The sequence below is a fragment of the Achromobacter sp. UBA2119 genome (assembly GCF_002331005.1).
Lineage (GTDB): Bacteria > Pseudomonadota > Gammaproteobacteria > Burkholderiales > Burkholderiaceae_B > Achromobacter > Achromobacter animicus.
This window is the reverse complement of record NZ_DCYD01000015.1, coordinates 345,580-401,408: the sequence shown is the minus strand read 5'-3', so window position 1 is coordinate 401,408 and position 55,829 is coordinate 345,580. Positions and strand designations below refer to the sequence as shown.

General features: G+C 67.0%; 53 protein-coding genes (2 of these 53 only partly in view). 36 read left to right on the top strand and 17 right to left on the bottom strand.

What is annotated here, in order from left to right; translation table 11 throughout:
• Positions 1 to 674, top strand: partial view of a histone deacetylase family protein gene (locus B3098_RS16245; RefSeq protein WP_286897743.1) — the 3' portion only. The gene continues 370 nt to the left of window position 1, outside the view; 674 of the gene's 1,044 nt are visible here — the last part of the coding sequence; its start codon lies beyond the left edge, outside the window; its stop codon occupies positions 672 to 674.
• Between the two features lie 62 nt (positions 675 to 736).
• Here the strand turns inward: B3098_RS16245 and B3098_RS16240 are convergent, their stop codons facing one another.
• Both B3098_RS16240 and B3098_RS16235 read right to left on the bottom strand, forming a co-directional pair.
• Complete coding sequence (locus B3098_RS16240) at positions 737 to 1,681, bottom strand: glycosyltransferase family 9 protein (protein ID WP_286897741.1); 945 nt, start codon at positions 1,679 to 1,681, stop codon at positions 737 to 739.
• Positions 1,682 to 2,019: 338 nt separating this feature from the next.
• The gene (locus tag B3098_RS16235) at positions 2,020 to 3,354 is read right to left on the bottom strand and encodes an MFS transporter (protein WP_175122748.1); all 1,335 of its coding nucleotides are present in this window, start codon (positions 3,352 to 3,354) and stop codon (positions 2,020 to 2,022) included.
• A 221-nt stretch (positions 3,355 to 3,575) separates the two neighbouring features.
• Between B3098_RS16235 and cyoA the strand changes: the two genes are divergently transcribed.
• From cyoA to B3098_RS16210, 5 genes are all read left to right on the top strand, one after another.
• Entirely contained in the window at positions 3,576 to 4,619 is a 1,044-nt protein-coding gene (cyoA, locus tag B3098_RS16230) for a ubiquinol oxidase subunit II (RefSeq protein WP_105241679.1), read from the top strand.
• Between the two features lie 63 nt (positions 4,620 to 4,682).
• Positions 4,683 to 6,686, top strand: coding sequence for a cytochrome o ubiquinol oxidase subunit I (gene cyoB, locus B3098_RS16225; RefSeq protein WP_279970833.1), 2,004 nt, complete (start codon positions 4,683 to 4,685; stop codon positions 6,684 to 6,686).
• Entirely contained in the window at positions 6,679 to 7,323 is a 645-nt protein-coding gene (cyoC, locus tag B3098_RS16220) for a cytochrome o ubiquinol oxidase subunit III (protein WP_279970832.1), read from the top strand. Before cyoB ends, cyoC begins: the two co-directional genes overlap by 8 nt.
• Positions 7,320 to 7,745 (top strand): cytochrome o ubiquinol oxidase subunit IV, encoded by a 426-nt coding sequence (cyoD, locus tag B3098_RS16215; protein WP_376784602.1) that lies wholly within the window; start codon positions 7,320 to 7,322, stop codon positions 7,743 to 7,745. The genes cyoC and cyoD overlap by 4 nt, the downstream gene beginning before the upstream one ends.
• The gene (locus B3098_RS16210; protein WP_279970831.1) at positions 7,745 to 8,524 is read left to right on the top strand and encodes an SURF1 family protein; all 780 of its coding nucleotides are present in this window, start codon (positions 7,745 to 7,747) and stop codon (positions 8,522 to 8,524) included. The genes cyoD and B3098_RS16210 overlap by 1 nt, the downstream gene beginning before the upstream one ends.
• A gap of 84 nt (positions 8,525 to 8,608) precedes the next feature.
• Here the strand turns inward: B3098_RS16210 and B3098_RS16205 are convergent, their stop codons facing one another.
• The 3 genes from B3098_RS16205 to B3098_RS16195 form a co-directional block, all read right to left on the bottom strand.
• The gene (locus tag B3098_RS16205) at positions 8,609 to 10,309 is read right to left on the bottom strand and encodes a nicotinate phosphoribosyltransferase (RefSeq protein WP_286897735.1); all 1,701 of its coding nucleotides are present in this window, start codon (positions 10,307 to 10,309) and stop codon (positions 8,609 to 8,611) included.
• Between the two features lie 47 nt (positions 10,310 to 10,356).
• Positions 10,357 to 11,202: a ribose-phosphate diphosphokinase gene (prs, locus tag B3098_RS16200; RefSeq protein ID WP_279970829.1), complete on the bottom strand. Its 846-nt coding sequence runs from the start codon at positions 11,200 to 11,202 to the stop codon at positions 10,357 to 10,359.
• 104 nt (positions 11,203 to 11,306) lie between these two features.
• The gene (locus tag B3098_RS16195; RefSeq protein WP_175137656.1) at positions 11,307 to 11,960 is read right to left on the bottom strand and encodes an NUDIX hydrolase; all 654 of its coding nucleotides are present in this window, start codon (positions 11,958 to 11,960) and stop codon (positions 11,307 to 11,309) included.
• 252 nt (positions 11,961 to 12,212) lie between these two features.
• On the opposite strand from B3098_RS16195, the gene B3098_RS16190 reads away from it, so the two are divergent.
• Positions 12,213 to 13,319, top strand: coding sequence for a porin (locus B3098_RS16190; protein ID WP_279970827.1), 1,107 nt, complete (start codon positions 12,213 to 12,215; stop codon positions 13,317 to 13,319).
• Positions 13,320 to 13,373: 54 nt separating this feature from the next.
• On the opposite strand, the gene B3098_RS16185 is transcribed toward B3098_RS16190, so the two are convergent.
• Positions 13,374 to 14,057, bottom strand: a complete 684-nt coding sequence (locus B3098_RS16185; protein ID WP_175137655.1) for an ankyrin repeat domain-containing protein — start codon at positions 14,055 to 14,057, stop codon at positions 13,374 to 13,376.
• Positions 14,058 to 14,247: 190 nt separating this feature from the next.
• Between B3098_RS16185 and B3098_RS16180 the strand changes: the two genes are divergently transcribed.
• Positions 14,248 to 15,600, top strand: a complete 1,353-nt coding sequence (locus B3098_RS16180) for a ParB/Srx family N-terminal domain-containing protein (RefSeq protein ID WP_279970826.1) — start codon at positions 14,248 to 14,250, stop codon at positions 15,598 to 15,600.
• A 50-nt stretch (positions 15,601 to 15,650) separates the two neighbouring features.
• Here the strand turns inward: B3098_RS16180 and B3098_RS16175 are convergent, their stop codons facing one another.
• On the bottom strand, positions 15,651 to 16,025 hold the full coding sequence (locus B3098_RS16175) for a hypothetical protein (RefSeq protein ID WP_279970825.1): 375 nt from the start codon (positions 16,023 to 16,025) through the stop codon (positions 15,651 to 15,653).
• Between the two features lie 171 nt (positions 16,026 to 16,196).
• Between B3098_RS16175 and gvpU the strand changes: the two genes are divergently transcribed.
• Positions 16,197 to 16,643: a gas vesicle accessory protein GvpU gene (gene gvpU / locus B3098_RS16170; protein ID WP_175122738.1), complete on the top strand. Its 447-nt coding sequence runs from the start codon at positions 16,197 to 16,199 to the stop codon at positions 16,641 to 16,643.
• Between the two features lie 5 nt (positions 16,644 to 16,648).
• On the top strand, positions 16,649 to 17,344 hold the full coding sequence (locus B3098_RS16165; RefSeq protein WP_286897730.1) for a pentapeptide repeat-containing protein: 696 nt from the start codon (positions 16,649 to 16,651) through the stop codon (positions 17,342 to 17,344).
• Between the two features lie 77 nt (positions 17,345 to 17,421).
• Here B3098_RS16165 and B3098_RS16160 read toward each other — a convergent pair whose 3' ends face one another.
• Positions 17,422 to 17,982 (bottom strand): DNA-3-methyladenine glycosylase I, encoded by a 561-nt coding sequence (locus tag B3098_RS16160; RefSeq protein ID WP_286898191.1) that lies wholly within the window; start codon positions 17,980 to 17,982, stop codon positions 17,422 to 17,424.
• 170 nt (positions 17,983 to 18,152) lie between these two features.
• Positions 18,153 to 18,557: a lysozyme inhibitor LprI family protein gene (locus tag B3098_RS16155; protein ID WP_175122735.1), complete on the bottom strand. Its 405-nt coding sequence runs from the start codon at positions 18,555 to 18,557 to the stop codon at positions 18,153 to 18,155.
• 109 nt (positions 18,558 to 18,666) lie between these two features.
• Between B3098_RS16155 and B3098_RS16150 the strand changes: the two genes are divergently transcribed.
• A complete protein-coding gene (locus tag B3098_RS16150; RefSeq protein ID WP_286897727.1) occupies positions 18,667 to 19,470 on the top strand; it encodes a metallophosphoesterase in 804 nt (267 codons plus the stop codon).
• Positions 19,471 to 19,500: 30 nt separating this feature from the next.
• Here B3098_RS16150 and B3098_RS16145 read toward each other — a convergent pair whose 3' ends face one another.
• The 4 genes from B3098_RS16145 to B3098_RS16130 form a co-directional block, all read right to left on the bottom strand.
• Positions 19,501 to 19,890 carry a hypothetical protein gene (locus B3098_RS16145; RefSeq protein ID WP_286897725.1) on the bottom strand — a complete coding sequence of 130 codons (390 nt, stop codon included), beginning with the start codon at positions 19,888 to 19,890 and terminating at the stop codon, positions 19,501 to 19,503.
• Complete coding sequence (locus B3098_RS16140) at positions 19,891 to 20,310, bottom strand: hypothetical protein (protein ID WP_286897723.1); 420 nt, start codon at positions 20,308 to 20,310, stop codon at positions 19,891 to 19,893.
• Between the two features lie 8 nt (positions 20,311 to 20,318).
• Complete coding sequence (locus B3098_RS16135; protein WP_286897721.1) at positions 20,319 to 21,383, bottom strand: PAAR domain-containing protein; 1,065 nt, start codon at positions 21,381 to 21,383, stop codon at positions 20,319 to 20,321.
• A 283-nt stretch (positions 21,384 to 21,666) separates the two neighbouring features.
• The gene (locus B3098_RS16130) at positions 21,667 to 22,716 is read right to left on the bottom strand and encodes an NADP(H)-dependent aldo-keto reductase (RefSeq protein WP_175137646.1); all 1,050 of its coding nucleotides are present in this window, start codon (positions 22,714 to 22,716) and stop codon (positions 21,667 to 21,669) included.
• A 155-nt stretch (positions 22,717 to 22,871) separates the two neighbouring features.
• On the opposite strand from B3098_RS16130, the gene B3098_RS16125 reads away from it, so the two are divergent.
• Positions 22,872 to 23,654: a hypothetical protein gene (locus B3098_RS16125; protein ID WP_175137645.1), complete on the top strand. Its 783-nt coding sequence runs from the start codon at positions 22,872 to 22,874 to the stop codon at positions 23,652 to 23,654.
• A 26-nt stretch (positions 23,655 to 23,680) separates the two neighbouring features.
• On the opposite strand, the gene B3098_RS16120 is transcribed toward B3098_RS16125, so the two are convergent.
• Together B3098_RS16120 and uvrA are read right to left on the bottom strand one after the other, a co-directional pair.
• Positions 23,681 to 24,130, bottom strand: a complete 450-nt coding sequence (locus B3098_RS16120; RefSeq protein ID WP_218343017.1) for a GNAT family N-acetyltransferase — start codon at positions 24,128 to 24,130, stop codon at positions 23,681 to 23,683.
• Between the two features lie 6 nt (positions 24,131 to 24,136).
• Positions 24,137 to 26,773: an excinuclease ABC subunit UvrA gene (gene uvrA, locus B3098_RS16115; protein ID WP_286897717.1), complete on the bottom strand. Its 2,637-nt coding sequence runs from the start codon at positions 26,771 to 26,773 to the stop codon at positions 24,137 to 24,139.
• Positions 26,774 to 27,106: 333 nt separating this feature from the next.
• Between uvrA and B3098_RS16110 the strand changes: the two genes are divergently transcribed.
• The 3 genes from B3098_RS16110 to B3098_RS16100 all read left to right on the top strand — a co-directional run bounded on the left by B3098_RS16110 (position 27,107) and on the right by B3098_RS16100 (position 30,197).
• Entirely contained in the window at positions 27,107 to 28,690 is a 1,584-nt protein-coding gene (locus tag B3098_RS16110; RefSeq protein ID WP_286897715.1) for an FAD-dependent monooxygenase, read from the top strand.
• A gap of 93 nt (positions 28,691 to 28,783) precedes the next feature.
• A complete protein-coding gene (locus tag B3098_RS16105) occupies positions 28,784 to 29,245 on the top strand; it encodes an SRPBCC family protein (RefSeq protein ID WP_286897713.1) in 462 nt (153 codons plus the stop codon).
• Between the two features lie 163 nt (positions 29,246 to 29,408).
• Positions 29,409 to 30,197, top strand: coding sequence for a hypothetical protein (locus B3098_RS16100; RefSeq protein ID WP_286897710.1), 789 nt, complete (start codon positions 29,409 to 29,411; stop codon positions 30,195 to 30,197).
• Between the two features lie 44 nt (positions 30,198 to 30,241).
• On the opposite strand, the gene B3098_RS16095 is transcribed toward B3098_RS16100, so the two are convergent.
• The gene (locus tag B3098_RS16095; RefSeq protein WP_175184497.1) at positions 30,242 to 31,006 is read right to left on the bottom strand and encodes a class II aldolase/adducin family protein; all 765 of its coding nucleotides are present in this window, start codon (positions 31,004 to 31,006) and stop codon (positions 30,242 to 30,244) included.
• Between the two features lie 167 nt (positions 31,007 to 31,173).
• Here B3098_RS16095 and B3098_RS16090 point away from each other — a divergent pair, with 167 nt between their 5' ends.
• The 4 genes from B3098_RS16090 to B3098_RS16075 all read left to right on the top strand — a co-directional run bounded on the left by B3098_RS16090 (position 31,174) and on the right by B3098_RS16075 (position 35,679).
• On the top strand, positions 31,174 to 31,833 hold the full coding sequence (locus tag B3098_RS16090) for a glutathione S-transferase family protein (protein ID WP_286897708.1): 660 nt from the start codon (positions 31,174 to 31,176) through the stop codon (positions 31,831 to 31,833).
• Positions 31,834 to 31,935: 102 nt separating this feature from the next.
• Positions 31,936 to 33,663, top strand: a complete 1,728-nt coding sequence (locus B3098_RS16085; protein WP_286897707.1) for an alpha/beta hydrolase — start codon at positions 31,936 to 31,938, stop codon at positions 33,661 to 33,663.
• A gap of 50 nt (positions 33,664 to 33,713) precedes the next feature.
• Positions 33,714 to 34,430, top strand: a complete 717-nt coding sequence (locus tag B3098_RS16080) for a hypothetical protein (protein WP_286897705.1) — start codon at positions 33,714 to 33,716, stop codon at positions 34,428 to 34,430.
• Between the two features lie 55 nt (positions 34,431 to 34,485).
• Complete coding sequence (locus tag B3098_RS16075; protein ID WP_286897704.1) at positions 34,486 to 35,679, top strand: hypothetical protein; 1,194 nt, start codon at positions 34,486 to 34,488, stop codon at positions 35,677 to 35,679.
• A 74-nt stretch (positions 35,680 to 35,753) separates the two neighbouring features.
• On the opposite strand, the gene B3098_RS16070 is transcribed toward B3098_RS16075, so the two are convergent.
• Positions 35,754 to 38,351 (bottom strand): carbohydrate-binding family V/XII, encoded by a 2,598-nt coding sequence (locus tag B3098_RS16070; RefSeq protein ID WP_286897702.1) that lies wholly within the window; start codon positions 38,349 to 38,351, stop codon positions 35,754 to 35,756.
• 412 nt (positions 38,352 to 38,763) lie between these two features.
• Between B3098_RS16070 and B3098_RS16065 the strand changes: the two genes are divergently transcribed.
• From B3098_RS16065 to B3098_RS15985, 17 genes are all read left to right on the top strand, one after another.
• On the top strand, positions 38,764 to 41,046 hold the full coding sequence (locus B3098_RS16065; protein ID WP_286897700.1) for a phage tail sheath subtilisin-like domain-containing protein: 2,283 nt from the start codon (positions 38,764 to 38,766) through the stop codon (positions 41,044 to 41,046).
• Between the two features lie 67 nt (positions 41,047 to 41,113).
• Positions 41,114 to 41,638, top strand: coding sequence for a phage tail protein (locus B3098_RS16060; RefSeq protein WP_056566211.1), 525 nt, complete (start codon positions 41,114 to 41,116; stop codon positions 41,636 to 41,638).
• Positions 41,639 to 41,650: 12 nt separating this feature from the next.
• A complete protein-coding gene (locus B3098_RS16055; protein ID WP_286897698.1) occupies positions 41,651 to 42,376 on the top strand; it encodes a hypothetical protein in 726 nt (241 codons plus the stop codon).
• On the top strand, positions 42,373 to 43,197 hold the full coding sequence (locus B3098_RS16050; RefSeq protein WP_286897696.1) for a hypothetical protein: 825 nt from the start codon (positions 42,373 to 42,375) through the stop codon (positions 43,195 to 43,197). The genes B3098_RS16055 and B3098_RS16050 overlap by 4 nt, the downstream gene beginning before the upstream one ends.
• The gene (locus tag B3098_RS16045) at positions 43,194 to 44,486 is read left to right on the top strand and encodes a DUF4255 domain-containing protein (protein ID WP_218343006.1); all 1,293 of its coding nucleotides are present in this window, start codon (positions 43,194 to 43,196) and stop codon (positions 44,484 to 44,486) included. Before B3098_RS16050 ends, B3098_RS16045 begins: the two co-directional genes overlap by 4 nt.
• Positions 44,483 to 46,426, top strand: a complete 1,944-nt coding sequence (locus tag B3098_RS16040; protein WP_279970807.1) for an ATP-binding protein — start codon at positions 44,483 to 44,485, stop codon at positions 46,424 to 46,426. Before B3098_RS16045 ends, B3098_RS16040 begins: the two co-directional genes overlap by 4 nt.
• Complete coding sequence (locus tag B3098_RS16035) at positions 46,423 to 46,665, top strand: hypothetical protein (protein ID WP_279970806.1); 243 nt, start codon at positions 46,423 to 46,425, stop codon at positions 46,663 to 46,665. The genes B3098_RS16040 and B3098_RS16035 overlap by 4 nt, the downstream gene beginning before the upstream one ends.
• Positions 46,666 to 46,673: 8 nt before the next feature.
• Positions 46,674 to 47,822 (top strand): DUF4157 domain-containing protein, encoded by a 1,149-nt coding sequence (locus tag B3098_RS16030; RefSeq protein WP_279970805.1) that lies wholly within the window; start codon positions 46,674 to 46,676, stop codon positions 47,820 to 47,822.
• A gap of 8 nt (positions 47,823 to 47,830) precedes the next feature.
• Positions 47,831 to 48,100, top strand: a complete 270-nt coding sequence (locus B3098_RS16025; protein WP_286897691.1) for a hypothetical protein — start codon at positions 47,831 to 47,833, stop codon at positions 48,098 to 48,100.
• Complete coding sequence (locus B3098_RS16020; RefSeq protein ID WP_175122713.1) at positions 48,097 to 48,750, top strand: hypothetical protein; 654 nt, start codon at positions 48,097 to 48,099, stop codon at positions 48,748 to 48,750. The genes B3098_RS16025 and B3098_RS16020 overlap by 4 nt, the downstream gene beginning before the upstream one ends.
• Positions 48,747 to 49,091: a LysM domain-containing protein gene (locus B3098_RS16015; RefSeq protein ID WP_286897689.1), complete on the top strand. Its 345-nt coding sequence runs from the start codon at positions 48,747 to 48,749 to the stop codon at positions 49,089 to 49,091. The genes B3098_RS16020 and B3098_RS16015 overlap by 4 nt, the downstream gene beginning before the upstream one ends.
• On the top strand, positions 49,084 to 50,211 hold the full coding sequence (locus B3098_RS16010; RefSeq protein WP_286897687.1) for a hypothetical protein: 1,128 nt from the start codon (positions 49,084 to 49,086) through the stop codon (positions 50,209 to 50,211). The genes B3098_RS16015 and B3098_RS16010 overlap by 8 nt, the downstream gene beginning before the upstream one ends.
• Entirely contained in the window at positions 50,208 to 50,723 is a 516-nt protein-coding gene (locus B3098_RS16005; protein ID WP_286897685.1) for a phage baseplate assembly protein V, read from the top strand. Before B3098_RS16010 ends, B3098_RS16005 begins: the two co-directional genes overlap by 4 nt.
• Positions 50,724 to 50,735: 12 nt before the next feature.
• Positions 50,736 to 51,059, top strand: a complete 324-nt coding sequence (locus B3098_RS16000; protein ID WP_191577784.1) for a hypothetical protein — start codon at positions 50,736 to 50,738, stop codon at positions 51,057 to 51,059.
• A 12-nt stretch (positions 51,060 to 51,071) separates the two neighbouring features.
• Positions 51,072 to 51,434 (top strand): GPW/gp25 family protein, encoded by a 363-nt coding sequence (locus B3098_RS15995; protein WP_286897683.1) that lies wholly within the window; start codon positions 51,072 to 51,074, stop codon positions 51,432 to 51,434.
• A complete protein-coding gene (locus B3098_RS15990; protein WP_286897681.1) occupies positions 51,431 to 53,887 on the top strand; it encodes a putative baseplate assembly protein in 2,457 nt (818 codons plus the stop codon). Before B3098_RS15995 ends, B3098_RS15990 begins: the two co-directional genes overlap by 4 nt.
• Positions 53,884 to 55,829 carry the 5' portion of a putative baseplate assembly protein gene (locus B3098_RS15985; protein WP_286897679.1) on the top strand. 1,228 nt of this gene lie beyond the right edge of the window, so only the first 1,946 of its 3,174 coding nucleotides appear in the window; its start codon is at positions 53,884 to 53,886; its stop codon lies beyond the right edge, outside the window. Before B3098_RS15990 ends, B3098_RS15985 begins: the two co-directional genes overlap by 4 nt.

Genomic DNA, 55,829 nt, shown 5'->3' with positions numbered 1-55,829 from the left:
TGACGGCCGGCACGTGGGAAGCGGCCACCGCAGGCGCCGCCTGCGCGATCGACGCCGCACGCGCCGTATCCCAAGGCCAGGGCCTGCGCGCGGCGATGGCGCTGACCCGCCCGCCTGGCCATCACGCCGGCGCGGACTTCTTTGGCGGTTACTGCTTTTTGAATAATGCGGCGCTGGCGGCCCAGGCGCTGCGCGATGCCGGCGCGCAGCGCGTCGCCGTGCTGGACGTGGACTATCACCACGGCAACGGCACGCAAAGCATCTTCTACGACCGCGGCGACGTGCTGACCGTGTCGGTTCATGGCGATCCGACCACCGAGTATCCGTTCTATCTGGGCTATGCGGACGAACGCGGCGAAGGCGACGGCCAGGGCTGCAACCTGAACCTGCCGTTGCCCGCCGGCAGCGACTTCGCCGCATGGACGGCCGCCTTGCAGCAGGGCCTGCACACGGTGTGCGCGTTCAAGGCCGACGCATTGGTCATTGCGCTGGGCGTGGATACCTATGAAGGCGATCCGATATCCAAGTTCAAGTTGAAGAGCGCCGACTACCTGCAAGTCGGGCGCATGCTGGCCGGGCTTGGGCTGCCCGCAGTGTTCACGATGGAAGGCGGCTATGCGGTGGCTGACGTCGGCATCAACGTCGCCAATGTGCTGGAAGGATACCTGGGCTGAACGTCGCCGCCGCTGCGTTTGCTTGGATGCCGAGGTCCATCTCGATATGAGGCGGCTGACACCTAGGCGGTCGGGCGCTTGTCGAGCACCTCCAAACAGGCCCGGAACACGCGCGCCGGCTCAATGGAATTGATTTCATCCGTTCCATTGTCCGGTACAACGTCTCGCGTGTATTTGCGCGCCCAAAACCACTCTGGATTGGGTTCATTGAAGACACCGACATATGGAACGCATAGGCCTTGCGCTATATGCGATGGACCGCAATCGTTTGCTACGACCAGGCGCGCCTCGCGCATCAACGCAGCGAGTTGGGCCGCTGGCCGGCAAAACTCGACCTTGAAGTCGGCACGACCCAGGCTATCGATGCGATCCTGCATGTAGGCCTCGTCGGGTCCAAGGACAAAGGTGAATTCGCCTGCGCCGCCGAGGTGCTTCTGAAGCAGATCCGCAAGCGCCAGATAATGATCCAGGTGCCACCGCTTGAATTCCCCTGAGCCCCCTCCAGGTATCAGGACAATATCTGCCGGCCGAACGGTCTCGGTGTGCGGCTGTGCGAGCTCCATGAAGGCGGACCGGGCCGTTTGTTCAGGGTCATGATTCTGATGCGTTGCGAGTAAACGCATGTTGGCGAGGCCGATGTACTCGTTAATGTCTTTGCGATGCGAATGGGTCCAAAAACGATCGCACAGTCGATCATTGTTGAACCCCATTCGTACAGCGGGCCTGCGCAGCAAACTGATCAGCGGATAGCGCTCGCTTGAATGGTGCAGGTTCAATGCCGCATGTGCGCGGCGAGGTAGTGCACGCATTTGAGCGGTAAACGCGTCGGCCTGGACGAACTCGTCGACCCACGGAAGGTCTTTGTAAAACTGCCCTACCGGATAGCGAGAAACCACGCGGACTCGCTTGTCACTCCAAAACTTCTTCAGGATGCTGAGGGCGGGATAAGCGACAACTTGGTCACCGAACTTCGGTTGGCTCCTGAGAAAGACGACAACATCAGACATAGACCACCTAAAAAAGAATGCGGGACTTTATGATCGCTTTTGGCACACCGCCGGCCATTAATCATGAGGCCTGATTGGGCGAGGTTCGCAGTATGAGCGGCCAGCAATTCAGGACGCGGCCGCAGTTTATCGCGAAACTAATTGGGGCCGCTTTGCGCAATCGCATCGGTTCAGCCTCGGACGGCGGCGCCTCGGAGATTCCGAGCGTCACTAAATGAAATAACGGCTGAATTTGGCGGAAATTAATCCGGGCTTTGGTCCGCCAGAAATGGCAGAGCTACGAGCTTCGGGCTCGGCGATGAGTTTCACCAGGAAGGCAAGGTTTCAGCGCCGCACGTTCAATCGCGCGTTTCAAGCACCTTGTTGATGCGCAGCGCAATCAACGTGCACGCCACGCCGGACAGCAGGTACACGCTGACCGCCACCAGCCCGAATCGCGCCGAAAGCCCCAGCGCCACCACCGGCGCGAACGCCGCGCCGACCAGCCACGCCATATCGGACGTCAAGGCCGCACCGGTATAACGGAACCGCCGCGTGAAGTTGGCAGTGACCGTGCCGGATGCCTGCCCGTAAGACAGACCCAGCAGCGCAAACCCAATCAGGATGAACGCATCCTGCGCCTTCGGCCCGCCGCCCAGCAACCAGGGCGACACCACCGCAAACACGCCGATCAGCATGGCGAGCAAACCCAGCGTGGTGCGCCGCCCGATGCGATCAGCCAGCCACCCGGACGCGATCGTGCCCAGGATGCCGATCACCGCGCCGATGATCTGAACGATCAGCACATCCGAAATCTGTTGCGTGCCGCTGACAGCGATCCACGACAGCGGAAAAACCGTGACGAGGTGAAACAGCGCATAGCTGGCCAGCGCGGCGAAGGCGCCGATGAAGAGGTTGTAGCCTTGCTGGCTGATGATCTCGCGGATGCCGATGGGCTCGAGTTCACCCTCTTCAAGCAGCTGCGTGTATTCCTCGGTCACCACCAGCCGCAGCCGTGCAAACAGCGCCACCACGTTGATGGCGAAAGCCACGAAGAACGGATAGCGCCAGCCCCATTCAATGAAGTCCGCCTCCGTCAGCGTGATGTGCAGATAGAGAAACAACGCACTGGCCACCAGAAATCCCACAGGCGCGCCCAGCTGACCCATCATCGAATACCAGCCGCGCCGGTTGGGCGGCGCGTTCAGCGCCAGCAGCGACGGCAGGCCGTCCCACGAGCCGCCAAACGCCAGGCCCTGGAGACAGCGGAAGACCGCGAGCAAGGTGATGGCATGCACGCCGATCGATTCATAGCTGGGCAAAAACGCCATGCCGACGGTCGCGGTGCCCAGCACGAACAAGGCGACGGTCAGCTTGGTTGCGCGGCCCCATCGGCGCTGAATCGCCATCGACAGCGCGGTGCCGATGGGACGCATGATGAAGGCGAAGGAGAAGATGATGAAGGCTGACAGCGTGCCTTCCAGCTGGCCTTCGAAGGGAAAGAACACCTTCGGAAAAACCAGCACGCACGCGATGCCGAAGACGAAGAAATCGAAGTATTCGGAGGCGCGTCCGACGACCACCCCCACCGCGATTTCACCGGGCGCCACCTTGGCGTGGCTGGTGCCGCCGCTGATCGCCCCGGGTCCGGAACCGGGAGAGGGATGACCAGGATACTGCGTGGTGGTCGACATGGGTTCGCTCGCAAAAGAAGGTTCTGAATACGCCTTGTCTACGATCTTGCAACACACCAGCACCACGGTACGCGCATCATGCAGGAAGCCGCAAGCGTTTTGGCCCATGACTGCCCCGCACGCGTTCCCGTGCATACTTTTGCTCTTTTTACCCTAGATTTTTCGCGGCTTCCAGCGTAGTGTTTCGTTTACTTCGCACGGTTACGTTTCGGGGTATGACCATGTCGTCCTTCGCAAGGCTCCGCGGATTGATCCTGTTTGCCGCCCTGCCGCTGCTCGCCGGGTGCAATGCGGTCCTGCTGTCGCCATCGGGCGACGTGGCCGTGCAACAACGCAACTTGATCATCATCTCCACCGGCTTGATGCTCATCATCATCGTGCCGGTCATCATCCTCACGCTGCTGTTCGCATGGCGCTATCGCGCCAGCAACAAGGAAGCCGCCTACGACCCCGACTGGAACCACTCCACGATGCTGGAGCTTTTGATCTGGGCGGCGCCGCTGCTCATCATCATCGCGCTTGGCGCTCTCACGTGGGTCAGTACGCACCAGCTTGATCCCTACCGGCCGCTGGCGCGCCTGTCCGAAGGCCGCGAAGTGCCGCCCAACACCAAGCCGCTGGTCGTCGAAGTGGTCGCGCTGGACTGGAAGTGGCTGTTCCTCTATCCCGAGCAAGGCGTGGCCGCGGTCAACGAAATGGCCGCGCCGGTGGACCGCCCCATCCAGTTCAAGATCACGTCGTCGTCGGTCATGAACTCGTTCTTCGTGCCCGCGCTGGCCGGTCAAATCTACGCCATGCCCGGCATGCAGACCACGCTGCACGCCGTCATCAACCATCCCGGTGAATACGAAGGCCTGTCCGCCAACTACAGCGGCTCGGGCTTTTCGGGCATGCGCTTCCGCTTCCATGGCCTGGACCAGAAGGGCTTTGACGACTGGGTCGCGCAGGCCCAGAAATCGCAGGCCACGCTGGACCGCGCTGCTTACCTGAAGCTTGAACAACCCAGCGAGCGCAACCCGGTGCAGCTTTACGCCACCGTTGCGCCCGGCCTTTTCGACGCCATCGTGAACCGCTGCGTCGAACCCAACCGCATGTGCATGCGTGATGCGATGGCCATCGACGCGCAAGGCGGCGCCGGCATACCGGGCGCGCACAACCTCACCACCCTGGACCCGCAAGTGCGCGAGAAGCTGGGCCTTACGGAAACGCCGCCGCGCAAGTATGTCGGCGCCATGTGCACGGCCTCTGAAGGACTGGTGCTCTAGCGCGGCAGGTTTTTCGGCACGCGACGTGCTCCATGTAAACGCGGTTTTTTTGCTGGAATCGAGATGCCTGATCAACCTGACCTCACCAAGCTGATCTTTGGCCGGCTTACCTGGGACGCCATTCCTTTTCACGACCCCATCCTGCTGGGCACCTTCTTCGTGGTGGCGGCTGGCGGCATCGTGCTGCTGGGTTCCGTCACTTACTACAAGAAGTGGGGCTACCTGTGGCGCGAATGGTTCACCAGCATCGACCACAAGAAGATCGGGATCATGTACGTGATCCTGGGTATCGTCATGCTGCTGCGCGGCTTTGCCGACGCCATCATGATGCGCGCCCAGCAGGCCGTGGCCTTCGGCGACTCCACCGGCTTTCTGCCGCCGCACCACTACGACCAGATCTTCACGGCGCACGGCGTCATCATGATCTTCTTCGTGGCTATGCCGCTGGTCACGGGGCTGATGAATTTCATCGTGCCGCTGCAGATCGGCGCGCGCGACGTCGCATTTCCGTTCCTGAACAACTTCAGCTTCTGGATGACCGCAGGCGGCGTGATCCTGGTGATGATGTCGCTGTTCGTGGGGGAATTCGCCCGCACCGGCTGGCTGGCGTATCCACCCTTATCGGGCATCCTGCACAGTCCGGACGTCGGGGTCGATTACTACATATGGGCCTTGCAGATAGCGGGCGTGGGAACACTGCTATCGGGGGTGAACCTGCTGGTCACCATCGTGAAGATGCGCGCGCCCGGCATGAAGATGATGCGCATGCCCATCTTCACGTGGACCGCGCTGTGCACTAACGTCCTGATCGTGGCGGCCTTCCCGGTGCTGACGGCGGTGCTGGCGCTGCTGTCGATGGACCGCTACGTGGGCACCAACTTCTTCACGGCGGACTTCGGCGGCAACGCCATGATGTACGTGAACCTGATCTGGATCTGGGGCCACCCCGAGGTCTACATCCTGATCCTGCCGGCCTTCGGCATCTTTTCCGAAGTGGTGTCCACCTACTGCCGCAAGCGCCTGTTCGGTTATGCGTCCATGGTGTACGCCACGGTCGTGATCACCGTGCTGTCGTACCTGGTGTGGCTGCACCACTTCTTCACCATGGGGTCCGGGGCCAGCGTGAACTCGTTCTTCGGGATCACGACAATGATCATCTCGATCCCGACAGGCGCCAAGATCTTCAACTGGTTGTTCACCATGTACCGCGGGCGCATCCGCTTTGAAGTCCCGATGCTGTGGACCCTGGGCTTCATGGTCACGTTCGTGATCGGCGGCATGACGGGCGTGTTGCTGGCCGTGCCGCCCGCCGACTTCGCGCTGCACAACAGCCTGTTCCTGATCGCGCACTTTCACAACGTGATCATCGGCGGCGTGCTGTTCGGGCTGATGGCCGGCATCACGTACTGGTTCCCCAAGGCATTCGGCTACAAGCTGGATCCGTTCTGGGGCAAGTGCTCGTTCTGGTTCTGGCTGGTGGGCTTCTACGTGGCCTTCATGCCGCTGTACGTGCTGGGCCTGATGGGCGTGACGCGCCGCGTGAACCACTTTGAAGACATGTCGCTGCAGATCTGGTTCCAGATCGCGGCCTTCGGCGCGCTGCTGATCGCGTGCGGCATCGCCAGCTTCATCATCCAGCTCGTGGTCAGCTACCGCCGCCGCGATCAGTTGCGCGACACCACGGGCGATCCGTGGGATGGCCGCACGCTCGAATGGTCCACCTCGTCGCCGCCGCCCGTCTACAACTTTGCGTTCACGCCGCGGGTGCATGACCTGGACGCCTGGTGGCAGATGAAGCAGCACGGCTACCAGCGTCCGCAACAGGGCTTCATTCCGATCCACATGCCGAAGAACACCTGGGCGGGTATCGTCCTGGCGGGGATCAGCGTGGTGCTGGGCTTTGCGCTGATCTGGCACATGTGGCCGCTGGTGGTGCTGTCGTTCGCAGCGCTGATCCTCGTGTCGATCATCCATACCTTCAACTACAAGCGCGACTACTACGTGCCGGCCGCTGAGGTCGTCGCCACGGAAGACGCCCGCACAAGGCTGCTAGCGCAACATGTCTGATACCCTCGCCCACCCCATGCCCGGCGGCACCGCGCCGTCGTCCCAGGAACCCGTCTTTTACGTTCCTGGCGAACACCACCCCAAGAACGGCACGCTGCTTGGGTTCTGGGTCTACCTGATGAGCGACTGCCTCATCTTTGCGTGCCTGTTCGCGGTCTACGGCGTGCTGGGCCGAAGCTTCGCGGCCGGCCCATCCGGCGCGGACCTGTTCGACCTGCCGCTCGTGGCGGTGAACACGTCGCTGCTGCTCCTGTCATCCATCACCTACGGGTTCGCGATGCTGGAGATGCGGCGCAACCGCATCGGCGCCACGCAGTTGTGGCTTGCCGTCACCGGCATCCTGGGCCTGGGCTTTCTGTCGCTGGAAATCTACGAGTTCTGGCACCTGATCCACCAGGGCGCGGGTCCCCAGCGCAGCGCCTTCCTGTCGGCGTTCTTCACGCTGGTCGGCACGCACGGGCTGCACGTCACGTTCGGCATCGTGTGGCTGGTGACGTTGATGCTGCAGGTGCGTCTGCATGGGCTGATCCCCGAAAACCGCCGCCGCCTGATGTGCCTGTCGATGTTCTGGCACTTCCTGGACCTGATCTGGGTGGGCGTGTTCACGTTCGTGTATCTGATGGGAGTGCTGCCATGACGTCGCACATGGATAACCTGGCCGACACCGGCCACGGCGGCCATAGCGGCCACGATCATCACGATGGCCACCATGACGATGACGACGGCGCCGGCCACGGCACCTTCAAGAGCTACATGACCGGCTTCGTGCTGGCCGCCATCCTCACCGCGATTCCGTTCTGGCTGGTCATGGACCGCGTCATCGACAGCTCGCGGGTCACCGGCCTGGTGATCCTGGCCTTTGCCGTCGTGCAGATCGTGGTCCACATCATCTATTTCCTGCACCTGGACACCAAGTCCGAAAGCGGGTGGAACATGTTGGCGTTAATATTCACGCTCGTGCTGGTCGTCATCACGCTCAGCGGATCCATCTGGATCATGTACCACTTGAACTCCAACATGATGCCCATGTCACCGCATGACATGCGCAAGATGCCCTGATGGCAGCAGTCAAAGACATTTCTTCACGCGACACCTCCCGTTCTCCGCGCAGCAAGGCAACCCTGGTCATCCTGGGGTTGCTGGCTGTCGCCATCTTCGCCGGGCTTTGCGCCCTGGGCACCTGGCAGGTTCACCGGCTGGCCTGGAAACGCGCGCTGATCGCGCAGGTGGATCAGCGCGCCCATGCGCCCGCCACGCCCGCCCCCGGCAAGAACGAATGGGCGCAACTGACGCAGGACAACGCCGAATACCGCCACGTCACCGCGTCCGGCACCTACCACTTCGACAAGCAGACGCTGGTGCAGGCCGCCACGGAACTGGGCAGCGGCTATTGGGTCATGACGCCGTTGCAGCTGGCGGACGGCGGCACCGTGCTGGTGAACCGGGGCTTCGTGCTGCCGGCATGGCGCAAGGACGCGGCCAATAGCGCCCAGCCGCCCGCGTCGGGTCAGGTCACGGGCCTGCTGCGCATGGGCGAACCGGCCAGCGGCTTTCTGCGCAACAACGATCCGGCCGCCAACCTCTGGTATTCACGCGATCTGCCCGGCATCGCGGCGGCGCGCGGGCTTGCCGACGTGGCGCCCTACTTCATCGACGCCGACGCCGCGTCCAGCCCCGGCAAGGATCCCGCCCGGGAACCGGTTGGCGGACTTACGATGATCAACTTCCCGAACAACCATCTGACGTATGCCATCACCTGGTATGCGCTGGCGCTGATGGTGATCGTGGGCGTGGTGATCTTCGTGCGCGAGGAAAAGCGCGCGCGCCGGCCAGACTGATTCGCCGCCACGATTAAAAACGGCGCCCGCAAGGGCGCCGTTGTCGTTTGATCGGCCGGCAAATACTGGCGAATGCCGGCGGGATCAGCAGGCCGGCCAGCGGATGCTGCCCGCTTCGGGGCAGGTCCACGATCCCTGCAGCCGCGCCCGGATCTCGGCCAGGCTTTGTTCCACCAGCAGTTCGCCGTCGCGGAACACAGGCACCAGCGCGCCACCCGCCGCCTGCTCGGGCGTCTGCTGGTCGTGCAGCACATAGCCGTCCGGCGTCTTGTCCACACGCAGCAAGCCCTTGGCGGACTTCTTCACGCCGGAATCGGTGACCGGGTCCTTCACCAGTTCCTGCGGTTCGCCGTTGACCTCGGCATACGTGGCCTTCAGCGCCCAGCCGAAGGTGTCGCGGGTCAGGTACTGATAGGTGTACGACCCGATGCCCAGCACGACGTTGCCCGACGCAAAGCCCTTGCGTTCCAGGCGCACCAGGATGTCGCGCGCCCGGGTCAGCGTGATGGAGTCGCCGTAGATCAGGCCCACGTGCGGATCCAGCAGCTTGTAGCCGCGATCGGTCTGAACGCCGCCGAACGTGTCCCACAGGCATTGCACCGCGCCCTTCACCTCGGGCTCGCGCAGCGTCTGCCGCGCACTGGCGTCTTCGCCCAGGAGCCAGTACGTGCCCGTGGCCGCATCGCGCACGGCCTCGAAGCCGGCGGCCTGCGCCGCTTGCAGGGCGGCGCGGTCCTGCACGTCCGGCACGTCGGTGCAGAAATAGCCGGTCAGGATCTTCACAGGGTCGCCGGAGTCCGGACGGAACACGACCTTGGCGTTGCCCAGCGCGTCCGGCTGACGGCTCATGATCTCGGACTTGAGGGCGGCGGCAAAGTCCGTCACCACCTGCCAGAAGTCCCAGGTGTCAGACACCACCGACACGATGCCGGCCGGATACACCTGCTTGACCAGGCGGCGGATGGTCTCGATCTCGCCTTCCTTGCTGCCCAGGCACATCACGGAGTGCTCCGTCGCCGGCACCGAGCCGCCGATCAGTTCGCGGTCCGAATCCGCGTTGTAGAGGTCTTCCAGGTAGTCGATGGCCGGGATGGTGTCGGTGCCGGTAAAGGACAGCAGGTGACCCGCGCCGCACTTGCGCGCGTCGTACAGGCCGGCCATGCCGCGCATCGAGAAGTCGTGGCCTTGCCAGTCGACGAAAGCCATCGGGCTGCCGGTCAGTTGCGCGAAGTACGTCAGCAGCTTGCGGTATTCGAAGGCGATGGTGGCGACGGTGGAGGGCTTCCAGGACTCGCAGCTGAACAGGGTTTCGATGTAGGTCACCAGCCAGGCGAATTCCGGCCGGGTGTTGATAAAGGTGACCGGCGGCACACGGATGTCGACGCGCGCGCCCTCAGGCACCGAGCGGATCTCCAGCGGCAGATAACCCAGGTCGTGCAGCGCCTGCAGGTGATCGACCGTGACCGCGCCCTTGCCCAGCGCGTTGTCCACGCGGCGCTGATAGTGGCGCACGGCGGTGCTGGCGAGCTTGCCGAAGAACTCACGGTCGAACAGGCCGATCAGGATTTCCTTGATGAATCCTTGCAGGCCGAACCAGACGATCTTCTCGTCGAACAATTCGGGCAGCACCGGCGCCAGACGGGCCGAGCGCGGCGTGAAGTTGGCCAGGATCTTGTTCGTGCCCTTGGGGTACTGGAACGGGTGGCCGGTCTTGTAGAAGTCCGCCTGCAGGAAGGGATTCAGGCCATTCCTGAGCTTGGGGGCCAGGGTGTCGGGGGCATTCATGGCGGGTTCCTTCTTGGTTGATCTGTGTTCTTGGTTGATCTGCATGCTTAGTTGACCAGCACCGCACCGGCGGCGGTCGCGGCGGCATCATCCGTGCGGGTCCAGTCGTAGGCAGTGAAAATCTCTGCATAGCGGGCCTTCAGTTCGGTCAGGCCCTTGCTGAAGATGCCGTGCGTCACATACAGATAGAGCGGCTGGCGGGTCTTGTCGGCCAGGGCGGCGGCCAGTTCCAGGAACGTGCGTCCGCCGTCGCAGATGTCGTCGACCACCAGCACCGGCTGGGCGGGGATATCGTCGGGCACGCGGGTTTCCGTGATGCGGCCGGTCTGGGGGTCGCGGACTTTTTCCGCGTAGCGCACGTCCGCCACACCCAGCGCCTTGGCCAGCGCCTGCACCCGCTTGCGGGCGCCGGCGTCAGGGGCCATCAGCGTGACGCCCTGGGCAAAGGCCGGGGCGGCCAGCGCATTCTTCAGGAAGGCGGCGGCGTCGATCACCCGCACCCGCTGCAACAGCGCTGGCGTGACGTCGCTGTGCGGTTCCACGATGGTGACCGTGGCGTACAGCTGGTCATTGATGAGCTTGCAGAACACGGCGGCGCCCAGCGCCTCGCCCGGATTGCAGACGCGGTCCTGGCGCGCATACGGCACGTAGGGCATGTCCAGGTGCACGGGCGCGGCCGGGTTCAGGCGGCGCAGCGCGTCGGTCAGCAGCAGCAACTGCATGACGTCGTCGGCGGACGTCAGCAAGGCGTGGATGCGGAATTCGCGGGCGGCGTCGGCATGTTCACGCAAGCCGGCGGGAATGGTGACCTGCATTTCGCCGCCGGGAAACCGGAACGCGGCTGGCGTATCGGTCTTGCGTTGTCCTTCGATTACCGCAGCGATGGTGAACATGATGGCCCCTTAGTGGCATTTCAAAACTAAGTGAGGCCAGTATATGCCTACTTATTGTTGTTATGCAACTATCTTTGCTCTGAAAAATGGCTCGTCCCGTCGAATCAGCCGACGCTACGGTCGAAAAAGGTGAAATCCTTCAACCGGTAAAGACGCGCGGGACGCTGCGCGCCCCCGACCACTTCGTCGGTTGCCTCCAGCGCCCCCCATGCTTCCATCTTCCTGCGGAAGTTCGACTTCTCGAGCCGGGTCTGCAGGATCGCCTCGTAGGTGTGTTGCAGTTGGGTCAGCGTGAAGCGCTCGGGCAGCAGGAAAAACGGCAGGGTGGAATACGTGGATTTGCTGCGAAGGCGGTCCACGGCGGCAGTGATGATGTCCGCATGGTCGAACGCCAGCGGCGGCAAGGCGTCCACACTGACAAAACGGAATTCCGCGCGGGTGGCGGCTTCCAGTTCGGCGGCAGGCACCAGCGCCACATAGGCGACCGACATCGACCATCCCCGGGGATCCCGATCCTGACCGGAAAACACCTGCAATTGCTCCAGGTAGCGCGGCTCGAAGCCGGTCTTGTCGCGCAATACACGCCGGATGCTGTCTTCGGTAGACGTGTCTTCGTTGGCGTGCACCACGCCCCCCGGCAGCGCCATGGCGCCCTGAAGCGGCTCGCGGTCGCGCTGATGCAACGCGACTTCCAGGCCGGATTCGCGCAGGGTAAGAAGGACGGCGTCGACGGTGACGAGCGGTTGGGGAAAGTCCAAGGAGCGGGTTCCGTGATTGAGGTTTCGGGCAAGATGCCACTATGACGCCGCAAGGTCAATTCGCTCGGCTTCGTCCCAGAAAAAGCACCTGAACGCCCCACTAGAAAGTGTTCGAATTTTGGCAAGAATTGACGGTGGATAACGACAATTAACGCATTGTTCTACACTATGCGCCGAGGAACACCGTCAGGTTGATGCTTGGCGTCGTGTTCCTTTTGCTTTTTCTTCAACTGCAACTCAGGAGTTTTCCGGATGAAAAAGACGCTGCTCGCCGCGGCAATGCTGGCCTCTTTCGCAGGCGTTGCCCAGGCAGAACCGTCAGTCACCCTCTACGGTGTCATCGACACCGGCCTCGGCTACAACAAGATCAAAGGCGATGGCTACAGTGGTTCCAAAGTCGGCATGATCAACGGCATCCAGGCCGGCTCCCGCTGGGGCCTGCGCGGATCCGAAGATCTGGGCGACGGCCTGCGCGCCGTCTTCAAGCTGGAAAGCGGCTTTGATTCGGCCAACGGCCAGCGCGGCCAATCCGGCCGACTGTTCGGCCGCCAAGCCACCATCGGTCTGGCCAACGACGCCTGGGGCTCGCTGGAATTCGGCCGTCAGGCCACGGTCGGCTCGAACTACCTGGCCGACATCGACCCCTTCTACACCAGCTACACCCAATCCAACCTGGGCCTGGGTTTCAGCGCGGCCAACACCATGCGCTGGGACAACATGGTCATGTACCGCACCCCGTCGGTGAACGGCTTTGAATTCGCCGTGGGTTACTCGTTCAGCGTGGACGACACCACCTCGGACCAGACCGGCTTCCAGACCGCCGACAACACGCGCGGCATCACCACCGGTCTGCGCTATGTGCAGGGTCCCCTGAACGTGACGCTGACGTACGACCAGCTGAACGGCGCCAACCGCAGCACCGTCGACAACGGCGCCACGCCGCGCCAATACGCCGTCGGCGCTTCGTACGACCTGGAAGTGGTCAAGCTGGCTGCCGCTTACGGCCGCACCACCGACGGCTGGTTCGTCGGCCAGGACCTGCCGTCGGGCACGCCGTTCAGCGATGAGTTCGGCACCAACCGCTTCGTGGACGGCTTCAGGGCCAATTCCTACATGCTGGGCGCGACGTTCCCGGTGGGCGCCTCGGGCAGCCTGTTCACCTCGTGGCAGCACGTGGCTCCGTCCAACGACAAGCTGACGGGCGGCGACGCCAACATGAATGTGTACAGCGTGGGCTACACCTACGACCTGTCCAAGCGCACCAACCTGTACGCTTACGGTTCGTACGGCACGGACTACGCGTTCATCGACGGTCTGAAGAGCACCGCCGCCGGCGTGGGCATCCGCCACCAGTTCTAAGCGTGTGTCGGGCCGGCCGCCCCGCGGCGCCGGCCCATCCTGCCGCCCGCGTCGCTACCGCGCCCGGGCGCGCTCCAGCATCTGCACGATTTCCGTCTGGCCGCGCTGACGCGCGTGCTGCAATGGCGTAAGCCCGTCCTTGTCGGGCAGATTCACGTCGGCTCCCCCTTCGATCAGCAGCGCCACGATGGCCTGATGGCGCGGTCCGCCGTCGCTCAGGATGATGGCCTCGAGCAGCCCCGTCCAGCCCAGCCGGTTGACGTGGTTGGGATCCACGCCCGCCTGCAGCAGCCGCTTCACGACCTCGACGTGGCCGCGCTCGCACGCCGGAATCAGGGCCGTGCCGCCATAGCGGTTGGTGCTTTTCAGGTCGGCGCCATGTGACAGCGTCAGCTCCAATATCTCTCGATAGCCCTGCGCGCCCGCCAGCAGGTATGCGCTGTCCTGCATGCCGTTCTGGGCGTTCACGTTTGCGCCGGCGTCGATCAGCGCCGCCGCGGCCTGCACGTGGTTGCCTTGCGTGGCGCGCAGCAGCGGCGTATTGCCCTGCCCGTCCCGCGCCTCGATCGGCGCGCCCTCTGCCAGCAATTGGCGCACGCGCGCCGCATCGCCCTTGCCGGACGCCTCCAGCAGTTGGGCGCCGCGCGCGTTCGCGGCGCGATCTTCTGCGGCGGCGCCAAAGCCGATCGCGCTCAGCGTCAGTACGACGCAGACGCGCCAGAATGTGATGTAAGCCATTGCCGGCAGCCTCCTTGGTATGTGTCTGCTTGACGCCCGGTCCGGTGCCGGACGCGCTGCCATTATCTCCTTGCCCCCGGCCGCGCGCGCGGCCTATGCTCGGTCAGGTTCTCGGTGACGTGCAATGCGCAGGAAACACGCGTCCGGCATGATCGGCCTCCCTTACTGATCGCAGCCCCCAAGAACTGCCATGCCCTCCAGTACCGAATCCGCGCTTTCTCCCCTTTTCCGTCCGTCGCGCCTGATGCGCGCCCTGGCCCTGGCTTTGTTGCCGCTGGCCCTGGCTGCCTGCAATGGCGGCGGCGATGATGACGATGACGACGTCCAGCCGCCCGTCGCTGAAACCCCGGCGCCGCAGCCCACCCCGCAGCCGCAACCGGAACCGGAAACCGAACCCCAAACGCCTCCGCGCAACACGGCCTATCTGCAGAAGAAGGCGGGCGACGTCATCCAGGTCCGCATCGAAGAACTGCATCCGACCCAGGCCGCGATCGGCTACGACCAGATCTATTACAAGCTCGGCCGCTGGCAAGGCGACTTCGACCGCGCCACCTGGGCGGCCGACCCCGTTCTGCAACTGGATTACCTGAACCGCACCGTCGGCAAGAAGTTCGACGACTATTGCGAGGACGTGGGCGGCGCCGAGCGCGCGCAGAAGTTCCAGAGCATCGCCGAGGCCCGTGCCGCGCGCCTGGACCAGCCCGAAACGTTCACCTGCCTGGACGCGCCGGGCACGAATACGGCCAACCTGAAGACGGTGATCGTGGGTTGGGACGGCAACCTGTACCTGACCGACGGCCACCACACGTTCTCGTCCCTGCGCGAGATCTCTGATGGCGGCCCGAAGCTCCCCGTGTGGGTGAAGGTCGACGCCAACTACAGCGACCTCCCGACCGCGGCGGCCTTCTGGCAGCGTCTGGTCGACGAGCGCCGGGCATGGTTGCGGGACGGCCAGAACCAGCCGATCACCGTCGACCAGCTGCCCACGCGCGTCGGCCTCGCCAGTGCGCAGGAGCCCGGCGGCATGCAGGAAGACCGCTACCGCTCACTGGTGTATTTCACGCGCGACATCGCCTACAGCAACGGCAACCTGCCTGAATTCGCGGAGTTCCTGTGGGGCGACTGGCTGCGCCGCCAGGCGGCGGCCGGGCAGCTGCAGGGCCTGGACCAATACAAGATGCAGGCGCCGGCAACGCCTGCGGAAATCCTGGCGGTCAGCACGTTGAACAAGGACATCCTGCCCACCGGGGCCAATGACAGCTACGCCGCCGCCGTGCGCGATGCGTCGGTGAAGATGAGCGCGTTGGCCGACACGGCTATCGTGTTCGAAGACCGCGACGCCGCCAGCTTGGGCCGCATCGTCCTGGAAGCCAATGCCGCCAGCGGCTCGGCCACCAAGACGGCGCGCGACACGCTGGAAGAATTGCCGCGCAACGACGTCAAGACGTCCGACGGCACGCCGCGCGGCGCGGGCAAGCTGTGGTTTGCGGTGAACTACCGCACCTGCGGCAAGCCTGCGGCCGGCACCTGCTGGGGCTGGTAAGGAAAAAAGGCCCGCGCAAGCGGGCCTTTTCGCATCGGGCGGTCAACGCGTCAGAGCACTTCCTGCGTGTTCTCGGCCTTCGCCAATTGCTGCATCGCCAGGGCTACCTTCTTGGCGACTTCCAGGCGTTCGGCGGCCGACATGGCGTCGTATTCTTCCTTGGAAATGCCCAGGCTCGCCAGCGCCGCGTAGAACATCTTGTCCTCGATCGACATCCCGGCGTAGTCCAGGAATTCCTTTTCGGCCTGCGACGGCGCGGCCTGCGAGGCGCCGGACACGCCTTGGCCCATGGCAGAACGATTGCGCTCGGTGGCATCGGCAAGCGCCGCGCGGAAGCTTTCGCCGGCGTTGGCGTTGGCATTTTTGGCGGCCGCCGCGGACTGGCCGGCGGCGGCATTGATACCCAGGAAATTCACGCTGCTCATGGATGCTCCAGAGGGATTGGCGGTCAGGGTGCCAACATACTCCCGGCCCGCGCTGCCGGAAAACCGGGTCAGCCGCCCGAACCGCCCGTTTCTCTGCGGATTGCGGTCCGACCATTTTTAGCGCCCTTCGAGTATCTTGTGCCTCTCGCAAATCTTCCAGAGACCCTTCTCATGAGCATCGACACCCCTTCGAGCCAGCCCGCTGCCGCCACACCCGCCGCAGACGCCTTCCTGCAGTTCCTGGTCAACCTCGTCAACAACGGCAGCCAGATCGAAAGCATTGGCGTGACGTTGCAGATGGGCGGCATGCTGGTCTCCGGCTCGATCGTCTCGGGCGCCGAGTACTTCGACACCTTCGCGGCCAGCTTCTCGGGCTCGCTGGAATCGCTGGACCCCGACACGCGCCAGACCGTGCACGCCTCGCTGGCCGAACTGGGCGACGTGTTCCGCCTGCCCCAGCCCGTCGATCCGCTGCCCAACTACATTCACCTGGCGGACGCCCTGTTCTTCACCGCCGACGGCACGCCCATCGCCGGCCAGCCGACGCTGTGGCGCGGCCGCACCAGCGCCGTCGACGGGTTCATCCTGGGCCGTCTGCAGTCCGACGCCTCGGCCTGATCCGCATGACGGAACCCGTTACTCCGCCGATCGAGGGACAGGACATTGACCGCAAGGCCATGCAGGCCCTCATCGAGACGGCGGCAGGCAAGGCGCTGTCGTTCGTGGACTGCGACTTTCAGGACGCAGACTTTTCGCGCCTGGAACTGCGCGGCTTCCAGTTCAGCGGCTGCGCGATTGCGGGCGCCTCGTTCCAGGGCGCGGATCTGACTGACAGCCAATGGCTACGCTGCCGCGGCGGGTCGGCCAGCTTTGCGTCGGCGGACGCCAGCGAGGCCCACTTCCAGAACTGCGACCTAAACAACGCCAATTGGCGCCGCGCGCGGCTGGCCAGCGCCAAGTTCCGGTCGTGCAAGCTGACCGGATCGGATTTCGATGGCATTGCGTGCCTGGGCTGGTCGCTCGAGGAAAGCCTGCTGGTCGGCGCGCTGCTGCGCGGCGTGTCGTTTCGCAAGTGCAATCTGCTGCAGCTGGATTTCTCGGACGCGGACCTGTCGGGAAGCGACTTCCGCGAGACGGTGTTTCACGGCGGCAGCCTGCGCAATGCCACGTTGAAAAACGTCCACTTTGAAGGCGCGGACCTGCGGGAAGCGGACCTTGGCGGATTGGACTTGACGGCGGCCGCTCGGCTGGCCGGCGCGACGATCTCCAAGACGCAGGCGGCGGCGCTGCTGGCCGAGTTGCGCATCAGCGTGGTTTGACACGGTTCTGACGCAGCCCGTCTTTGCGGACATGCAGCCCGGCGATGCCGCCAGCGCCTGCATTGCCGCGCATTGGTTCAGTCCGGACGCCGGAAGTACGCGCGCGCCGCCTCGATCTGCCCATGGCAGACGCAGCCGCTCATGTGCTCGTTCACCATGCCCACGGCCTGCATGAAGGCATGCATGGTCGTCGGGCCCACGAACGTCCAGCCGCGCCGCTTCAGCGCGCGAGAGAGTTCGTTCGACGCCTTGGACGTGGGATTGTTGTCCCAATAATGCCGATCCACCGCCGCCGGGCGATCCTGCGGCGGCGGTTCATGCGACCAGAGCCAGCCGGCCAGCGAGCCGGTCTCGTCGGCCAGTTCGCGCGCGCGCTGCGCGTTATTGATGGCCGACACGATCTTGGCACGGTTGCGCACAATGTCGGCGTTGCCCATCAGGCGCTCCACGTCGCGCTCGGTATAACGTGCCACCCGCTCCATGTCGAAATCGTCAAAGGCCTCGCGAAACGCCTCGCGCTTGCGCAGGATCGTGATCCACGCCATGCCGGCCTGAAAACCTTCCAGACAGATCTTCTCGAACAGGCGCCGGTCGTCCACAACGGGCCGGCCCCATTCATGATCGTGATAATCCGGCATGGACGGCTGCCAGAAGCAACGCGGCTTGCCATGCTCGTCAATGATCAGGCCGGTGTCGGGGATGCCGGCGGCCGGGTCGGCGATGTCCGGGTTGCTGGTGTTCGGAGTGCTGACGTCCGGAGTGCCGACTTCCGGGCTGGCCTGATGTCCGTCGGTCTGCGCGGCAGCACTCATGGCTTGCGCGGCACCGGGCAGCTCGTGTCGCCTTCCTCGCACGCCAGATACGCGCGCAATTCCTTGGTCCGGACCTTCGTGAGCTTATCCAGGCACATGCTCAACACCATCGGATAGGCGCTGCCGCCCGTCACGCCTGTCGACGAAAACGCGCATTCGGCATCGCGAAAGAATAGCCACGCTTTCTGCGCCGCCTGCAGTTGCGTCAAGGCGTCCTTGCTGTCCTTCAGGCGCTCCGTCGCTTCCTTGTACGCGGCGTTCAACTCGGCGTCGGACTGGCGATACGCCTGATCCGCGCACAGGTTCATGTCGGTCTGGGTGGACGCCTGGTCACACTTGAGCACTTGGGCCTGCGCCCCCGCTGCAAGCAGGAGCGCGGCGGCGGCAAACACGATACGCATGGGAATTCCTCCTTTTTGGGTGGGATTGGGGTGGTCAACGCATGGGGGAAAGTGTCGCATGGATGCCCGCGAGGCGCAGCGCGGCTGTCCGTCGCCTAAGATAGCCCCCATGAAGATCCAACTGCTTTCCGACTTGCATCTTGAAACCGATCCCACCTTTGTGGCACAACCGTTGCCGGGCGCCGACCTGCTCGTGCTGGCGGGCGACATCGGTTCGTACCGCCAGGGCTCACGGCTGGAACGCGACGACTTCGGCCTGGGCACCTATTCGCCGCGCCACGGCTGGCCCACACCTGTCCTGTACGTGCCGGGCAACCACGAGTACGACAACGTGGATTTCGACGAGACGCATGCGCGCCTGCAAGACCTGTGCCACGCGCTGGACATCCAGTGGCTGGAACGCGAGACCACCGTCATCGGCGGCGTGCGCTTCGTCGGCACGACCCTGTGGACGGACTTCGACGCGCTGGCCGCGCCGGACGACACGCTGGGTGAAGCGTTGAAAAAGCGAGCGAAGGCTTTCCGGGCGGCGGACTTCTATCTGGAAAAGGCCGAGATGCGCCGCCATGGCGCGCCCTTCATGGCTGAACAGATGCGAGAGCAGGGGCTGGCCTGTCAGGCGTGGCTGGACGCCGCCCTGCGTGTGCCCTTCGACGGCACGACGGTGGCCGTCACACACTTTGCGCCTACGTTGGCTAGCGCCGATCCGCGCTATGGCGTCACGCCCGGCACGGCGGGGTTTTGCAACGCGCTGGATGGATTGCTGCCGCTGGCCGACGTGTGGATTCACGGGCATCTGCATTGCGCGCAGGATTACGTGAAGGATGGCTGCCGGGTGATCGCGAATCCGCTGGGGTATGCGAAGAAGGGGGAACAGGCCGATTTTGACCCCGGAAAATTGTGGGAGTTGTGAACATCGTCCCCGGGACCCCGGCGGTGTCGATTAATGACCCTTCGGCGTGGTGAACCGTGCAAAAAAGCCGTATCGAATTTCTGTTCGTTGCACTTTCGCATCCGGCCCCACGTACACATCCACTCGGCTGAACGGTCCGTTTATTTCTACATCGTCCCACTTCTCCCTAACGACGCTGATTCCGGTCCAGTGGTCGGGCTTCTGGCGCCAATCTGCGAAATAACCGTTCGATTCGCCAGGATCAAGAGCGCCCCGTGAAAGGTACAAGTCGGTGCCGTAGATATATCCGATTGGCTCCTTTGCGGCAGCTGAATAATGAATTGCCACGACCGGCCGGCAGAAATACAAGAACAGGACGGTGGCGCACAACGCATAAAAGATTGCCCTGCAGCCCGGCCTCAATGATGATCTGGCTTTCATTCATCGCATCCTATCACGGCCGTTGGGTTCGTGTGCAGCGGGCTCGCAAGGCTGGCTTGGCTGCGTGAACCGCGCAAGAAAACCATGCCGGGTCTCCGTTCGCTGAATCGTTGCTCCGGGGCCGACGCAGACATCGATCCGGCTGAACGGCTGGCTAATCTCCAAAGCGTCTGCACTGTCGAACGGAAACGAGAGCAGATAATGCATATCAGCCCGAGGAAACATCGGAGTAGGCACCACTACCGTCTCCCCCGGGGCGAGCCCGCGCTTTATGGTCGAGTAGTCCACCATGAAGAAGAATCCGATCGAATCCGAAGCTTCTTGTGAATAGTGCAGCGCCACAACCGGCCTGCAATGAAACAGGAACAAGATCCACAAAAGCGGGGCCGCCACCAACGCAGTTGCAATTCGCTTGATCAAGCGCCTGCTCATGTCGGACCACTCCCGACGCACTTGTGCAGCCTTTTTGCGTTGTCCCGCCACGTGCCCCACGGAACGGGCACGGCACTAATTCTTTCTAGCAACGTGGCTACGGTCAGCGCGTGAGGTCCAACTTCATCACAAAGCTCTATTCCCAGCATGATTGAAATGTGGTCCGGCCGGTCGTCCGCGCTCGCGGGCCACGGGCCGTTCTCGGGATGATTCTGCTGTGTCAGCTTCGTCCAGCCATCGAACATGGCCTGTGCCAGGCCCGCACCATTTATCAGTTCGGCAGCGCTAAAGCCAAGTGCTACGCCAACATAGCCATAGTGGATGTTCGACCAGATGTCCAAGTAATAGTCGTGGTCGCCGTACTTCTGCCAACCCTTATTCAGATTTTGGCCGAGCATGCGCTTCAAGATCGGCTTGTGGTCCCAGGGTCGGTCCGGACCGACCCTCTCCGCCCACATGCCGTATGCAGCCGCCTTTCGTCCTGCTGCTGCGCCGTCAAAGTCTGGCGGCTCGCCCAGCCGTAAGTACCACGGCCGCCTCTGCCATTCGGCACGGGGCGCTTGGGGATTCGCACTGTTCGCGCGGAGAATCTTCCTTCCTTCAATGGAAAAAGGGTTGGTCTTCATTTCCTGAACAATGAATTCAGCCAGCGGGACTGCTGTGTCCGCATGATTGCAGGTGCTATTCCGCAGGCTATTAGGATGAAACTCAGCAGGTGCGGTGCCGCCCCTCGAACGGCTAAGTTCCGAGGGACTTGAATCGCTGAACGCGCGAGTCGCCCCGCCAGGGTCTGGATCCACCAGCGCAAACCCTTGGCTCGCAATCAGCGCAGCGCCGCAGGCGGTCTTCATTCCCTCGATGGCGACCAGGCTGTCGCCGACGGCGAAGCTGGGCACGCCCTCGATAATCGGGAACACCCCTTTGCATTTTGGGCAGTTCACCTTGTGGCCAAGGCCCGCTGCCGCTCGGCCGTCGATGTCGTAGGACGAAAACCCCTCCAACACCGTTCCGCCATGGGTTGTCTTGTCACCAACACGAATGATCGGGCGCGCTGTCATCATTGCTCCAGGCAATTACTGATGCGCGAAAGTCTGAGCGTCGTAGAAATCGACTTGAATCAGATAAACGCGAAAATTGCCTGACTCACTTTTCTCCCGTGATGCGACGCACGACTTGCCCCCCCCGCTTGAAACATGCGTGCCAGCGGCTGCATTACAGAACTTGCCCCTCGGAAATGAAAAAAGCCCACCGCTTTCGCAAGTGAGCTTTTCGGTTGTTGACCTCGAAGGAGATCAACCGCCTTCCATCAGGGCATCAACGGCTTCCCGTCCTGCCCTGCGCGCATCAAGGCGCCGGATTCGGATGACGCACGTGGATCTGGTTGATCGCGTCCAGCACCTCAGCCGACAACGTCACATCAACACTGTCGATGTTTTCCTTCAACTGCTCCAGCGACGTTGCGCCGATCAGATTGCTGGTGACGAACGGGCGTTGATTCACCCAAGCCAGCGCCAGATGCGTCGGCGAGATGCCATGCTTGCGCGCCAGTTCCACATATTCGCGCGTGGCGGCTTCGGCCTGGGGGTTGCTGTAGCGGGTGAAGCGCGTGTACACCGTCAGTCGGGCGCCGGCTGGCTTGGCGCCGTCCAGGTACTTGCCGCACAGCATGCCCATCGCCAGCGGCGAATACGCCAGCAAGCCCACGCCTTCATGGTGCGTGAATTCCGATAGGCCGATTTCGTACACGCGGTTCAGCAGGCTGTACGCGTTCTGGATCGACGCGATGCGCGGCAGGTCGGCGTTCTGGGCGTGGCGCAGGAATTGGCTGACGCCCCACGGGGTCTCGTTGGATACGCCCACGTGGCGCACCTTGCCGGCGCGCACGAAGTCCTGCAGGACCGACAGCGTCTCTTCGATCGGCACGGTGTGCTCGTCTTCGACCCACGGGTAGTTGAGCTGGCCGAACGTCGCGGTGGTGCGGTCGGGCCAATGCAGCTGATACAGGTCCAGATAATCCGTCTGCAAGCGCTTCAGGCTGGCGTCCAGGGCCGCGGTCAGATTCTTGCGGTCCAGGAAGGTCTTGCCGTCGCGGATGTGGCCGGGGCGCTTGGCATCGCGCACGGGGCCGGCCACTTTGCTGGCCAGCACGATGTCCTGGCGGCGGCCGGTCTTGGCCAGCCACGTGCCGATGTAGGTTTCGGTCAGCCCCTGGGTTTCGGGCTTGGGCGGCACGGGATACATCTCGGCCACGTCGACCAGGTTGACGCCGCGCTCCAGCGCGTAGTCCAGTTGCTGATGCGCGTCGGCTTCGGTGTTCTGCTCGCCCCAGGTCATGGTGCCCAGCCCGATCAGGCTGACATCCAGGTCGGTACGGCCGAGTTTGCGGTATTTCAAGTTCTGCTCCGTGCGGGTCTTGGGGTTAAGAAGCGACACCTTACTCCAAGATGTTGGCGTTTCGCTGACAGGATGGCCCGGCGTTCGGCCAGGCTTGCCGCCGCCGCGCAATCGGCATACGCTGATCCGCAAATCCGATCCGGGGGGAAAACGGCATGCTGCGGGAAGTTGACGAGGTCATCCTCTTTTTCGTCGTGCTCATCATTTTCCTGGGCGTCATCGAGGTCGGCTATCGCCTTGGCCGCCGCCTGCGCAAGCCGGCCGACGAGGCCGCCAAGACGCACATCACCGCACTGCAGACCGCGCTGCTCGGCCTGCTGGCCCTGCTGCTGGGGTTTACGTTTGCCATGTCGGTCACGCGGTTCGAGACGCGCAAGAACCTGGTGCTGGAAGAGGCCAACGCCATTGGCAACGCCTACTGGCGGTCGCAGCTCATTCCCACTGAGCACCGGCCGGTGGTGGCAAAGATGCTGCACGAATACACGTCGGCATCGCTGGATTACCACCTGGCCGACCAGGATTCGCCGCGTTTTGCCGCCGCCAACGCCACGGCACGCCGCATCGAACGCCAGATCCGGGCGGCGGTGGCGGCGCGGGCCGAGAATCCGCCGTCGATCTCCACGATCATGTTCATACAGGCCATCAACGAGATGGCGCAGATCAACGAGAAGCGGCGCGTCGCGCTGGAAAATCACGTGCCCGAGCCGGTGTACTACCTGCTGTTCATCGTGGCGGGCGGCTCGATGGGCTATATCGCGTACGGCACGGGCCTGTATGGACGGCGGCGGCCGATTTCCACCGGGATGTTTGCTGCGCTGATTGCCCTGGTGCTGACCTTCATCCTGGATATCGATCAGCCGGGCAGCGGCTTGATCCAGGTGGGCCAGGAAAGCATGGAGCGCATGCAGGCTACGCTTGCGCAGGAAATGCAGCAGTAGGACCGCGGGCGCTCACGAAACGCGTTTTACGGATACAGCTCCAGCACCTCGTCGCCCCGGTCGTCGAACGTGCCCGTCGATGTCCAGCCCAGGTGCCGGTAAAAGCCATACGAACGCACGGCGGGGTCGCTGGCGCATCCCAGGATCAGCCGCTGAAAGCCCAGCGCCTTCAGATCGCGCACGACCAGATTCAACAGCGTCTTGCCCGCGCCATGCCCCTCGAAGTCGGGCAGCAGCGCCAGGACGACGATCTCTCCGGCTTCGGTGTCTCCGAAACAGTACCCGGCGACCTTGCCGTCGACCGTGGCCACGTAGCCGGGCAGCGAGCCGTCCTGGACCGCCGCGGTCCATGATTCGAGCGTGACGCCGACCGCGGCGAGGTCCGCTGCGGAAAACGCGTTCTCGCGGGTCTTGCCCCGGATGTCGATGCAGGCCGCAACGTCTTCGCCGCGCGCGGGACGGTAGGTGAATTCCATGTTTCCTCAGTCAAAAAAACGCCGCAGGAACGGGGCGGTGACGCCCGCGTTGCCGCGGCTGACGGCTTCCGGGGTGCCGGCCGCGACGATAGCGCCGCCCTCTTCGCCGGCACCCGGTCCGACGTCCAGCATCCAGTCGCTGCCCGCGACGACGCGCAGGTCGTGTTCGACCACAACGACGGTATTGCCGGCATCCACGAGGCCGTGCAGCTGCGTCATCAACTTGTCCACATCCGCCGCGTGCAGGCCCGTGGTGGGCTCGTCCAGCACGTACAGCGTGTTGCCGCGCTGGCTGCGCTGCAGTTCGGTGGCCAGCTTGATGCGCTGGGCTTCGCCGCCAGACAGTTCGGTGGCGGGCTGGCCCAGGCGCAGATAGCCCAGGCCGATCTCGGCCAGCAGCGTCAAGGGGCGCGCCACCACCGCCTCGTCCTTGAAGAAATCGCGCGCTTCGTCCACCGTCATGTCCAGCACCTGGGCGATGTTGCGGCCATTCCACTCGACTTCGAGCGTCTTGGCGTTGTAGCGGCTGCCGTGACACGTGGGGCACGGCGCGTACACGCTGGGCATGAACAGCAGTTCGACGTGGACGAAGCCTTCGCCCTCGCAGGTCTCGCAGCGCCCTTGCGCGACGTTGAAGGAGAAGCGGCCCGCGCTGTAGCGCCGGGCGCGCGCGGCCTTGGTGTCGGCGAACAGCTTGCGCACGTGATCGAACAGGCCGGTGTAGGTGGCCAGATTGGAGCGCGGCGTGCGGCCGATGGGCTTCTGGTCCACGTTGACCAGCCTCTTGATGGCCTCTGCGCCCGCATGCAGCCGGCCCGTGGTGCGAGGCAGGTTGCCGGGCTGCGGCAGGTCGCTGTCGGATTCCTCGGCCGGCAGTTCCTGGCCCAGATGCTCGCCCACCAGTTCGACCAGCGCCTGGCTGACCAGGCTGGATTTGCCCGAGCCGGACACGCCCGTGACCGCCGTGAACGCGCCCAGCGGAAAGCGCGCGTCCACCCCATGCAGGTTGTTGCGATGAATGCCGCGCAGCTCCAGCCACCCGGCCGGTTCGCGCGGGCTGCGTCGACTGGCGGCGCGCGTGTCGAAGAGGTACTTGGCGGTGATCGATTCCTTCACCTTGCGCAAGCCGTCGGGCGGACCGCTGTACAGCACCTGCCCGCCGTGCTGGCCCGCGCCCGGTCCCACATCGACCAGCCAGTCGGCGCGGCGCAGCGTGTCCAGGTCGTGCTCCACGACAAACAGCGTGTTGCCGCCCGCTTTCAGCTCATCCAGCGCGCGGTGCAGCGCCTGGCCGTCCGCGGGGTGCAGGCCGGCCGACGGTTCGTCCAGCACATACACCACGCCGAACAGGTTGGAGCGGATCTGTGTGGCCAGCCGCAGGCGCTGCAACTCGCCGGGCGACAGCGTGGGCGTGGACCGGTCCATCGCCAGATAGCCCAGACCCAGCGCCTGCAGCGTGCCGATGCGCTCGACCAGATCATGTGCAATGCGCTGCGCGGCGATGCGCTTCTCGGGCGACAGGTCCGGCGTGCGCCGCACGTCGCTGCTGCCGGCATGCGACAGCCCGCCAGCCGCGACGCGCTTGGCGTTGGCACGCACGCCCGCGGCCTTGCTGCGCGTCGATCCAGACTGCGCCGCGTGTTCGTCGAACCGGCCCTCGGCGGCGGGCGCCAGGACCTCTGCGATGCGGGCAAGCGGCAATTGCGACAGGCTGCCGATGTCCAGGCCCGCGAACGTCACGGATAGCGCTTCCCGCTTCAGGCGCCGGCCGCCGCATTCCGGGCACGGCGCGCCGGTCATGAAGCGCGCCACGCGCTTTTTCATCATGGCGCTCTGCGTGGTGGCGAACGTGTGCATGACGTACCGGCGCGCGCCGGTGTAGGTGCCCATGTAGCTGGGCTCGGTCTTGCGGCGCAACGCCGCGCGCGTCTCGGCAGGCGTGAAGCCGGCGTAGACCGGCACCGTGGGCTGTTCGTCCGTGTAGAGAATCCAGTCGCGGTCCTTCTTGGGCAGGTCGCGCCACGGCTTGCCCACGTCGTAGCCCAGCGTCACCAGGATGTCGCGCAGGTTCTGGCCATGCCAGGCCGGCGGCCACGATGCGATCGCGCGCTCGCGGATGGACAGCGACGGGTCCGGCACCATGGATGCCTCGGTCACGTCGTACACGTAGCCCAGGCCGTGGCAATGCGGGCAGGCGCCCTGCGGCGTGTTGGGCGAGAAGTCCTCGGCGTACAGCATGGGCTGGCGGGCCGGATAGGTGCCGGCGCGCGAATACAGCATCCGCAGCATGCTCGACAACGTGGTGACGCTGCCGACCGTGGAGCGCACGTTCGGCGTGCCGCGCTGCTGCTGCAAGGCCACGGCGGGCGGCAGACCATCGATGGCGTCGACGTCGGGCACGCCCACCTGATCGATCAGGCGCCGGGCGTACGGCGACAGCGATTCCAGGTAGCGGCGCTGCGCTTCGGCGTACAGCGTGCCGAATGCAAGTGACGATTTGCCCGACCCGGACACGCCGGCGAACACCACCAGCGCATCGCGCGGGATGCTGACGTCCACGTTCTTCAGGTTGTGTTCCCGCGCGCCTCGCACGCGGATGCAGGCATCGGGGCCCGGCTTCGAAGGATTCTTGCGCTGGCTCATGGCTGAAATAGTAATGGACTGGACGGCGGATGCCTTCGCGGGCGTGGCCAACCGGGTGAGCGGCGCCTCATCCCATCGCAGGAGACCGCGCGCACTGATGCATCCATACCGTTGCAACGGGCGCCATCCCGACGCACGCGCGGCGCCGCGCATTGCCGTTGACGGCGCCATGGCGCTGCTTTAATTTCGCAACACGCGAAACGGCAGGGGCGGCGCAATGCGCCGCCTTTGTCGTGCGGCCGGCAGCATCGGCGCGACCGCGCTGCTTCCGACTGCCGGGCAGGCTGCATCCCTTGCGGCAGGACTTGATGACCACATTGCTGAGGGCAAGACATGGTGATCTCGATTTCCGTCCTGGTCGTGGGCGCGGGCCCTGCCGGCCTGTTGACCGCCGCCGAATTGCAGCGCCGCGGCGTTGACTGCCTGCTGATCGATGCGCACGAACGCCCGTTGGATTGGGACCGCGCGACCGTCGTGCATCCGCGCTCACTTGAAATCCTGGATACGCTGGGCATCATCGAACCCCTGCTGGCCGCGGGCGTGAAGCAGCGGCGCGCCCGCATTCACGCGGGCGGCAGCGAACTGGGCATCATCGACCTGGAACTGGCCGGCAGCCGCTATCCCTTCAACATCGGCATTTCGGAAGAAGTCACGGAGACGGTGCTGGGCGACCATCTGGCGCGGCTGGGCGGCAAGGTCACGCGCGCCACGAAGCTGGTGGGATTGCAGGAACAGGAAGACGGCGTGCTGGCCACCGTGGAGCGCGGCGGCAAGCTGTCGCAGGTGCTGGCGCAGTGGGTCGTCGGCTGCGACGGGCATCACAGCACCGTGCGGATGCTGACCGGTATCGAGCAGGACGGCCACGACATCAACCAGCCGTGGGCCGTGTTCGACGCCACCATCCCCGACTGGCCGGAGGCGTTCGAGGCGAATTACGCCTACCTGGATAAGATTCCGGTAATTCTGACCGCGCTACCCGGCGAGCGTTGGCGCGTCTACCTTCGCCCCAGCTCCGCAGAGTCGGACCTGGTCGAGGACGCGCTGTCCACGCTTCGGCGTTACCTGCCCGACGCCGGCTTTTACAACGTCTCGCACCCGGCGCGCTTCGAATGTCACACCAAGGTGGCGCGCGCGTTCCGGTCCGGCCGCGTGCTGCTGGCGGGCGACGCCGCGCACACATGCAGCCCGGCGCAGGGACATGGCATGAACACCGGCCTGCAGGATGCCTACAACCTGGGGTGGAAGCTGGCGCTGGTCTGCCAAGGACATTGTTCGCCCGCGCTGCTGGACAGCTATCACGCCGAGCGCCGGCCCGTGGCCGACATGGTGATGGCGTCGGGCGATGCCGCCGAAAGCGCGCAGATGGCGCAGGGCAACGCAGAGCGTCGCGCGCGCGATCTGGCGATCCGCGCGGCCTTCGGCAACCCCGAGGCGCGGCACCGCGAGGCCGTGTCGGAAGCCGAACTCGACATCGACTATGCCGGCTCACCCATCGTGATGGGTGACCGGCACGAGGCCATCTGGCCGGGCCAGCGGCTGCCGGACCATATCGACGTGCGGTTTTCCACCGGCGGCCGGGGCAAGCTGCACGAGTACGCCAAGCGGCGCGGGCACACCGTTTTGTTGATTGGCGGCCCCGGCACGGCGCAGCAGCCGCTGTCGGACCTGCGCCGCCAGCTGATGGCGCTGGCTGACGGCTACATCATCGAGGTGGTGGTGGCCCTGACCGCCAGCGACGGCGTGACCGACGTGGACGCGTACCTGGAGCCCGCCACGGCGGCCCGGATGGGCGTGGGCGACATGATGCTGCTGGCGGTGCGGGCGGACGGCCACGTCGGCCTGCGCGCCGAGCAGCGGCACGCCGAGACGCTGACGGCGTACATTGAACGCCTGCGGCAATCGGGACAGACGCCATGACCTAGGGAAATCCCCAGGTAAATCCGTGTCGATCCGGGTGCCGGCGGTTCGTCGTAGTCATGCCCCCACCCTCAAATCAAGGCGGACTACACCATGACTACCGGAACCGTACGACACCTGCGCGTCCTGCGCGCCTCCCCCGACCGCGTCTATCGCGCCTTTCTCGAACCCGACGCGGTCGCCAAGTGGCTTCCGCCCTATGGCTACACCTGCTCGGTCCAGGAACTGGACGCGCGCGTGGGCGGCAAGCACCGGATGGCCTTTCGCAACTTCGCCACCGGCCACCTGGAGCCGTTCGGCGGCGAATACCTGGATCTGGTGGAAGGCGAGAAGATCCGCTACACGGACCGCTTCAACGATCCCGCCCTGCCGGGCGAGATGACGACGACCATCAACCTGCGGCAGGTCTCGTGCGGCACGGAACTGACCATCGTGCAGGAGGGCATTCCCGAGGTCATCCCGACCGAGATGTGCTACCTGGGCTGGCAGGAATCGCTGCTGCAACTGGCCCGGCTGGTGGAAACCGATACGCCCGACGGCCCGGTGCGCGACTGAGGCCGCCGGCGCGAACGGCATCGACTCCGATACGTTTGTTCATCTTTTGACACCATCGGGTCGCGCGCAATGACCCGACTCCCTACAAAATGTGGCGCGCCCCAGCGGCGCTGCGCGGGCCGTAACATACCGGCCCGCGCGCATCCCACAAGAAGGAAGAATCGTGTCAAAAGTGTTTGCCCTGCTGCTCTGCGCCGCCCTGCCCGCCGCGGCATTGGCCGCCCCCGATACCGAGCCCCTGAAGCTGAACGCGGACAACAAGCTGTATTGCAACGCACAGACCGACTGGTGCGTGGGCATCAAGACGGACGGCGCGTTCAACGAAAACGGTCCCTTCGCGACCAGCAGGACCCTGCGCGCCGACTACCGGTTCTGGGACTCGCCCGACATTCCCGACTTCAAGGACTTCAAGGTCTGGCCGGAACTGATCCGCTTGAGCGAAGAGCGGGCGCTGGTCGGCGTGATCGGCCCGGCGGAGCCGGATTTCAAGGCGTCGACCCCGTTCTCGGGCGGCGGATTCGAACGCCGGGATCTGTATCTGTACGACGTCAATCTGGGCGAGCAGGCCGGCGCGAGCTTGGTGCTCGTCATGCCGTACACGGCCGATGCCTCCATCCGGGCGTGCTTCAACGAGGCGGACCAGGAAAAGCGCGCCGGGCAGTGCAGCGATGTCTATCAGTTCACGGCATCGTTGAAGGCCCTGCCGGGCAAGGAATTGCCGGATCTGCTGGTGAAGACGCAGGCCACCCGCTCGCCAGCCGGCGCCAGCCGTCTCGCGGATTCAAGCGCGCGGCCCGCCCTGACCAAGGCGCAGCTCGCGCCGCAGGCGGACAAGCAGTGCAGCTACACCGTCACCTACACATGGAATGCCGGCGACGCGACGTACCAGCCGGCCACGCCGCTGCCGGATTGCGCCGAGTTCCTGTCGGCGGATCCGGCTGCGAAGAAGTAGTCGGCGACGTGCTGCTGGCCGGTGTCAGACACCGGCCTTCACGCTTATTCCGCGTAGCCCGGATTGCGCCGGTCCAACCGGCGCAGCAGGCCCGGCCACGCCAGCTGGGCCTTGTGGGCGCGGTCAGCCGGCGACTCCACCGCCGCGCGGGCCAGGATGTCCGCGGGGATGTGGGTCAGTTCGCCGCCCGCCTGGGCGCGCACCTGCACCATGCAGGCCGCTTCCATCCGGTGCATGGCCTGAAAGGCCTCGGCCATGCTCTGACCCACGGTCAAGAGGCCGTGGTTGCGCAGGATGAGGTAGTTGTTGGCGCCCAGGTCGCGCACCAGGCGCGGCTGCTCGTCGGGATTGAGCGCCAGACCTTCGTAGTCGTGGTAGCTGAGCGAGCGCAGCACGATGAACGCGAACTGCGACAGCGGCAAGAGGCCCGCCTTCTGCGCCGAGACCGCCACGCCGTTGATCGAATGCGTATGCAGGACGCACATCGCATCCTTGCGCGCCGCATGGATACAGCTGTGGATGGTGAAGCCGGCCGGATTGATGTCGTATGCCGAGTCCATCACCTTGTTGCCGTGCAGGTCGATCTTGACCAGGCTGGACGCGGTGATCTCGTCGAACATCATCCCGTAGGGGTTGATGAGGAAATGCTCCGTGCCCGGCACCTTGGCGGTGATGTGCGTGAAGATCAGATCGTCCCACCCGAACAGCGCCACCAGCCGGTACAACGCCGCCAGGTCCTTGCGGACCTGCCATTCCGTTTCGCCGACCTGTTCGCGCACGCTGGCGCCCTGCTTGCCTGCCGTATCCATCCTGTCTCCGTATTGTTGGTGTCGGCCCCGAGCCGTTGCGCCGGGATCCGTCATGCACTGTATTCCTTTTCGCGCCCGGTGCGCACGGCGGCGTCGCGGCGGCGTCCGTCTGGTGAAACAGCCCGAGACCCATTAACCTGTGAGCCACGTCCGAGGAGACTCCGAGAATGCTGCCTGCACTTTACGGTCATCCCTTTTCGTCTTACACGCAGAAGACACTGATTGCGCTGTACGAAAACGCCACGCCGTTCGAGTTCCGCAGCATCGGGCCCGACACGCCCCAGCATGCCGCCGACTGGATCGAGCGCTGGCCGCTGCGCAAGTTTCCGCTGCTGGTCGACGGCGAACGCGACGTCGTTGAATCAAGCATCATCATCGAATACCTGCAACTGACCCACCCCGGCCCGGTCCGGCTGATTCCCGCCGACCCGATGGCCGCGCTGGACGTGCGCTTTCTGGACCGCTATTTCGACCTGCACGTCATGTACTGGATGCAGCACGCGGTGAACGGCGCGCTGACCGGCGATCCCGCCAAACGTGACGAAGCGCGGGCGCTGGCCGCGCAGAAGCTGGAACTGGCCTACGCCTGGATCGACGCGCAGCTTGCCACGCGCACATGGGCCGCGGGCGCGGACTTCACGCTGGCCGACTGCGCCGCCGCGCCCGCCTTGTTCTACGCCGACTGGACCCACCCGATCGCCGACGCCTATCCGCATCTGCGGGCCTATCGCGCGCGGCTGCTGGCGCGGCCGTCGTTCGCGCGGGCGGTCGACGAGGCCCGGCCCTACCGGACGCTCTTTCCGCTGGGCGCGCCCGACCGCGACTGACAGCCCCGTCCGTCTCGGCACCCACAATCATCGTCACCCGCGACCATCGCGCGGCAACGTGCGAGAATCCCCGCCATTCCCTCCCGGATGAGGACGCCCACCGTGCAGCAGACCTTGCCCCGCCACCTGCCTACCTTCCTGCGCTCGCACCTGGAGTCCCTATCCGGCGTCGGCCTCATGCTCGGCACGCTGTTCTTTGCCGCGGCGCTGACGCCCACCCTCATCCCCCGCACCCACGTCACGCAGGGCGTGCTTGCCGGCACTTGCCTTGCGGCGGGATATGGCCTGGGCGTGCTGTGGCATTGGCTGTGGGCCTACATGGAACTGCCCGAACCCCGCGGCCGGACGGCGCGCATCATCAATGCCGTCATCGGCCTGCTGTGCGTGTCCGTGGCGATCGTATTCCTGGGCCGCGCGGCCGAATGGCAGAACACCATCCGCGCGCTGATGCAGATGGAACCCGTGACCAGCGCACATCCCATCAAGGTCAGCCTGATCGCCCTCGCGACGTTTGCCGTGCTGCTGGCGCTGGCGCGGCTGTTCAAGCTGATCGCGCGCTATCTGACCCGGCAGGTGCGGCGTGTCGTACCGCGGCGTGTGGCCAACGTCACGGGCGCGGCCATCGCCCTTTTGATCTTCTGGCTGCTGGCGACCGACGTGTTCTTCCGCGGCGCGCTGCACGTGCTGGACGCCTCGTTCAAAGAATTCGACGCGCTGCTGGAACCCGAACGCCCGCAGCCGACTGCCGATAACAAGACCGGCGGTCCGGCGTCGCTGATCCGCTGGAATGAACTGGGCCGTGCGGGCCGCGAATACATCGCGTCGGGCCCGACAGCCAGCGAGATCACCACGCAGTCGGGACGCGAGGCGCTGGAACCCATCCGCGTCTATGTCGGCCTGCGCGGCGCGGCCACGCCGCAGGCCCGCGCGCAGCTTGCGCTGGACGAGATGAAACGCGTCGGCGCCTTCGACCGCTCGGTGCTGGTCGTCATCACGCCGACCGGCACGGGGTGGGTCGACCCCGCCGCCGCCGACTCGCTGGAATACCTGCTCAATGGCGACGTGGCCAGCGTGGCAATGCAGTATTCGTATCTGTCCAGCCCGCTGTCGCTGCTGGCGCAACCCGAATACGGCGCCGAGGCGGCGCGCGCCCTGTTCCAGGCGGTGTATGGCCACTGGACCACGCTGCCCAAGGACCGGCGGCCCCGGCTGTATCTGCATGGCCTGAGCCTGGGCGCCATGAACTCCGCCGGCTCGGCCGAACTGTTCGAGTTGATCGGCGATCCCATCCAGGGCGCGTTGTGGAGCGGCCCGCCGTTTGAGAGCCGGGTCTGGCGCAAGATCACGGACGCCCGCAATCCCGGCTCGCCCGCGTGGCTGCCCGAGCTGCGCGACGGCGCCTTCGTGCGCTTCATGAACCAGCACGGCTCGCCGGTGCCAGCCGACGCGCCGTGGGGGCCGATGCGTGTCGTCTACCTGCAATACGCCAGCGACCCGGTCACATTCTTCGACTATCGCGATCTGTACCGTCCGCCCGCGTGGATGAACGCACCGATGGGACCGGACGTGTCGCCCGAGCTGCGCTGGTATCCCGTGGTGACGATGTTGCAGCTGGCGCTGGACATGGCGGTGGGCACGGCGACGCCCATGGGCTATGGACACGTCTATGCGCCGCAGCATTATGTGGATGCATGGGTTGCGGTGACCGGCGTAACGGACTGGACGCCGGATGGACTTGAAGGCCTGAAGCGCTATCTGCTGGAACGCGCGCAGGCCGCGATGGAAGACGAGGACGGCGACGAAGGCGCTTATGAAGGACGCGGAGGTTAGGCGCGGCAGGCGCAGCTCATGAATCACCCATTGCAGTCATGAATCACCCAATGCAGGACCAATTGACGTCGTTCTTTTACGCGCACGATGACGTGTTGCGCAGCCGCAGCGTCAGCAGCCGGCTGCTCGCGGGCCACCTGAACGTGCCCGCGCCGCCGGCGCGTCTGCTGGCCGATTGGGATCGCGAGATCCGCACGCGGCTGCTGCTCGAACCCGGCGACGTCGAGCAGATGCCGCTGTCCCGCACCCGCGCGCGCTGGCCGGAATTCGGCGAGTGCGTGCAAGCCATGCGCGACTGGACGCGCGCGCAAGGGCTGGGCGATGTGCTGGGCGCCAGCGACATGGCGCTGATGGCCTGCCGCGGCGCGCGCTATCACCACGACGGCAGTCAATACGGCAGCGCGGCGTTCTGCAATCTGTTCCTGTCCGACGACAAGGGTCTGGACGTGCATTTTCCCGGCACCGGCCACCGCATTGCGCTCACACGCGGCGTGGCCATCGTCTTCGACACCTGCCAGCCGCACGCCGTGATTCGCCGGCATCAAAGCGGGTACGACGATGCGGACTTTGCCGATGACCAAGATCTGTCCCAACTCTTTCTGACCTGGGAGCTGCCGATCGAAGATCCGGCGGTTGCGCGGGCGCTTGGCATTGTCTTCGACGTCGACACCGGAACGGCGTCGCGGCTGGAAGAGGAACAGGTCTGGGCAGATGGCCGGCGCGTTGGCGTGGACCCCGGCGTTGGACAGTGGCGGTCAGCAGATTAAAGCCCTGATGCGTCGGGTATATTGACCGGCCCACGTCTCAGGGTCCACCACGCAGATGCCCTTTCCCATTGCACGCCCGCTTTCGATTCCGTTTGGCGCCTGGGCGCTGGCCCTGCTGCTGCACGCGCCCGGCGAGGCCAGCGCCGCCGAGCGCACCGTCTACACGGGCACGCTGCAAGGCGTGGGCGACATCGTGATGGAGCTGGACAGCGCGGCTGCCGATGGCGAGCTGACCGGACGCTACTTCTATCCCAAGAACGGCGTCGACATTCCGCTCAAAGGCACCGGCAAATCGCTGGCCGAGCCGCTGACGTACCAGGCCGCCAAACAGCCGGGCGCAAAGCCTGCCGCCACCTGGCAAGGCACGCTCGACGCGCAGGGCTATCGCGGGGTCTGGATCGACACGCGCACGGGCAAGCAGCGCAGCTTCACGCTCAAGCGTGTTGCGCAGTACGACGCCAGCGCGCTGACGCCCGATGACGGCATCGAGTTCGGCGTAGAGATCGACGCGGCCCGCGTGCCCTACGACACGCTCAAACTAGCGGGCCATGCCGAGCCCGTGGGCGACGACATCGGCAGCGCCACCGTGGCCTATCGCATGTGGCGCGATCCGCGCACGCAGTTCAGCTACCCGCGCCTGTCGCGGCATCCGGACAAAGCGGTCATGGCGCGCGTCAACCATCTGCTCGAACAGCGCCACTGGCGCATGAGCCACGCAGCACTGGCCTGCAAGGCCACGGCCTACACCAGCGACGGCCCGTCCGCGGGCACGCTGGGCAACTACGAGGAAGAGGTCGTCAACGTACCGTGGCTGTCCAGCGCGATGATGACCGTGACCGAGTCCGGCAGCCTGGACTGCGGCGGCGCGCATCCCAACAACCACTTCGATCCTTACACGCTGGACTTGCTACGCGGCGAAACCCTGGATTGGAATCGCGTGTTCGACGCCTACGAGCCGAACAACCGCGAACCGCGCCCCGCGCTGAAGGAACTTGCCGGCCAGGTACAGAAAACCCTGGCGGCGCGCGACGAGGCGGGCCTGACGGAAGACCGCTCCAAGGAAGGCTGCTGGGATCTTTGGCCCACGTATCTTGCGCTGGGCGCGAGCGCTCCGGGTGCGCTGAGCCTGTCGGTGTCGGGCGTGGGGCACGCGTCGGGCGTGTGTCTTGGCACGCTGGCGCAGGTGCCGTTCAGCGATCTGGCGGCTTATCTGAAGCCGGGCGGACAAGCGTACCTGGTGCAGGACTGACTACAGACAACATGCGTGCCGGCCGCCGAGCCGGCACGCGTTGCGCGCCACGTGAGCGCGCTGCCCCTACCGACTCAACGCCGGAAGCCGCCGCCCCGGAACCCGCCAAACCCGCCAAAGCTGCGCCCCTCCATCCCGCGGCCCTGCCAGCCGCCCTCCGCGCGCCCCTGCCAGCCGCCGTCGCTGCGGCCTTGCCAACCGCCCGCGGACTCGTTCATGCGGTTCTGCCAGCCTCCGCCATCCATGCCGCCCGGTTGCGTTGAATAATCGCGCGCCTGACGCTGTGCGTTCAGGTAATTGGACTGCGTGTTCGGCTGAACCGGCTGCCACCCCGACGACGTGTGTTGCTGCCAGCCGTTGTCGTTGTGCTCGTAGACGTTGCCGTTGTGGTCCGCATAGACGTTGCCGTTGTTCCACGCCGCGCCGCTGCCGGTGTTGCGGTTGTAGGTGGCGCCGCGCCGGTCGACGCTGTCGGCCCCCTGGCCCGCCGTGCCGGTCGCGCTGGCGGCGGAGTACGTGGTGCGGCCGGTGTCGGCGTTGGTGCGCACGTTCTGCCGGCCCGCGGCCCATTGGCCGTCGTCGTTCTCTACCGCGCCCGCGCGGCCCGCGCCCGATGCGCCCGTGACCGGATCGGTGTACGCGCCCCGGCGTCCGGCGGCGGCGTTGCCCGTGTACTCGTTGTAGGCCGCGCCGCGCGTGCCTTCAAACGCGGCGCCGGTTTGCGGGTTGTAGCCTTCGGCGTGGGCGCCCTGCCACTCGGTGCCCGTCCAGCCGTTCCAGCCGGCCGCGTGCGTGACCGTGCCGGAACCGCCCCAGGCGCCGTAGACGTCGACCTTGTTGACGTCCACGCCGCCCCAATAGGGCGCGCCATAGTACGGTCCCCAATACGGCGCCGCGCCGCCCCAGGCCTCGGCGGCGGCAAACCCGAAGGCAAAGCCCGCGGCCGAATCGAAGGCGGCGTTGTAGCCGTAGCTGGGCGGATAGCCGACCCAGGTGTTCTGCACGATCGTGGGCGGATAGGAATAGCCCGTGCCGTAGACGACGGTGCCGTCTGGCGCCACAACCACGCCCATGTAGCCGGGTGAATAGCCGAACACCACGCTTTGCGGCGTGGCGCCGTAGACCTGCACATAGGTCACGTAATGCAGCGGCGAGCTGGCGGGAATGGCGTAGATGGCCGCCGGAACATGGTCGGCCACGCGCCACGGTCCGGTTGGCGAGTCCGACACGAACCACACCGCGTTCGACAGCGCGTAATAGCGGCCTTCCGCCTGGATGACCGGCACTGGCGAGTTCGTCGCGTAGTGCAGGGTCGTGCCGTCGATGGGCCGCAGCACCGGCGCGCCGCCGGCGTATTCGACCTGCAGCTTGGCGGCGCTGCGCGACACCGTGGCGGTCTGCGGAATGGTGGATGCGATCACGGCTTCGCGCGCCTGCGGCGTGCCGGGCACAGACACCAGCACCCCGCCTTGCGGATCCCGCGGCGGAATGCGCGCGAAATCGCGCGGCAGATCCTTGCCCGGCACATACGACCATGGCCCTTCCAGCCGCGCGCCGCGGAACCAGCGGCCGGACACCAGCAGGTAGTAACGGTTGTCGCCCGGGTTCATGAACACGGCGTGGTCGGCGTTGGTGACCGACAGCAGCGAAGTCCCCGGCACCGGCCGCAGCTCGGCCTGGCCAATCGTGATCAGCAGTTCCGCGGGCACGGTCGACACTTCGATATCGGGCGCGCGGTGCGGCGCCTTGCCGTCGTGCGGCATCAACGGGTCCGCCGCCGGACCGCGGCGCGCGGCGTCTGCCGCCGCAAGCAGCGCGGGCGACGGTTGCGCCACGGTGCTCCACGGCCCGTTGATGTCGCCGGCTTCGTACCAGTGGCCCGCGGCCTGCAGGTACAACCGGCCGGCGTTGTCGCCCAGGATCAGCGCGCGGGTGTTGATGACGCGGCGCCATCCCTGCGTGTCGGGCAGTTGGGTCCACGCGGGTGCGCCATCCACCAGCACCAGGATCGCCGGCACCGTGCGGTAGATGATGCGCGGCGGCGTGTTGTTCACCGGCACGGTCTTGGCGGGCGGGTTGTTCTGCGACAGCGCATAGCTCAGTTGCAGCGCATCCAATGGCGTGACCACGCCGTTGGCGGGGATGCGGGCTTCGAGTTCGCTGCGCAGGCGCGCGGCCTCCTGCGGCGCGGTGGGCACCTGCACGCGTTCGACGCGGAGGTCTGACAGGCGCACCAGCCCGGCCGGCTTGTTCACGTCGGCGCGGGCGGAAAACTCGGCGACGCCGTAGGTCGGGCTGCCCTTGGCCGGTCCCACCGCCACCGCCATGCGGCCGGTGAGGCGGCCGGCGGTCCAGGTGTCGATCTGCGGTTGGTACAGCTCGACCCGCTTGCCGTCGGGTGCGGTGAAGCTACGCGGCCATTGCAGCGCGCGCGCGGCGGACGAGTCTTGTTGGCCGGCGCCCGGTTGCGCGGCAGCAGTCTGGGTCGCGGGGGCTGACGCAGGCTGGCCGGCATTCTGCGGCTGCGCCGCGGCGCCAAACGCCAGCGACGTTCCGGCCGCCAAGCCCAGGACGACGCGCGTCATACGCAGGCGTCGGGCGGCATCGCCGGAGGTGGCAGGCAAGCGGGAAAACCAGTCATGCAAATGCAGCATTCGGGACACGCAATTCATCTCACGCTCCTTGAGGTTCTGGCCGCCTGCCAAACCGGCTGGGGCGTTCCGCCGCCCGGATGATCGCGGGCGGCGCCGCTTCGGGTTATACGCCAGCGCGCCCCGGGGTTCAATTGCGGCAAGACCGGAGCTGACCGCCCCCTGAATAAGAAACAGATGGTTAACGCCGTTAAAAAGCTATTGATCGCATCAATCAGAACTTCTATAACTCGTTCCTACCAGGGCTTGCTGCTTTTGCCCGATTGCCTTTCCGCTGCAATCCAACTAGAGCGGCGCAACGCCCGCCACCCCGCGCAAGCCTCGCGCGAATCGCCAGCCTTCTCCTGCCCGTCTCCCGTGGCGCGCTGGCGGCTCTCTAAGCCTCTCCTGCGGCTAGGACACTGATCCCGACAGCCGTGTGAAGGAGCAGCTCATGGCCCTTACCCTGTCCCATCCCGGGGTTTATATCCAGGAAATTCCCAGCGGCGTTCGCACGATTGCCGGGGTCGCGACCTCGGTCGCCGCCTTTCTGGGCGCGGCCCCGCGCGGTCCCGTCAACAAGGCGGTCCGGATATTCAGTTTCTCCGACTATGAACGCGCCTTCGGCGGACTGGCCGACGATTCCGAGCTGGGCTATGCCGTGCGCCAGTTCTTCGTGAACGGCGGCACGGACGCCTGGGTCGTGCGCGTGGTCAAGGAGGCGTCGCCCGCGCAGCGCACCTTGCGCAGCGCAACCGCGGTGGACGTGCTGACAGTGCGGGCGCTGGACCCCGGCGTATCCGGCAACAGCATTCAGGTCCGCGTGGACCACGCCACCGCCGTGCCCTCCAGCACCTTCAACATCCAGTTCATCCGCGGCAGCGACGGGCGGGCGGAAAGCTACGCCAACGTCTCGTTGAACGCCAAGGATCCGCGCTATCTGCTGGATCTGGTGCAGGGCGTATCGCAGCTCGTTCGCCTGGAGCGGATGCTGTCGCAGGGCGCGCTGGATGCGCTGCCGGCGGGCACCAGCGTCAGCGGCACGCTGGGCGACGTGCAGACGCTGCTCGATGCGACGCACACGGATTTCCGCGTGGCCGTGAACGGGCTGGAACCCGTGGGCGTCAGCATCGCGTTGCCTGGCGACATTGCCGGCGGCACCGCGACGCAGCGTCTGACCGCGCTGGCGGCGGCAATCCAGACCAAGGTGCGGGCGCAGGCGCAGGGCCGGGCGGCGCTGGCGAACTTCACCGCCGCGCGTAACGGCAACACGCTGGTGATGACGTCCGGCGCGGGCGGCGAAAACGCCAGCGTCCGCGTGCTGCCGGGCGCGCGCAACAACGCCGCGGGCGTGCTGATGCTGGGGTCGCTGGCCGGTGGGGTCGAAACCGACGGCGCGGCCATCATCCGCCCCGCGCCCACGCCCGATGCGGCGACGCTGACCAGCGACGCCTTTGGCGCGACCGACCTGGACGCGCTGCCCGACGCCACGCACACCAGCCTGCGCATCACGCTGGATGGCCTTGGACCGGAACTGGTCAGTCTGGGTGACGCCACCGCTGCAGGCGGTTCGCTGGCCGCCAAACTGGAAGACGTGGCGGCGCGCCTTCAAGCCGCCGTGCGCGCGCTGCGGCCGGGCACGCCGGCCTTCCGCGACTTCACGGCGCGGGTGCAAGGCAGCACGCTGGTGCTGGCCAGCGGCTCGCGCGGCCTGGGCTCGACCATCGCGGTGGCGGCCGCGCCGGCCAACGACCTGGCCGCCTCGCTGCATTTGCTGACCGGCGCCGTCGCCTCGCCGCCCCCGGTCGATGCGCTACTGGAAGGCGGCACCGAAACGCCGTACGGGCCGGACGACGTCTATGCCGCGTTTATCGGCAGCCGCGCGCTGCGGCAAGGGCTGTATGCGCTGGAAGACGCCGACATCTTCAATCTGCTCTGCCTGCCGGCCATCACGCACAGCGGCGTGCTGGCCGATGCCGCGTCGTACTGCGAAGAGCGGCGCGCCTTCATGATCGTGGATGCCCCGCCCACCGCCACCGATCCGGCGGCGATGGTGGCGGTGGCCAACGGCACGGCGCTGCCCAAGTCCGATCACGCCGCCGTCTACTACCCGTGGACGTACGTGTCCGATCCGCTCAAGAACGGCAAGCCGCGTCTCGCGCCACCGTGCGGCACCGTCGCCGGCCTGTACGCGCGCACCGACGGCAACCGCGGCGTATGGAAGGCGCCCGCGGGCACCGACGCCAACCTGACCGGCGTCATCTCGCTGGCCGCGACGCTGACGGACGGCGAGAACGGCAGCCTGAATCCGCTGGGGGTCAACTGCCTGCGCACATTTCCGGTGTATGGCGCGGTGTGCTGGGGCGCGCGCACGCTGCGCGGCGCGGACCAGCTCACCTCGGAGTACAAGTACGTGCCGGTGCGGCGCCTGGCCCTCTACCTCGAAGAGTCGCTGTATCGCGGCACGCAGTGGGTGGTGTTCGAGCCCAACGACGAGCCGCTGTGGGCGCAGATCCGCCTGAACATCGGCGCGTTCATGAACACGCTGTTCCGGCAAGGCGCCTTCCAGGGCAGTTCGCCGCGCGAGGCCTATCTGGTCAAGTGCGACCGGGAAACCACCACGCAGGACGACATCAATCGCGGCGTGGTCAACATCCTGGTGGGGTTTGCGCCGCTCAAGCCCGCCGAGTTCGTCGTCATCAGCATCCAGCAACTGGCCGGCCAGATACAGGCCTGAGCCCGGCACGCCCCGGCGCCGCATGCGGCCCGGCGCGTTTGCCGACCACGGTTACCAGGAGATTGCCATGGCGCAGTTCACCGTCAATCCGCAGCGCTTCGACCCGTACAAGAACTTCAAATTCCGGGTGAAGTGGGATGGCCGCTACGTGGCGGGCGTCAGCAAGGTGTCGGCGCTCAAGCGCAGCACCGAAGTGGTCGAGCACCGCGAAGGAGGCGACCCGTCCAGCGGACGCAAATCGCCAGGCCGCAGCAAATTCGAGGCGGTGACGCTGGAACGCGGCGTCACGCACGACCGCGAATTTGAGCAGTGGGCCAACAAGGTGTGGAACTTTGGATCGGGCCTGGGCAGCGAGGTGTCGCTGAAGAACTTCCGCAAGGACCTCATCATCGAGGTCTACAACGAAGCCGGGCAGCTCGTCCTGGCCTACAAGGTATTCCGCTGCTGGGTGTCGGAGTACCAGGCGATTCCCGATCTGGATGCGAACGCCAACGCGGTCGCCATTCAGACCATCAAGCTGGAAAACGAAGGATGGGAACGCGACTACGAAGTCGCCGAGCCATCCGAACCGAGTTTCGTCGAGCCGGCTTGATGGAGCGCCGCGATGAACGCCCTGATCGAATCGCAGATTCTTGCGCTGTGGGAGGCGGGCCGTGACTGTCATCCGATAGACCGCGGCCTGCTCGCGCTTGCCGAGGCAATGCCTGGCGTGGATGTCGCGTCACGGCCGGTCGGATGGCGGAACCTGGCGCTGCTGCGCCTGCGGCAAGCCACGTTCGGGCCGCAACTGGCCGCTTGCGCCGATTGTCCGGCATGCGGCGCGGCGATGGCGTTCGACCTGGACGTGGCCACGCTGCTGGAATCGGTGTCCGCGCCGCCGGAACGCGCATCGGCCGAGCCGATGTTCGACGCGCATGGAGCGGCATGGCGTCTGCCCAGCAGCCGCGACCAGGCGCAGGCCGCGGTGGCCGCCGACAGCGACGCGGCGCTTGCGTTGCTGCTGCGTGCGTGCCGGGTTGACGCACCGCCCGACGCCGGCCTGCCGCAGGGTGCGGCGCTGGACGACATCGAAGCGCGCATGGAAGCGCTGGATCCCGCCGCCAACATCGAGCTGTCGTTGCGCTGCGCGGACTGCGCGCACGCGTGGACCGTGGCGCTGGACGCCGACGCCTGCGTGTGGGACGACATCAGTCTTTGCGCGCGGGGACTGCTGCGGGATGTACATCGTCTGGCGCGCGCCTACGGCTGGACCGAACCGCAGGTGCTGGCGCTGGGACCTGCCCGGCGCGCCGCGTATCTGGAACTGGCCGACAGCGAGGCGCTGCCATGAGCGGCTTCCTGCGCCAGCTTGCGAGCCGCAGCGTGGGTTCCGCACCGCGCCTGCGCAGCGCGCCGTCGCCGCGGGCCTTGGCGCTTGTCGGGACCGTCCCGCGTGATGCTTGGCGGGGAGAGGCGCAGGAGCTGCGAGCTGCGCAGGCGGCGCCGGACGCGCGCGTCCAGGCGGGCAGAGACGACGCGCGATCCAGCGCGGCCAGCTTCGCGCAGACGCCGTTGCACGCTGCGGATTCCGGTGGGATTGGTCAGACAGAATGGAACGTTGATGCGGCGGGCGCGAACGGGCCTGACGCGGCGCATGACACACGCCGGCATCGCACGCATTTCAGCGTGACAGGGCCGATCGCCGACGCGGACGTGCCCCCACGCAACCCGGCGCGAGGTGATCAAGAGGCGCCCTCGCCGGTTCGCCAATCGCGCGCGCTTCGGTCCATCGAGGCAGACAAACACGTCGCCGACGACCGGCAGACCCGCCACGCGGCCGTATCGCCAATCACGTCGCCCTTACCGGCAGATATGTCAGGCGCTCACGAAGTCACTGACAATGGCCGCCCTGCTGCCCCACGCGACGCGGCCTTTTCAGTCGAGGCTCGTGACCTTGCCGGCCCCCACGCACGCAACGCACGAAGCCGCGCCGCCGATGCGGCGTCCGTCTCCCGCCTTCCCGCGCAGCCGCCCTCTCCGCCCGACGTCCACATCACCATTGACCGCCTGGAAGTCGCCCCCCCGCCCCAACGCGCGGCGCCCGCCGCCCCGCGATCGTCCGCGCTGTCGCTGCGCGCCTACCTGACCGCCAGACGCGCGGGGCTGCCATGAGCAACGCGCTGGCGATCGCGGCGGTCACCGCCGTCATCAAGGACCTGCTCGACTCGGGCATGATCGACCACGCGGTCACGGACGCGCTTGGCGCGGGCGTCAAGGTGTCCGCGCTGGCGCCCGACGCGGTGTCGCTGGACAACCAGGAAGATCCGCAACTGAACCTCTTCCTGCATCAGGTCACGCCCAACGCCGCGTGGCGCAATGCCGCGCTGCCGTCGCGCGATCCGGCAGGCGATCGCATCGCGAATCCGCCGCTGGCCCTGGACCTGCACTATCTGCTGACCGCGTATGGCCGCGCCGAGCTGCAAGCGGAAGTGCTGCTGGGCTACGCGCTGCAATTGCTGCACGAATCGGCCGTGCTGCCGCGCGAGGCCGTGCGCCGCGCGCTGGATCCGGACGTGGTCGATGGCGCCATCCTGCCGACGGTTTACCAGAGCCTGCGCAGCGCGGACCTGGCCAGTCAGATCGAACTGTTGAAGATCACCCCGGCAGCGCTGGGCGCGGAAGAGATGTCGCGCCTGTGGTCCGCGCTGCAGGCGCATTACCGCCCGACCGCCGCGTTTCAGGTGTCGGTGGTGCTGATCGAATCCCGGCGGCCCGCACGCGGCGCCCTGCCCGTGCTGACACGCGGGGAAGCCATTCCCGGCACGCCGCGCGACCGGGGTGTGCTGGTGTTCCCCGGCCTGACGCCGCCGCTGCCCACGCTGCTATCGGTGCAACCCGCGGGCAGGCAGCCGGTTGCCGTGCCCGGCGGCGCCGTGACGTTACAGGGCCATCATCTGGATGGCCTGGCGCGCACGGTGACGCTGCGCCATTCGACGCTGGATGCCGAACGCAACGTGCCCGTCGAGGCAGGCACGGACGCGTGGTTGCGGCTGACGATGCCGTCGGACCTGCCGGTCGGCGTCTATCGCGTGCATGCCACGGTGCAGGCCAGCGATACCGGCTTGCGGCGCGACAGCAATCAGTTGGCGCTGGTGCTGGCGCCCGAGCCCGTGCTGCCACCGGCCGCCGCCACGCGAAACGCGGGCACGGTGCGCATCACGTTGGGCATCGCGCCGCCGCTGTTGCCCGGCCAGGCGGCCAGCCTGCTGCTGGGCGACCGCGAGCTGCCCGCTGAACCCGCCACCGCACCCGCCAGCGCGCTCATCTTCGAATGGCGCGACGCGCCACCCGCCGGCGCGCGCTTTCTGGTGCGGCTGCGGGTGGACGGCATTGAAAGCCCGCTGGTGGACCGCGAGGCGGTCCCCGTCCGCTATCTTGACCGCCAGATCGAGCTGCCATGAACGCGCGCGCGCCCACCGACTGGATCGAAGCCAACCAGCAACTGCTGGCCGCCGAGTTCACGCGGCTGCGCACAAGGCTGCGCAAGCCGGGCAGCCGGCCGCCGCGCCACGGCGCGCAGCAGCTTGCGCAGGCGCGCGCCGCGCTCCACGGCGACTCGGCCATCGACCAGTTGACCGCCACCTTCGGCCTGTCGGCGTTCGAGCGTGATCTGCTGCTGCTGTGCGCCGGCATCGAGATGGATGCGGTGCTGGCCGATCTGTGCGCCCACGCGAACGGCCGGACCGGCAGCCAGCGTCATGCCAGCTTCGCGCTGGCGCTGGCCGAGCTGGAAGGCGCGCATTGGAGCGCCCTGTCGCCGCAGCGTCCGCTGCGCCGCTGGCGCCTGCTGGACGTGGACGACACGGCGGACCTGAGCACCGCGCGCCTGCGCATCGACGAACGCGTGCTGCATTACCTGGCCGGCCTGAACGAGCCGGACGCGCGACTGCGCCCGCTATTGCGGCCGGCGCTGCCCCTGCCCCACACGGCGACCGCGCACGAAGCGGCGGCGAAACAGATCGCCGCGCAGGTCACCGCCGCGCAAGGCACGCCGCTGCCGGTGTTTGTGCTGGAAGGCGATGACCCCGGCGCGCAGGAAGACGTAGCGGCGCGCGCCGCGCATGCTGCGGGCCTCGCGTGCCTGGCGCTGCAGGCAGAAGACGTGCCGGCGGACGCCGCCGAGCGCAACGTCATGCTGACGCTCTGGCAGCGCGAGGCAGTGCTGCTGGGCGCCGCCCTGTTCATCGACGCCTCGGAGGGCCTGACGCCGGCGGCGCGGCATCTGGTGGAACAGGCCGGCGGGCTGTGCCTCGTGGGCGTGCGCGAACCCGTCACGCTGCGCGCGGCCTCGCGCCCGTGCGCCGTCTCCCGGCCGCAAGAGGCCGACCGCAGAACGCTGTGGAGGCAGGCGTTGGGGCCGCAAGCCGCCGCGCGCGTTGGCGATGCCGTGGACCAGGCGGCCAGCCAGTTCGGGCTGGACTCGCGGACCCTGCAGCGCACCGCCGCCGCGCTCGCCCCCGCCTTGCAGGAACCCGGCGCCGATCCGGCCGCCGTGCTGTGGCAGGGCTGCGCGCAGGCCAGCCGCCGCAAGCTGGACGGCTTGGCGCAGCGCCTGACGCCGGCCGCAGGCTGGGACGACCTGGTGCTGCCCGAGCCGCAACGCGCCGTGCTGCGCCAGATCGCCGCGCATCTGCGCCAGCGCTATCGGGTCCATCAAGACTGGGGGTTCGCGGCCGCGCAGTCGCGAGGCCTGGGTCTTGCCACCCTGTTCACCGGCGAAAGCGGCACGGGCAAGACGCTGGCCGCGGAGGTGCTGGCGCGCGAAACCGGGCTGGACCTGTACCGCATCGACCTGTCCGCCGTCGTCAGCAAGTACATCGGCGAGACCGAGAAGAATCTGCGGCGCCTCTTCGAAGCCGCGGAAGACGGCGGCGCGATCCTGCTGTTCGACGAGGCAGACGCGCTCTTTGGCAAGCGCTCGGAGGTCAAGGACAGCCACGACCGCTACGCCAACATCGAAATCAGCTATCTGCTGCAACGCATGGAGTCGTACCGGGGCCTCGCGGTGCTGACCACCAACCTGAAGTCCAACCTGGACAGCGCCTTTCTGCGGCGGCTGCGCTTTGTCGTGCAGTTTCCGTTTCCTGACCTGGAGCAGCGCGCGCGGATCTGGCGCGGCGTGTTCCCGGCCGCCACGCCGACCCGCGATCTCGACCCGCACCAACTGGCGCGCCTGAACCTGACGGGCGGCAGCATCCGCAACGTCGCGCTGAACGCGGCCTTTCTGGCCGCCGACGCCGGCTCCGAAGTCACCATGGCTCACGTGCTGCAAGCCGCGCACGCCGAAGCCGCCAAACGGGAGCGGCCACTGGCCGATGCCGAAACGAGGGGATGGCCATGAAATCCGCAATTCACCTGCATATCCGCGCGCTCAGCCTGCCGAGCCATGACGCGGCCCAACGCAATGCATTCGTTGCCGCGCTGGTCCACGAGCTGGTCCGGCGCGCGGCGCAGAACGGCGGCGCGGCCGCGGATTCCCATGCCGAAGAGGTGCGCACCGTGGCGGACGGCGCGCAACCGGCGCAGACGGGCACGCAAGCGGGCCGCGCCATCGCGGACACGTTTCATCTGAAGCATTGAGCCGAGCCATGAGAACGTCCTTGTTCACGCCTCGGCCGGACACGTCGCCACCGCGCTCGCGCCTGGTGATGCGGCGATGCGCCTGCGGGTGCGGCGGCAAGTCGAAATGCGCCGCCTCGTCGTCTGCCGGTCGTGCAAGGGCGGCCCTGCCCGATCAGGTCGAGGACGTGCTGCGTAGCGCGGGCCAGCCGCTGGCCTCAGCAGACCGGATGGAATTCGAGCGGCGCTACGGCCACGATTTCGGCCGCGTGCGCATCCACGCGGATGCGCGGGCCGCGGAATCGGCGCGCGCGCTGGATGCGCAGGCCTACACCGTCGGCCCGCACGTCGCCTTCGGTGCGGGCCGCTACGCGCCGGACACACGCCCGGGCCGCGACCTGCTGGCGCACGAGCTGGCGCACGTCGTGCAGCAGCAGGGGCGCTACCGTCCCGGGCTGCCGCTGGAACTGGGCCCGTCGCACTCGCCGCAGGAAGCGGAAGCCGACCGCGCCGCGCACAGCCTGTCACGGCCCACGGCGGCGCCGGGCCTGGCGCAGACCGTGCAGCGCGCCGGCATGGGCGACCTGCGCGTGGCCGAAGCCGAGGCACGCAAGTGCCCCGCCACGCACACCATGCCTGACGACGTGTATGACGCGGTCAACGAGGCCTGGTCCAAGTCCGGCCACGGCGGCGATACCGTGCAGGAACATGGCGGGCGCATCGTGTCCGACAAGGACGGCAAGCGCGTGATCCGCACCGGATCGGGCGGCGGCGGCAGCATCAGCCTGCCCGCCGAGGAAAAGGGCGACTACACGCTCGGCACCTTCCACACCCATCCCTACAGCAAGTCGGAGAAGTCGAAGCTCGGCGTGGCGTTTTCGGGCGGCGACGTGGCCAACTTCATGGCCGGCAATCAGGGCTGGGTGAAGTACGTGGGCGCCGGCAGCTGCAACTACGCGCTCAACATCCAGGACTACGAGGCCGTGTACGACTGCCGCAAGCGCAATGTCGACTTCAAGACCCGCTGGAACGACGCGTTCGCCGCCGCCACCGGCACGTTCCAGGCCAAGGTCGAGACCGCCGTGCGGGCCTCGGTCGACGGCTGCGGCATCTGCTTTTATCGCGCCTGCCGGCCGGACGACGCGAGCGCCGTGCCCAAGAACATGAACCTGATCTAGGAGCCGCCATGGAAGACTGGATTGGCAAGACCGTGGGCGAGGTGCTGGAACTGTGCCAGACGCGCTACGCCGACGTCACGATGGTCGACGAGCCGCCGGGCAAGTTGCGCGCCGTCGAACTGGACTGCGCGGCACGCGTGCCGGTGTCGCGCTTCGTGCTGGAGTTCGACTACCGCCCCGACCTCTTCAGCGCGGCTCGCCACTGGCCGGAAGCGCTGGTGGGCGCACAGCGCATCACCGCTGTGCGCAACGCCGCCGAACCGCAGGCCTTTCCATGAGCGGACCGCTTTCGCCCCGCCTGCTGCGCGGCGGCATCATTCTGATCGATCCGGCCAGCGGGGCGGTGCAGCGCGTGATATCGCTGCAATACAACCCCGAGACCCTGACGCGCTCGCTGCAGCCGCAGAGCGTGGACGACGGCGGCGCGGCAGGCGAACCGCTGCGCCTGAAAGGTCCGCCGTCCGAGACGATCCGGCTGGACGCCGAGCTGGACGCCACCGATCAGCTCGAATTTCCCGACGATCATCCCCAGGCGCGCGACACGGGCATCCATGCGCAGCTGGCCGCGCTGGAGACCATCGTCTACCCGGACAGCGCCGCGCTCATCCGCAACAACCAGATCGCCAACCTGGGCACGCTGGAAATCGCGCCCACGGTCGCGCCGCTGAGCCTGTTCGTGTGGAGCCGCGAGCGCGTGGTACCGGTGCGCGTGACGGACTTTTCGATTACCGAAGAGGCTTTCGACGCGCGCCTCAATCCCATCCGCGCAAAGGTGTCGCTGGGCCTGCGCGTGCTGCACGTGGGCGATCTGGGCTTTGGCGACAAGGGCGGCCATCTGTACCTGGTGTATCAGCAGCGCAAGGAACGGCTGGCCGCGCTGGCCGGTCTGGGCGACCTGGGTTCCGTCGGATTGGAGTCCCTGCCATGAGCGTGCAGCGCTTTCCTGCCAACAGCCGGTACTACGACGTGCCAACGGCCGAAATGCCCGGGCCGGACGGCCGTCCGCTCGTATACTTGCGCCGGCGCTTTTTGCCGGACCCGGCGGCGCTGACCGCGGTGGGCGAGGTCGCGGTCGCCCCAGGCGACCGGCTGGACCGGATTGCCGCTGCGGCGCTGGGCGATCCGCTGCAGTTCTGGCGCCTGGCGGACGGCAACGACGCGCCGCGTCCGGGCGCGCTGGAAATGCCCGGGCGCAGCCTGCGCGTGACGCTGCCCGCCGCGTTGGGTTCTCCCTTCGGTGGTGCCCCATTCGGAGGCAACGATGCTTAGCGGCGTGCACCTGACGCTGCTGGTCGGCCCTGGCCTGCCGGTGTCTGCGCCCCGCCCCATCATGGACGGCCTGGAGCGCGTCGACGTGTCGTCATCCGCGGACGGGCCGGGCGGATTCCAGCTCACGTTCTCCGTCAGCAACCGCTCGCCGCTGCATACGCTGCTGGTGATCGCTGGCGGCCAGGTGCCGTGGCTGCGCGTCATCCTGATCGCCACGCTGAACGGGCTGCCCACCGTGCTGATGGACGGGCTGGTCACGCGCCAGGAGATCACGGACGGCAACGCGCCCGGCCAGTCGCGGCTGACCGTCACCGGCGAGGACCTGACGGTGGCGATGGACAAGCAGGACATGAGCGGCCTGCCCTACCCGGCCATGCCGCCGCCCGCGCGGGTCGCCGCCATCATTGGCCGCTACGCGCTGTACGGGATGCTGCCGCTGGTCGTGCCGTCGCCCTTCACCGACGTGCCGATTCCGGTGGAACGCATTCCGCTGCACGAAGGCACGGACCTCGCCTATGTACGCCAGTTGGCGCGGGAAGTGGGCCACGTGTTCTACATCGAGCCCGGCCCGCTGCCCGGCGCCAACGTGGCGTACTGGGGACCGGAGATCCGGCTGGGACCGGTGCAGCCCGCGCTCAACCTGGGCATGGATGTGCACAGCAATGTCGAGTCGCTCTCGTTCGCGGTGAACCAGTCGGACGCCGCGCTGCCGGTCATCTTCATCCAGAATCCGCTGACCAAGTTTCCGATTCCGCTGCCCGTTCCCGACGTCAGCCTGACCAGTCCGCCGCTGGGCCTGCTGCCGCCGCTGGCCAAGGGGCTGACGCTGCTGAAAGACACCGCCAAGCTGTCGCCGGCCGCCGCGCTGGGCAAAGGTCTGGCCATGGCCGCCGGCACCACCGCCGACGCCGTGACCGCCGATGGATCGCTCAACGTGCTGCGTTACGGCCATGTGCTCAAGTCGCGCCAACTGGTCGGCGTGCGCGGCGCGGGGCTGGCGTTCGATGGCTTGTATTACGTCAAGCGCGTCGACAGCTCGCTGAAGGCCGGCGAATTCCGGCAGCAGTTCTCGCTGGCCCGCAACGGCCTGATCTCGACCCTGCCCCTGGTGCCGCCATGACAGAACCCCAACGCCACTACGGCAAATTCCGCGGCGTGGTGATCAACAACGTCGATCCCATGCAGATGGGCCGCATCCAGGTGCAGGTGCCCGACGTGTTGGGCCTGGGCGTCTCAAGCTGGGCGATGCCGTGCGTGCCGTTCGCCGGCCAGCAGAGCGGCGTGTTCGTCGTGCCGCAGGTCGGTGCGGGCGTATGGGTGGAGTTTGAACAGGGCAAGCCCGACTACCCGATCTGGGTCGGCGGATTCTGGGGATCGGCCGCCGAAGTCCCGGCGCTGGCGCTGACCGGGCTGCCCGTGTCGCCCAGCATCGTGCTGCAGACCGGCGGGCAGAACACATTGATGATTTCCGATCTGCCGGGCCCCACCGGCGGCATTCTGCTCAAGACCAAGACGGGCGCGATGATCTCGATCAGCGACGTGGGCATCACGCTGTCCAACGGCCAGGGCGCGACGGTGATGCTGGCCGGCCCGGCCGTCAACATCAACCAGGGCGCCCTGACGGTGACCTGAGGAGGCCAGAACATGCCCGGACCTCTGCTGCATCTCGGCGCCACCGTGCAGTGTTCGCACGGCGGCCAGGCCATCCCGACGTCGCCCAACCCGCGCGTGCTGCTGTCGGGCCAGCCGGCCGTGACCATCCTGTCGACGTATTCCATCGCGGGCTGCGCGTTTCCGCCGCCGCCGTCGGGCAACGGCCCGTGTGTCACCGGCATGTGGCTCGCCGGCGCAACGCGCGTGCTGATCGGCGGGATGCCGGCCGCGCTGCAGGCGGGCTCGTCGATCTGCATGCCCACCGGTACGCCGATGCTGGCATTGCAGGCGCAGGCGCGCGTCGTGGGCATGTAAGGACGCATCGCCATGGCCCTCCTGCGCTTTCCGTTCGAACCCGACGCGCGCGGCCGCAGCCGTAATGCCGACGACGCCGCTCATGTGCGCGACATGATCGAGCAAGTGCTGTTCACCGTACCGGGCGAGCGCGTGAACCGGCCGGACTTCGGCTGCGGGCTGCTGCAACTGGTGTTTGCACCCAACAGCGACACGCTGGCCGCCGCCGTGCAGATGAGCGTGCAAGGCGCATTGCAGCAATGGCTGGGCGAGCGCATCGCGGTGGAATCCGTCAACGTCGCGCACCGCGATGCGACCCTGCAGGTCGACGTGCAGTACGTGCTGCGCCAAGGCCAGCAACGGCGCCTGGCGCGCTTTACGCGGGACGTGCCATGAACCGCCAGTTCCGCAGCGCCAACCCGCGCCGGCTGCAACTGCTGCGCGCCCAGCAGCCGCCCGGCGACAACGGCATCGCCTTCGTGGAAATTGACGCGGCCGACCAGCGCACGGTGCGCGTGGTCTGCGCGCATCCGGTGTCCGGCATCGGCCGCGCCCACGTGCGCATCGAAGGCGGCGCGCGCATTCGCGGCATCGCACTGGCCGCGGACCCGGTGCTTTCCGGCAACGAGATCCGGCTGACCGTGGACAAGGCAGGCGACTTCTCGTGGTACACGCTCGCGCTCGTCAACCCTGCCGCCCCTGACGCGCCGGCGCCGGGCTTTGACCTGTGCCTGTCCACCATCGAGATCAACTTCAAGGCGGGGTGCCCGTCGGAGTTCGACTGCGCCGATACGCACACGTGCGATGCGCCCACGCCGGCAGAGCCGCTGCTTGATTACCTGGCCAAGGATTACGAGAGCTTCCGGCGGTTGATGCTGGACCGCCTGTCGCAGAGCATGCCCGACTTCACCGAGCGCAATCCCGCCGATTTCACCGTCGCGCTGGTGGAAACGCTGGCCTACGTGGCCGACCATCTTTCCTACGCGCAGGACGCCGCCGCCACCGAGGCCTATCTGGACACCGCGCGCCGCCGGACCTCGCTGCGGCGGCATGCGCGTCTGCTGGACTACCCGCTGCATGACGGCTGCAACGCGCGCGTGTTTGTCGCGATCGAAGCGAACGCGCAGGGTGACGGCAAGCTCATCCCGGCGGGCACGCCGCTATTGACCAGCACGCCCGAAGCCGCGCTTGCCGAGCCCGTGCGCCGCCGTGACGTGCTGGACGGGCTGCCCGCGGCCGGCATTGAAGTGTTCGAGACGCTGCACGACCTGACGCTGCATGCCGCGCACAGCCGCATCTTTCTGCATGATTTCGCCGATCCCGCCTACTGCCTGCCGCGCGGCCAGACGCAGGCGGCGCTGGTGAACGATCCGCCGCTGACGCTTGCCCCCGGCGACGTGCTGGTGTTCGAGGAAACCATCGACCCGTTGACGGGCCGCAGGGCCGACGCCGACCGCACGCATCGCGTGGCCGTGCGCCTGACCGAAACGCGCGCCGGCCGCGACGACCTGACCGGCACCGACCTGCTGCTGATCGCCTGGCATCCGGACGACGCGCTGCCGTTTCCGCTGTGCGTCAGCCGCGAGTTCGACGACGGCGGCGCGCTGGTCAAGCGGGCCGTGTCCGTCGCGCGCGGCAACGTCGTCCTGGCCGACCACGGCATGCAGCGCGACTGGACGCCGCTACTGCCGGACACGGCCACCGCGCGCGACGCGCCCGCCTCGCGGCCCTACCGCCCCCGCCTGCCGGACGCGGGCCTGGCCTGCGCCGAACCCTACCGGCATGACCTGGCCGTGTCCGCCCTGCTGCCCGCCGGTGCGGCGCTGGCGCAGGACCCGCGCCGCGCGCTGCCCAGCGGCATGTCGCTGCAGGCGGACGACGCCAATCAGCCCGGCGACGTGCCCGCCCCCGCCAGCCCGGCGTGGTCCCCCCAGCGCAGCCTGCTGGCCAGCGCCCGTGACGCGCGCGAGTTCGTGGTCGAAACGGAAACCGATGGCGCGGCCTGGCTGCGCTTTGGCGACAACCGCTACGGCGCCGCTCCCGTGGCCGGCGAACGCCTGCTGGCGCGCTACCGGCTGGGCGGTGGATCGGAGGGCAACGTGGGCGCCGAGGCCATCGGCGCGCTCGTCACCGACGATGCGGACCTGATGCTGGGCGTGGCGCGCGTGCGCAATCCGCTGCCCGCGCAGGGCGGCGCAGCGCCGGAACCGGCCGACGCCATCAAGCTCAACGCACCCGAGGCGTTCCGCGTGCAGGAACGCGCGGTCACGGCCGACGACTACGCGCGCCTGGCCGAACGCCATCCGCAGGTGCAGCGCGCGGCGGCCCGGTTGCGCTGGACGGGCAGTTGGCACACCGTGTTCCTGACCGTGGACCGGCGCGGCGGGCGCGAGGTGGACGCGCCCTTTCGCGCCACGCTGCGCGCCTTCATGGAGCGCTTCCGGCTGGCCGGACAGGACCTGGAATTCTCCGATCCCGTACACGTGCCGCTCGACATCCTGGTGCGCGTCTGCGCCGCGCCGGGCCACTTTGCCGCGGACGTCAAAGCGGCGCTGCGCGATGCCTTCACCGCGGGCCTGGACCGCGCGGGCCGGCCGGGCTTTTTTCATCCCGACCGCTACACCTTCGGCACGCCGCTGGCGCTGTCGGCGCTGATGCGGGCCGTCATGGCGGTGCCGGGCGTCGCGTCGGCGCGGGCCGAACGCTTCCAGCGCTGGGGCCGCGACCCCGCCGGCGAAATGGACACCGGCCGCCTGCTGATTGCGCCGCTGGAAGTGCTGCGCGCCGACGGCGACCCGAACTTTCCCGAGAACGGCCGCATCGACTTCATTGTGGAGGGCGGATCATGACAACCCCCGCCGATTGCGGCTGCTGCGCCGGCCAGCCTGCGCTGACGCCATCAGACCTGGACAACCCGCCGGGCCAGCCCGCCTTGCGCCTGCGCATCGGCACGCATGGCCGGTTTCTGGCCAGCCTGACAGCCGACCTGGCGCGATCGCCGGCGCTGGCCGCGCTGACCACACGCGACCGTGACGACCCGGTCATCGCCTTGTTCGACGCGTGGGCTGCGGTGCTGGACGTGCTGGCGTTCTATCAGGAGCGCATCGGCAACGAGGGCTATCTGCGGACCGCGACCGAGCGCCGGTCGGTGCAATCGCTGGCACGGGCCATCGGCTACGAACTGCGGCCCGGTGTGGCGGCAACGACGTGGCTGGCGTTTTCGATGGAAACCGCGCCCGGTGCGCCGCTGCGCGCGCGCATCGAGCCGTGGACGCGCGCGCAAAGCGTGCCCGCGCAGGATGAACGCGCGCAGACGTTCGAAACCCTGCAGGCGGTCGAGGCGCGCGCCGCCTGGAACGCGCTGGAACTGGCGTGGCTGGAACCGGCGCCGCCGCGCTTTGGCGCCCGCACGCTGTGCCTGGCCGGGGCGGCCACGCGCCTCAAAGCCGGCGACGCCGTGCTGATCGTCGGCGACGAACGTGTGCGCGACCCCGGCAACGAAAACTGGGACTTCCGCCGCCTGACGCAGGTTCGCGAGTATGTGCCAGGCCCCGGCGAAGACGGCGCGCCCGCCTACACGCTGATCTCGCTGGAACGCGGCCTGGGCAGCGCGGCCCCGCACGTGCAGCCTGCGCGCCGCAATCCGCGCTGCTACGCGCTGCGCGCGCAGGCGCGGCTGTTCGGCTACAACGCGCCCGACTGGCGCGCCATGCCCGCCACACTGCGCGCGGCCTATCTGGGCATGGCCGACGACGCCAAGCCGTCCTTCAGCCAGTTCCCCCAATGGCCGGGCTACACGCTGGCCGACATCTCCGATCCGCCGGGCGCCAGCGGCGCGGGGTCCGGCCTGTACGGCGAGTATTACCGCGGCCGCACCTTCAGCGAGCGGGTGATGACGCGCACCGATCCGCAGCTGGATTTCCGGTGGGCGGCCGGCGGTCCCGGCGACGGCATGCCCGCGGACAACTTCTGCGTGCGCTGGACCGGCTGGGTGCGCGGGCCGGGCAGCGGCAGCTACACCTTCCACGTCACGGCCGACGACGGCGTGCGGCTGTGGGTGGACGGCAACCTGCTCATCGACCAGTGGCGCGAGCAATCGCCTACCGAGTACAGCGCCAGCGCCAGGCTCACGGCAGGCCGCAAGCACGACATCCGCATCGACTACTACGAGGCCAGCGGCGACGCCACCCTTGCGCTCGCGTGGTCCGGACCGGGCCTGGCGCGCCAGACGATATCCGCCGCCAGCCTGTTCCCCGCCGACGTGCACGGCGTGCACCTGGACGCCGTCTATCCGAAATGGGTGACGGGCGGCTGGGCCGTGCTGTCCATGCCGGGGTATGAAGAGCTCTACCGCATTGCCGACGCCGGCCCCGACGCGCGCACCGGCTTTGCGCTGGCCGGGCCGACCACCCGCCTGGCCTTGCGCGGCGAGCGCCTGCGCGAACAGTTCAACGACGCCGTGCGCGAGACCACCGCCTATGGCGAATCCGATGCGCTGGACTGGGGCGTGCGCCCCGCGTCCGGCCTGACGCAGGGCCACGCGCTGGTGCTGGCGTCGTACGAACCCGACCTGCCGCCAGACCGCGTGCTGGCGGTGTCGGGGCTGATCCTGGACGAGGCCGACGCCGCGAACATCGCGCCACGCGACCGGCTGTTGCGCGGCGACGCGCTGGCCAACGTGCGCGTGGCGCGCGACCGCGCCAGCGCGGATCTGGAATTCGAGGACGGCGCGCGCGCTACGGTCACGCTGGCTGAAGCCAGCGACATCGTCCGCATCCAGCGCAACGACAG

Excerpts from the sequence above, each read along its gene's own strand:
- B3098_RS15995 (WP_286897683.1), top strand. The coding sequence starts at position 51,072 with ATGGCCCTCCTGCGCTTTCCGTTCGAACCCGACGCGCGCGGCCGCAGC.
- cyoA (WP_105241679.1), top strand. The coding sequence starts at position 3,576 with ATGTCGTCCTTCGCAAGGCTCCGCGGATTGATCCTGTTTGCCGCCCTG.
- B3098_RS16070 (WP_286897702.1), bottom strand. The coding sequence starts at position 38,351 with ATGAATTGCGTGTCCCGAATGCTGCATTTGCATGACTGGTTTTCCCGC.
- B3098_RS16015 (WP_286897689.1), top strand. The coding sequence starts at position 48,747 with ATGAGCGTGCAGCGCTTTCCTGCCAACAGCCGGTACTACGACGTGCCA.
- B3098_RS16240 (WP_286897741.1), bottom strand. The coding sequence starts at position 1,681 with ATGTCTGATGTTGTCGTCTTTCTCAGGAGCCAACCGAAGTTCGGTGAC.
- B3098_RS16110 (WP_286897715.1), top strand. The coding sequence starts at position 27,107 with ATGGTGATCTCGATTTCCGTCCTGGTCGTGGGCGCGGGCCCTGCCGGC.
- cyoC (WP_279970832.1), top strand. The coding sequence starts at position 6,679 with ATGTCTGATACCCTCGCCCACCCCATGCCCGGCGGCACCGCGCCGTCG.
- B3098_RS16135 (WP_286897721.1), bottom strand. The coding sequence starts at position 21,383 with ATGATGACAGCGCGCCCGATCATTCGTGTTGGTGACAAGACAACCCAT.
- B3098_RS16055 (WP_286897698.1), top strand. The coding sequence starts at position 41,651 with ATGAACGCCCTGATCGAATCGCAGATTCTTGCGCTGTGGGAGGCGGGC.
- B3098_RS16120 (WP_218343017.1), bottom strand. The coding sequence starts at position 24,130 with ATGGAATTCACCTACCGTCCCGCGCGCGGCGAAGACGTTGCGGCCTGC.
- B3098_RS16030 (WP_279970805.1), top strand. The coding sequence starts at position 46,674 with ATGAGAACGTCCTTGTTCACGCCTCGGCCGGACACGTCGCCACCGCGC.
- B3098_RS16090 (WP_286897708.1), top strand. The coding sequence starts at position 31,174 with ATGCTGCCTGCACTTTACGGTCATCCCTTTTCGTCTTACACGCAGAAG.
- B3098_RS16045 (WP_218343006.1), top strand. The coding sequence starts at position 43,194 with ATGAGCAACGCGCTGGCGATCGCGGCGGTCACCGCCGTCATCAAGGAC.
- B3098_RS16185 (WP_175137655.1), bottom strand. The coding sequence starts at position 14,057 with ATGGCTTACATCACATTCTGGCGCGTCTGCGTCGTACTGACGCTGAGC.
- gvpU (WP_175122738.1), top strand. The coding sequence starts at position 16,197 with ATGAGCATCGACACCCCTTCGAGCCAGCCCGCTGCCGCCACACCCGCC.
- B3098_RS16005 (WP_286897685.1), top strand. The coding sequence starts at position 50,208 with ATGACAGAACCCCAACGCCACTACGGCAAATTCCGCGGCGTGGTGATC.
- B3098_RS16000 (WP_191577784.1), top strand. The coding sequence starts at position 50,736 with ATGCCCGGACCTCTGCTGCATCTCGGCGCCACCGTGCAGTGTTCGCAC.
- uvrA (WP_286897717.1), bottom strand. The coding sequence starts at position 26,773 with ATGAGCCAGCGCAAGAATCCTTCGAAGCCGGGCCCCGATGCCTGCATC.
- B3098_RS16190 (WP_279970827.1), top strand. The coding sequence starts at position 12,213 with ATGAAAAAGACGCTGCTCGCCGCGGCAATGCTGGCCTCTTTCGCAGGC.
- cyoD (WP_376784602.1), top strand. The coding sequence starts at position 7,320 with ATGACGTCGCACATGGATAACCTGGCCGACACCGGCCACGGCGGCCAT.
- B3098_RS16025 (WP_286897691.1), top strand. The coding sequence starts at position 47,831 with ATGGAAGACTGGATTGGCAAGACCGTGGGCGAGGTGCTGGAACTGTGC.
- B3098_RS16065 (WP_286897700.1), top strand. The coding sequence starts at position 38,764 with ATGGCCCTTACCCTGTCCCATCCCGGGGTTTATATCCAGGAAATTCCC.
- B3098_RS16205 (WP_286897735.1), bottom strand. The coding sequence starts at position 10,309 with ATGAATGCCCCCGACACCCTGGCCCCCAAGCTCAGGAATGGCCTGAAT.
- B3098_RS16040 (WP_279970807.1), top strand. The coding sequence starts at position 44,483 with ATGAACGCGCGCGCGCCCACCGACTGGATCGAAGCCAACCAGCAACTG.
- prs (WP_279970829.1), bottom strand. The coding sequence starts at position 11,202 with ATGTTCACCATCGCTGCGGTAATCGAAGGACAACGCAAGACCGATACG.
- B3098_RS16095 (WP_175184497.1), bottom strand. The coding sequence starts at position 31,006 with ATGGATACGGCAGGCAAGCAGGGCGCCAGCGTGCGCGAACAGGTCGGC.
- B3098_RS16235 (WP_175122748.1), bottom strand. The coding sequence starts at position 3,354 with ATGTCGACCACCACGCAGTATCCTGGTCATCCCTCTCCCGGTTCCGGA.
- B3098_RS16080 (WP_286897705.1), top strand. The coding sequence starts at position 33,714 with ATGCAGGACCAATTGACGTCGTTCTTTTACGCGCACGATGACGTGTTG.
- B3098_RS16060 (WP_056566211.1), top strand. The coding sequence starts at position 41,114 with ATGGCGCAGTTCACCGTCAATCCGCAGCGCTTCGACCCGTACAAGAAC.
- B3098_RS16155 (WP_175122735.1), bottom strand. The coding sequence starts at position 18,557 with ATGCGTATCGTGTTTGCCGCCGCCGCGCTCCTGCTTGCAGCGGGGGCG.
- B3098_RS16075 (WP_286897704.1), top strand. The coding sequence starts at position 34,486 with ATGCCCTTTCCCATTGCACGCCCGCTTTCGATTCCGTTTGGCGCCTGG.
- B3098_RS16035 (WP_279970806.1), top strand. The coding sequence starts at position 46,423 with ATGAAATCCGCAATTCACCTGCATATCCGCGCGCTCAGCCTGCCGAGC.
- B3098_RS16180 (WP_279970826.1), top strand. The coding sequence starts at position 14,248 with ATGCCCTCCAGTACCGAATCCGCGCTTTCTCCCCTTTTCCGTCCGTCG.
- B3098_RS16210 (WP_279970831.1), top strand. The coding sequence starts at position 7,745 with ATGGCAGCAGTCAAAGACATTTCTTCACGCGACACCTCCCGTTCTCCG.
- B3098_RS16010 (WP_286897687.1), top strand. The coding sequence starts at position 49,084 with ATGCTTAGCGGCGTGCACCTGACGCTGCTGGTCGGCCCTGGCCTGCCG.
- cyoB (WP_279970833.1), top strand. The coding sequence starts at position 4,683 with ATGCCTGATCAACCTGACCTCACCAAGCTGATCTTTGGCCGGCTTACC.
- B3098_RS16175 (WP_279970825.1), bottom strand. The coding sequence starts at position 16,025 with ATGAGCAGCGTGAATTTCCTGGGTATCAATGCCGCCGCCGGCCAGTCC.
- B3098_RS16145 (WP_286897725.1), bottom strand. The coding sequence starts at position 19,890 with ATGAAAGCCAGATCATCATTGAGGCCGGGCTGCAGGGCAATCTTTTAT.
- B3098_RS16165 (WP_286897730.1), top strand. The coding sequence starts at position 16,649 with ATGACGGAACCCGTTACTCCGCCGATCGAGGGACAGGACATTGACCGC.
- B3098_RS16020 (WP_175122713.1), top strand. The coding sequence starts at position 48,097 with ATGAGCGGACCGCTTTCGCCCCGCCTGCTGCGCGGCGGCATCATTCTG.
- B3098_RS16150 (WP_286897727.1), top strand. The coding sequence starts at position 18,667 with ATGAAGATCCAACTGCTTTCCGACTTGCATCTTGAAACCGATCCCACC.
- B3098_RS15990 (WP_286897681.1), top strand. The coding sequence starts at position 51,431 with ATGAACCGCCAGTTCCGCAGCGCCAACCCGCGCCGGCTGCAACTGCTG.
- B3098_RS16050 (WP_286897696.1), top strand. The coding sequence starts at position 42,373 with ATGAGCGGCTTCCTGCGCCAGCTTGCGAGCCGCAGCGTGGGTTCCGCA.
- B3098_RS16160 (WP_286898191.1), bottom strand. The coding sequence starts at position 17,982 with ATGCCGGATTATCACGATCATGAATGGGGCCGGCCCGTTGTGGACGAC.
- B3098_RS16125 (WP_175137645.1), top strand. The coding sequence starts at position 22,872 with ATGCTGCGGGAAGTTGACGAGGTCATCCTCTTTTTCGTCGTGCTCATC.
- B3098_RS16105 (WP_286897713.1), top strand. The coding sequence starts at position 28,784 with ATGACTACCGGAACCGTACGACACCTGCGCGTCCTGCGCGCCTCCCCC.